This is a genomic window from Bacteroides sp. RTP21281st1_H5_RTP21281_210402, from assembly GCF_040918965.1.
GTDB lineage: Bacteria > Bacteroidota > Bacteroidia > Bacteroidales > Bacteroidaceae > Bacteroides > Bacteroides congonensis.
This window is the reverse complement of sequence record NZ_JBCOWR010000005.1, coordinates 57,672-115,342: the sequence shown is the minus strand read 5'-3', so window position 1 is coordinate 115,342 and position 57,671 is coordinate 57,672. Positions and strand designations below refer to the sequence as shown.

47 protein-coding genes and 1 pseudogene (2 of these 48 cut by a window edge) are annotated in these 57,671 nt (G+C 44.3%); 16 read left to right on the top strand and 32 right to left on the bottom strand.

The window, feature by feature from the left end; translation table 11 throughout:
• The 16 genes from AB5443_RS09350 to AB5443_RS09275 all read right to left on the bottom strand — a co-directional run.
• Positions 1–832: the 5' portion of a phosphatase PAP2 family protein gene (locus AB5443_RS09350; RefSeq protein ID WP_022139065.1), read on the bottom strand. It extends 104 nt beyond the left edge of the window; only the first 832 of its 936 coding nucleotides appear in the window; the start codon lies at positions 830–832; its stop codon lies beyond the left edge, outside the window.
• A gap of 83 nt (positions 833–915) precedes the next feature.
• On the bottom strand, positions 916–1,566 hold the full coding sequence (locus AB5443_RS09345; RefSeq protein WP_277134963.1) for a CDP-alcohol phosphatidyltransferase family protein: 651 nt from the start codon (positions 1,564–1,566) through the stop codon (positions 916–918).
• A gap of 66 nt (positions 1,567–1,632) precedes the next feature.
• Complete coding sequence (locus AB5443_RS09340; RefSeq protein ID WP_277134964.1) at positions 1,633–2,100, bottom strand: GtrA family protein; 468 nt, start codon at positions 2,098–2,100, stop codon at positions 1,633–1,635.
• Between the two features lie 14 nt (positions 2,101–2,114).
• Positions 2,115–2,594, bottom strand: a complete 480-nt coding sequence (locus tag AB5443_RS09335; RefSeq protein WP_277134965.1) for a phosphatidylglycerophosphatase A — start codon at positions 2,592–2,594, stop codon at positions 2,115–2,117.
• A gap of 90 nt (positions 2,595–2,684) precedes the next feature.
• Positions 2,685–3,974, bottom strand: a complete 1,290-nt coding sequence (locus tag AB5443_RS09330; protein ID WP_022139069.1) for an inositol-3-phosphate synthase — start codon at positions 3,972–3,974, stop codon at positions 2,685–2,687.
• Between the two features lie 108 nt (positions 3,975–4,082).
• Positions 4,083–6,641, bottom strand: coding sequence for a DUF5686 and carboxypeptidase-like regulatory domain-containing protein (locus AB5443_RS09325; RefSeq protein ID WP_277134966.1), 2,559 nt, complete (start codon positions 6,639–6,641; stop codon positions 4,083–4,085).
• Positions 6,642–6,738: 97 nt separating this feature from the next.
• On the bottom strand, positions 6,739–8,031 hold the full coding sequence (locus tag AB5443_RS09320; protein WP_277134967.1) for a PAS domain-containing sensor histidine kinase: 1,293 nt from the start codon (positions 8,029–8,031) through the stop codon (positions 6,739–6,741).
• Between the two features lie 45 nt (positions 8,032–8,076).
• Positions 8,077–9,426, bottom strand: a complete 1,350-nt coding sequence (locus tag AB5443_RS09315) for a sigma-54 dependent transcriptional regulator (RefSeq protein WP_277134968.1) — start codon at positions 9,424–9,426, stop codon at positions 8,077–8,079.
• A 95-nt stretch (positions 9,427–9,521) separates the two neighbouring features.
• Positions 9,522–11,000 (bottom strand): TolC family protein, encoded by a 1,479-nt coding sequence (locus AB5443_RS09310; protein WP_277134969.1) that lies wholly within the window; start codon positions 10,998–11,000, stop codon positions 9,522–9,524.
• Between the two features lie 131 nt (positions 11,001–11,131).
• On the bottom strand, positions 11,132–13,744 hold the full coding sequence (locus tag AB5443_RS09305) for an ABC transporter substrate binding protein (protein ID WP_277134970.1): 2,613 nt from the start codon (positions 13,742–13,744) through the stop codon (positions 11,132–11,134).
• An 84-nt stretch (positions 13,745–13,828) separates the two neighbouring features.
• Complete coding sequence (locus tag AB5443_RS09300) at positions 13,829–15,082, bottom strand: FtsX-like permease family protein (protein WP_307997016.1); 1,254 nt, start codon at positions 15,080–15,082, stop codon at positions 13,829–13,831.
• Positions 15,083–15,115: 33 nt separating this feature from the next.
• Complete coding sequence (locus AB5443_RS09295; protein WP_368114349.1) at positions 15,116–16,405, bottom strand: ABC transporter permease; 1,290 nt, start codon at positions 16,403–16,405, stop codon at positions 15,116–15,118.
• A 52-nt stretch (positions 16,406–16,457) separates the two neighbouring features.
• Positions 16,458–17,123 carry an ABC transporter ATP-binding protein gene (locus tag AB5443_RS09290; protein ID WP_022137867.1) on the bottom strand — a complete coding sequence of 222 codons (666 nt, stop codon included), beginning with the start codon at positions 17,121–17,123 and terminating at the stop codon, positions 16,458–16,460.
• 17 nt (positions 17,124–17,140) lie between these two features.
• On the bottom strand, positions 17,141–18,388 hold the full coding sequence (locus AB5443_RS09285) for an efflux RND transporter periplasmic adaptor subunit (protein ID WP_277134973.1): 1,248 nt from the start codon (positions 18,386–18,388) through the stop codon (positions 17,141–17,143).
• A 167-nt stretch (positions 18,389–18,555) separates the two neighbouring features.
• Entirely contained in the window at positions 18,556–19,926 is a 1,371-nt protein-coding gene (locus tag AB5443_RS09280; RefSeq protein ID WP_044653230.1) for an NAD(P)/FAD-dependent oxidoreductase, read from the bottom strand.
• Between the two features lie 132 nt (positions 19,927–20,058).
• Positions 20,059–20,964: a glucosaminidase domain-containing protein gene (locus tag AB5443_RS09275; protein ID WP_073343272.1), complete on the bottom strand. Its 906-nt coding sequence runs from the start codon at positions 20,962–20,964 to the stop codon at positions 20,059–20,061.
• 110 nt (positions 20,965–21,074) lie between these two features.
• On the opposite strand from AB5443_RS09275, the gene AB5443_RS09270 reads away from it, so the two are divergent.
• The 7 genes and pseudogenes from AB5443_RS09270 (at position 21,075) to AB5443_RS09240 (ending at position 28,684) form a co-directional block, all read left to right on the top strand.
• Complete coding sequence (locus AB5443_RS09270) at positions 21,075–21,557, top strand: cytidine deaminase (RefSeq protein WP_022137863.1); 483 nt, start codon at positions 21,075–21,077, stop codon at positions 21,555–21,557.
• A gap of 3 nt (positions 21,558–21,560) precedes the next feature.
• A complete protein-coding gene (locus AB5443_RS09265) occupies positions 21,561–22,400 on the top strand; it encodes an AraC family transcriptional regulator (RefSeq protein WP_044653233.1) in 840 nt (279 codons plus the stop codon).
• Between the two features lie 88 nt (positions 22,401–22,488).
• The gene (locus AB5443_RS09260) at positions 22,489–23,070 is read left to right on the top strand and encodes a DUF417 family protein (RefSeq protein ID WP_044653234.1); all 582 of its coding nucleotides are present in this window, start codon (positions 22,489–22,491) and stop codon (positions 23,068–23,070) included.
• A gap of 99 nt (positions 23,071–23,169) precedes the next feature.
• Positions 23,170–24,543 carry an FAD-dependent oxidoreductase gene (locus AB5443_RS09255; RefSeq protein WP_368114348.1) on the top strand — a complete coding sequence of 458 codons (1,374 nt, stop codon included), beginning with the start codon at positions 23,170–23,172 and terminating at the stop codon, positions 24,541–24,543.
• 397 nt (positions 24,544–24,940) lie between these two features.
• Positions 24,941–26,551: an ABC-F family ATP-binding cassette domain-containing protein gene (locus AB5443_RS09250; protein ID WP_277134975.1), complete on the top strand. Its 1,611-nt coding sequence runs from the start codon at positions 24,941–24,943 to the stop codon at positions 26,549–26,551.
• A gap of 80 nt (positions 26,552–26,631) precedes the next feature.
• Positions 26,632–27,429 (top strand): annotated as a pseudogene (gene nudC / locus AB5443_RS09245) (NAD(+) diphosphatase); the annotation flags it as partial.
• A gap of 79 nt (positions 27,430–27,508) precedes the next feature.
• Entirely contained in the window at positions 27,509–28,684 is a 1,176-nt protein-coding gene (locus AB5443_RS09240) for a DUF418 domain-containing protein (RefSeq protein WP_277134976.1), read from the top strand.
• A 364-nt stretch (positions 28,685–29,048) separates the two neighbouring features.
• Here AB5443_RS09240 and AB5443_RS09235 read toward each other — a convergent pair whose 3' ends face one another.
• From AB5443_RS09235 to AB5443_RS09225, 3 genes are all read right to left on the bottom strand, one after another.
• Positions 29,049–30,794 (bottom strand): phospho-sugar mutase, encoded by a 1,746-nt coding sequence (locus AB5443_RS09235; protein ID WP_277134977.1) that lies wholly within the window; start codon positions 30,792–30,794, stop codon positions 29,049–29,051.
• A gap of 160 nt (positions 30,795–30,954) precedes the next feature.
• On the bottom strand, positions 30,955–32,598 hold the full coding sequence (locus AB5443_RS09230; protein WP_073343294.1) for a C69 family dipeptidase: 1,644 nt from the start codon (positions 32,596–32,598) through the stop codon (positions 30,955–30,957).
• Between the two features lie 24 nt (positions 32,599–32,622).
• Complete coding sequence (locus tag AB5443_RS09225; RefSeq protein ID WP_277134978.1) at positions 32,623–34,278, bottom strand: M23 family metallopeptidase; 1,656 nt, start codon at positions 34,276–34,278, stop codon at positions 32,623–32,625.
• A gap of 195 nt (positions 34,279–34,473) precedes the next feature.
• On the opposite strand from AB5443_RS09225, the gene AB5443_RS09220 reads away from it, so the two are divergent.
• The 5 genes from AB5443_RS09220 to ald all read left to right on the top strand — a co-directional run bounded on the left by AB5443_RS09220 (position 34,474) and on the right by ald (position 44,172).
• Positions 34,474–37,107, top strand: a complete 2,634-nt coding sequence (locus tag AB5443_RS09220) for a zinc-dependent metalloprotease (protein ID WP_277134979.1) — start codon at positions 34,474–34,476, stop codon at positions 37,105–37,107.
• A 33-nt stretch (positions 37,108–37,140) separates the two neighbouring features.
• On the top strand, positions 37,141–40,476 hold the full coding sequence (locus AB5443_RS09215; RefSeq protein ID WP_277134980.1) for a SusC/RagA family TonB-linked outer membrane protein: 3,336 nt from the start codon (positions 37,141–37,143) through the stop codon (positions 40,474–40,476).
• 17 nt (positions 40,477–40,493) lie between these two features.
• Positions 40,494–41,825 carry a RagB/SusD family nutrient uptake outer membrane protein gene (locus AB5443_RS09210; protein ID WP_277134983.1) on the top strand — a complete coding sequence of 444 codons (1,332 nt, stop codon included), beginning with the start codon at positions 40,494–40,496 and terminating at the stop codon, positions 41,823–41,825.
• 430 nt (positions 41,826–42,255) lie between these two features.
• Entirely contained in the window at positions 42,256–42,939 is a 684-nt protein-coding gene (locus AB5443_RS09205; protein WP_277134986.1) for a WG repeat-containing protein, read from the top strand.
• A gap of 126 nt (positions 42,940–43,065) precedes the next feature.
• On the top strand, positions 43,066–44,172 hold the full coding sequence (gene ald / locus AB5443_RS09200; protein ID WP_022137235.1) for an alanine dehydrogenase: 1,107 nt from the start codon (positions 43,066–43,068) through the stop codon (positions 44,170–44,172).
• Between the two features lie 136 nt (positions 44,173–44,308).
• Here ald and AB5443_RS09195 read toward each other — a convergent pair whose 3' ends face one another.
• From AB5443_RS09195 to AB5443_RS09165, 7 genes are all read right to left on the bottom strand, one after another.
• Complete coding sequence (locus tag AB5443_RS09195; RefSeq protein ID WP_022137234.1) at positions 44,309–45,253, bottom strand: nitronate monooxygenase family protein; 945 nt, start codon at positions 45,251–45,253, stop codon at positions 44,309–44,311.
• A 73-nt stretch (positions 45,254–45,326) separates the two neighbouring features.
• Entirely contained in the window at positions 45,327–46,055 is a 729-nt protein-coding gene (locus AB5443_RS09190; RefSeq protein ID WP_022137233.1) for a DUF4858 domain-containing protein, read from the bottom strand.
• 185 nt (positions 46,056–46,240) lie between these two features.
• Complete coding sequence (locus AB5443_RS09185; RefSeq protein ID WP_022137232.1) at positions 46,241–46,765, bottom strand: DUF4943 family protein; 525 nt, start codon at positions 46,763–46,765, stop codon at positions 46,241–46,243.
• An 11-nt stretch (positions 46,766–46,776) separates the two neighbouring features.
• Positions 46,777–47,823, bottom strand: a complete 1,047-nt coding sequence (locus AB5443_RS09180) for an outer membrane beta-barrel protein (RefSeq protein WP_277134987.1) — start codon at positions 47,821–47,823, stop codon at positions 46,777–46,779.
• Positions 47,807–48,358, bottom strand: coding sequence for an RNA polymerase sigma factor (locus AB5443_RS09175; protein ID WP_044654254.1), 552 nt, complete (start codon positions 48,356–48,358; stop codon positions 47,807–47,809). Before AB5443_RS09175 ends, AB5443_RS09180 begins: the two co-directional genes overlap by 17 nt.
• Before the next feature lie 269 nt (positions 48,359–48,627).
• Positions 48,628–49,476 (bottom strand): carboxylating nicotinate-nucleotide diphosphorylase, encoded by an 849-nt coding sequence (gene nadC / locus AB5443_RS09170; protein ID WP_044654253.1) that lies wholly within the window; start codon positions 49,474–49,476, stop codon positions 48,628–48,630.
• Positions 49,469–49,861, bottom strand: coding sequence for a DUF4783 domain-containing protein (locus AB5443_RS09165; RefSeq protein ID WP_044654252.1), 393 nt, complete (start codon positions 49,859–49,861; stop codon positions 49,469–49,471). Before AB5443_RS09165 ends, nadC begins: the two co-directional genes overlap by 8 nt.
• Before the next feature lie 127 nt (positions 49,862–49,988).
• On the opposite strand from AB5443_RS09165, the gene rlmH reads away from it, so the two are divergent.
• Both rlmH and AB5443_RS09155 read left to right on the top strand, forming a co-directional pair.
• Positions 49,989–50,462 (top strand): 23S rRNA (pseudouridine(1915)-N(3))-methyltransferase RlmH, encoded by a 474-nt coding sequence (rlmH, locus tag AB5443_RS09160; protein ID WP_044654264.1) that lies wholly within the window; start codon positions 49,989–49,991, stop codon positions 50,460–50,462.
• 100 nt (positions 50,463–50,562) lie between these two features.
• Complete coding sequence (locus AB5443_RS09155; protein WP_073343321.1) at positions 50,563–50,871, top strand: hypothetical protein; 309 nt, start codon at positions 50,563–50,565, stop codon at positions 50,869–50,871.
• Here the strand turns inward: AB5443_RS09155 and AB5443_RS09150 are convergent, their stop codons facing one another.
• From AB5443_RS09150 to AB5443_RS09135, 4 genes are all read right to left on the bottom strand, one after another.
• The gene (locus tag AB5443_RS09150) at positions 50,872–51,516 is read right to left on the bottom strand and encodes an HD domain-containing protein (protein ID WP_195406410.1); all 645 of its coding nucleotides are present in this window, start codon (positions 51,514–51,516) and stop codon (positions 50,872–50,874) included.
• Between the two features lie 5 nt (positions 51,517–51,521).
• Positions 51,522–51,977, bottom strand: a complete 456-nt coding sequence (gene queF, locus AB5443_RS09145; protein WP_277134988.1) for a preQ(1) synthase — start codon at positions 51,975–51,977, stop codon at positions 51,522–51,524.
• Positions 51,978–52,535: 558 nt separating this feature from the next.
• Positions 52,536–53,195, bottom strand: a complete 660-nt coding sequence (gene queC, locus AB5443_RS09140; RefSeq protein ID WP_277134990.1) for a 7-cyano-7-deazaguanine synthase QueC — start codon at positions 53,193–53,195, stop codon at positions 52,536–52,538.
• Positions 53,196–53,203: 8 nt separating this feature from the next.
• On the bottom strand, positions 53,204–53,884 hold the full coding sequence (locus tag AB5443_RS09135; protein ID WP_022138219.1) for a queuosine precursor transporter: 681 nt from the start codon (positions 53,882–53,884) through the stop codon (positions 53,204–53,206).
• A gap of 280 nt (positions 53,885–54,164) precedes the next feature.
• Between AB5443_RS09135 and AB5443_RS09130 the strand changes: the two genes are divergently transcribed.
• Complete coding sequence (locus AB5443_RS09130) at positions 54,165–54,449, top strand: YtxH domain-containing protein (RefSeq protein ID WP_022138220.1); 285 nt, start codon at positions 54,165–54,167, stop codon at positions 54,447–54,449.
• Between the two features lie 93 nt (positions 54,450–54,542).
• Here AB5443_RS09130 and AB5443_RS09125 read toward each other — a convergent pair whose 3' ends face one another.
• A complete protein-coding gene (locus AB5443_RS09125; protein WP_022138221.1) occupies positions 54,543–55,046 on the bottom strand; it encodes an RNA polymerase sigma factor in 504 nt (167 codons plus the stop codon).
• A gap of 163 nt (positions 55,047–55,209) precedes the next feature.
• On the opposite strand from AB5443_RS09125, the gene AB5443_RS09120 reads away from it, so the two are divergent.
• Positions 55,210–56,499, top strand: coding sequence for a DcaP family trimeric outer membrane transporter (locus AB5443_RS09120; RefSeq protein ID WP_022138223.1), 1,290 nt, complete (start codon positions 55,210–55,212; stop codon positions 56,497–56,499).
• 80 nt (positions 56,500–56,579) lie between these two features.
• Here AB5443_RS09120 and AB5443_RS09115 read toward each other — a convergent pair whose 3' ends face one another.
• On the bottom strand, positions 56,580–57,671 hold the 3' portion of the coding sequence (locus AB5443_RS09115) for an OmpP1/FadL family transporter (RefSeq protein WP_277134991.1). Its footprint extends 234 nt past the window's final position; 1,092 of the gene's 1,326 nt are visible here — the last part of the coding sequence; the start codon falls outside the window, past its right edge; the stop codon is at positions 56,580–56,582.

Genomic DNA, 57,671 nt, shown 5'->3' with positions numbered 1-57,671 from the left:
CGAGCAATACGTCGATTATATAATGATGGCAAGAATAAACGGCTGTTCCCCAGATACCCACCATAATGATGGAGAAGAGGGCAATCACGTACCATTTGCATTTGCCGACGATAGCATATATCAGGGCTACGACCATATAAGCCGCGTGCAGTGAAGGCACTGCCGCAAAGACATTCGCGTTGCGCCCGTAGATAGAATCGAAGATTGATACTCCGAAGAAAGCATCGAAGCGTCCCAAGCCCGCTACATTGCCCGGAGTGTTCAGTATCGGCTCGAAGCCGTAGTTGATGGCATACCAGGGTGGAGCGGCCGGGTGAATGTAATAGCCCGCAAAGCCGATCAGGTTGACAAAAAGGAATACGAGGGCAAAGCGAAGGTATGTTTTCCTTTCTTTCTTGAAGTACAGGCAAAGACCGAACAAGATAGGTACGGGAACCCAACAGAGGTAGAAGATTCCGGCAAAGACGTCGGCTATCGGCCAGTTGTGCGCGGCAAAATACTCGCAGGGAGTAACCAGAATGCCGTTGTCCATCACGCCAAAGAGGGATTTCTCCAGATTGTAGAGTCCGGCTACGTCAATCGGGTTCACTTCGTAGTTGGGGCAGATACGCATCCAGTCATACGAGATTCCGAAAAGGGCGAAAGGAAGCAGGGCTACCGCCAGTTTGCGGGTAGGCAGTCCGGCAAAGAATAAGACCAGATAGAGCACTGCTATCATCAGATGTTCGGAACGGAGCCCGATGAAAATAGCTGTCAGCAGAAGAAAAAAAGCCATGATGACTATGACGGTCAGGGCTTCTCTCTTCGATGGCTTTTGAATGTTCTTTATCATTATAAGATTGCGTTTATGTGCCGGTCAAGGAATATGCCAATTAGAAAACGACCGGCATATTCCTTGATTGACATATTGAATAATTATTCTTTCATCACTTTGTAGCAATGTCTCACACGTGCGAATGCCGTGATATTGGCAAAAAGGGCGACGAAAGCCAATGGAACGATTAATATCAGGATCGGTTCGAAAACCGTGATGTCCTTGAATATGCCGCAGAACAAAGCACCGAGACTTGTCAGCACCACACGTTCGGGACGCTGCATGAATCCGACTTTGCATTCTATCCCCAACCCTTCGGCACGTGCACGGACGTAGCTTACCATCAGCGAGCCGATAAGCGCCGCGAAAGCGATAAGGGCATACAGGAAATAATCTTTCATCGACAGGTAGTAACAGATACCGAAGAAAGTAATCAGTTCGCTGTAACGGTCGAGCACCGAGTCGTAAAGCGCGCCGAACTTGGAACTCATGTTGCCCAGACGGGCTACACGTCCGTCCATCATATCGAACAGTCCGGCAAACAGGATAACCCCTCCTGCCCATCCGATGATGGCAAGGTCGTTTCCGTCACCGTAGATTCCGGCATACACGAACATACCCGCAGCTACTACATTCAGGATAAATCCGGTAGTGGTGATAAAGTTGGGAGTGATTCCGATTTTAATCATCCCGTGTATCAAAGGATTGATAATCTTATAAATCAGTTGTTGTAAATAATCTCTGTAATTCATGTGTCTAAATCTGTTTATATCTAAATCTTCTGTTTATTTCAATTTCTTCTATTTATTTCAATTTCTTCAATGCCTTCTTCCGAACAAACTCCTTACATCTATATTCCGGTAAACAAAAAGGCGCTGCATATTATAATTCCAAAACAGCGCGACGATTACTGCCACTACCACCTTCGGTATAATGAAAAAATCGCCGAAATACAGGCTGAACGTATCCCGCACCCAGGGAATCTTCGCCAAAGACTCCGTCAGCGCATATGTTCCCCATGTGTTCAGCCAAACGCTGCAAACCCACACTATGATGAACTTGACAGCTACATTCGTTTTTTTGCCTTTAGATTTAAAAGTCCATTTATAATTAATGATGCAATTGACAATTCCCCCGTAGATAGCTCCCGCCAAGGTAGCGTATACATAGTAGACATCAAACAGCCTTACCAGGAGAATCGTTACGAGAAAGTCTGCGATAGTTGCCATCTGAGCCGAAAGCTGCGCCCTCAAGAACATGAAGATGCCACCTTTCTGCGAAATCATCCGTGCAATCTTTTTCAGCCAATCACCCATCTCGCTCCCGCTAACAAAATGAAACTATACACTCCTGCCAGGACATCGTCCATCATTACGCCTACTCCATCTTTCAGGCTCTCCATCTTGCGTATGCCCAACGGTTTGGCAATATCAAATGCACGGAACAGGACAAAAGCTGCGATAACGTACCAAAACCAATTCTCATCATTCGGTACAGCCAACAACGGTATCCACACTCCTACCATCTCGTCCACTACCACACGCGAAGGGTCTTCACCCCAATAAGCCTCCAGCTTATCGGCAGCCCAAATGCCGGCGAACGTGAATACAATCACCAAAGCGGCGGTAATCCATAAAACGGCAGAAAAGGGAAACAGGAAATAAAGCGCAATCCAAATGATAGAAGCCAACAGCGCCCCAGCCGTGCCGGGAGCAAAAGGAGAAAAACCGGAGCCAAAGCCCGTGCCTATAAAAACAGGAAAAAAGGGTGGTCTTTTCATTTCTTACAATAGAGTGTATAAGAATAACAAAACTTTCCCCTTACTAAAGAAGGGGAAAGTTTATATATTTTTCAGGAACAAATTCCCGAATTAAGCCAAATAATCAGGTTCTTTTTCACCGATCATGTTACGCAATGTCTGTTTTACCATTCTCCATTGAGTGAACAAGTCGTGTTCAGGCTGATGCTCGAAATCGTGCATCGGGCTCTTGCAGAAGAATGACAGCCAAGTCTGGATGCCACACATGCCTGCGCGCATTGCCAGGTCACTGAACAATACAAGGTCGAGCGCGATAGGAGCAGCAAGGATAGAGTCGCGGCAAAGGAAGTTTACCTTGATTTCCATCGGGTAACCCATCCATCCGAAGATGTCGATGTTGTCCCACGCTTCTTTGTTGTCCTTGCGGGGCGGATAGTAGTTGATACGTACTTTATGGTAAACATCTCCGTAGAGATCAGGATATTTTTCAGGTTCGAAGATAGTGTCGATTACAGACAGTTTGCTGACCTCTTTTGTCTTGAAGTTGTCCGGATCGTCGAGCACTTCACCGTCACGATTGCCGAGGATATTGGTAGAGAACCAACCGTTCACGCCCAGCATACGGGTTTTGAACATCGGAGCCAATACGGTTTTCATCAGTGTCTGGCCGCTCTTGAAGTCTTTACCTGAGATAGGCACATTCTTCTGCTTGGAGAATTCCCACATGGCAGGAGTATCTACGCACAAGTTGGGAGCACCCATCACGAACGGAGCGTCTTCTGCAATAGCAGCATATGCGTAACACATACTCGGAGAAATAACGTCAGTGTTGTTGTCCTTCATTGCTTTTTCCAAAGCAGCGAGTGACATATGTTCGTCAGACAATGGAATGTAGATTTCAGTACTTGCAGCCCAAAGCACGACAACGCGTTCGCAGTTGTTGGCAGCCTTGAAATCGCGGATGTCCTGGCGAAGTTGTTCCACCATTTCCCAACGGGTAGCAGCTTTCTTGACGTGTGTTCCGTTCAGACGTTTTGCCCAGTTGTGGTCGAAAGCGGCCGGCATCGGCTTGATAGCTTCCAATTCGTCTTTTACTCCGTTCAGGTCTTTTTCTTTCAAGACCTCAGCGTACATGGCAGCTTCATATGCGTTGTCCGGGAAAATATCCCATCCGCCGAAAACAATGTCTTCCAAATTCGTCAAGGGCACAACGTCCTTGATGAGTTTTTCTTCGTTGTTTTCCATGCGCATTGTAGCTAACTGGGTAATAGATCCTATCGGTTTTGCCAGTCCCTTGCGAGAGGCTAGTGTACCTACAATCATTGTAGTGGCAACCGCGCCACCCACTCCGACTACCAACACGCCAAGACGTCCGGTAGCGGGCTTAATTTCTTGTTTCATTTCTATTCTATTAAAATTAAACTAAAATTGATGCAAAAATAAGATTAATTAATTACTAAAACGAGCTTTGTTTGCTATATAAGCATTGCAATTAGCAGGATTTAACTTTTAAAAGGTCATGTGGAGACTTATCCTCAAACCGGATTTGTCTATTCCGGGTGAATCGCGATAAGTAAGCCGCCACACGTAGTCCAAGCGTAACACCTTGAAAATGTTTTCAATACCTACTCCGGCTTCTACGTAAGGCGTTTTTCCCATTGTCCGGGTGTCTGCTATCGGAAAAGCGAACAAATCATCACTGAATGCAGGATTGTTCTTGTCGCTCAAATGTCCGTACAGTCCACGACAGGAAACTATTTCCCTCCATTTCAGTTTTTTCAACAACGGGACGCGATTGAACAGCCATCCGTTGAGAAAGTAGGTAACATCCCATGAGAAGTACTCATCATTCATAAACTCCATTGCGTTCATTAATGAGTAAGATTCGGGCTGGATGGTATAGGAAAGGTTGGCATTGGGCATGATAAGTAACGGAAACGGTACTTTATCCCACACTTTGCCTGCTTTCAATATCACATCCGTATAGCCGAAGGCGGAGAACCAAAATCGCTTTTGAATACCGGCTTCGGTATGATTGTATGTATAGTCACTACCCAGTATTCCTTTCCCGGCGATGGTATGCGACAGTGTAAACACGGGAGCATCCAGGGATACGGGGAAACGGTTCCATTGGGTCTGGAAGAATTTCTCGTTCGGGGCGTAGCGCAGTTTCAATTCTGCGGCACTGGTAGAAAAATCTTTTACCGGAGTATAGGTATCCCCCTGTTTCAGCAGAAACGGGATGAGATAGGTTGACTCATCCGTTTGTCTGCGTGCCGTCACCTGGAAAGAAAAACCGGAGTAGAACTCATTGGTATAGGTGAGCGCTGCTTGTTGCGTATAGCCGATACGGTCGTCTTTCTCACGTTTGAGGGCGAGGAATACGTTGTCTTTGCTCGTGTACAGGTAGTTTTGCCCGTACTGGTTGACATCGGATTCGTAACGCAATTTCAGTGAATGGATGGGGAACTCATTGGCGTATTCTTTCTTTTTCTTGAAGGAGTATTCCAGTTCCGCGAGTCCTTTCACCCTTTCGTCCTTGAAACCGTAGGCGATATAGCCTTTGGCAAACAAGTGCGGATTGAGCCAGGCGGTAGTCATACCTCCGGCACGGATACGGACGCCTTCCAGTGTGTTGCCGCTGACGGTGGCATTCATCGGCCCGATATAGAACAGAGGGGCTTCCTTGGACGTGGGGATATATCCGGTAAAGAGGATGGAAAGCACTTTCTCTGTCCAGTAGTACACCGGATAGCCGCGTAGTTGTGCCATCAGCCGGTCTACGGAGTTCTCCTGTCGGGAGATGGCAGATTGCGGACGGTTCTCCGCCCAAAAGGATTCAGGACGTGCCAGGGCTTCCGTCTCTTCGATGATACGTTCGGGTTTGGTGAAGGCTTTGTCCGCTTCGGCGGTAGGCGTGAAAGTATAGTTGCTGTAATCCGCCACGCGACGGGCAAAGATACCGTCTTGTCCTTCGGTCAGTTTAAATTCAACTGTGATGCTTTCGTGGTCGAGCAGGCGCGTACCGTCTTCGGCACGTTTAAATTCCTGTTCGAGCAACATATAATCCACAAAGTTCAGGTTTATCTTTTTCGGGAAGTTGAATACGGCGCGTTTGACAAAGTAGGTAGAGTCGAGCGTGACATAGAGATGCCCGTTAAAGCCGAAGGATTCGGAATTAAAGGGAGTGAAGGCAAGGTCTACACAAGGCTCACCGGCAATCTGCAACGTATCCATCAGGTAGTATTTATAGAATCCCGTACCGATACGGGACAGGGGGCTGACAAACTTATTAGTAAACAGGGAGATGTTGTTTTCGTAAATATCCACGTCCTTGAAGACTTCGTTGATGGCAGCCTGCATTCCCTGCTTGGAGAGAAATTCGTCCACACCTGCCTGTTTGCGTCCTTTCACCCATTGTTTTTCCGAACGGGGGGATTTCCGGTAATAGTCCGTCGCGAGCAGTTCGCGGGCTGATACGGTCAGGATTGGTTTGCCGGTGACGGCAGAGGTGTCTACGTATTCGGTGAGGAAGTCAAATTTGCGGTACAGCCATTTCTTCTGTTTCTCTTCGTCGAAGTTGTTCAATGCGAAGGTGGTCTTTTCGTAACGTTCGCGCTGCCAGAAGTCTTTCTCGTAAGGGGAATGGTTGTCGCGGCTTTCAATCATCCGGCGGACAAACTCCACGGCGGGATTGTCTTTCTTCCGGTAGTGTTCGCGCTTGGGTTTCACCACCACTTCGGAGAGGTCATACGAAGTAGGAGAAAGCGCCACTTTGTAGGATGCGTTACGGGCAGGATGGATTTTCCGGCTGTCGTCATTGTAGCCGATAACAGAAATCACAAGTACTGCTTCGGAACGGTTGGTCTTGAAATAAAAGCGTCCGTCGCTTCCGGTAGTAGTTCCCTCGGTCGTGTCTTTCAGACGTACAGATGCATAAGGCAGGGGTTCTTTTGTCAGAGAATCAGTCACCACGCCTTGTATCACATATTGTTGTGCACTAAGCGGAATAATACTGATAGCCAATAAAAGAAAGAACGTCGATATACCTTTCATCATTAATCTCATACCTTTATATCCTATTGAATTGAGCGGGGCAAAGGTACGGGGATTTGAGGATAAAAAAAGGTCTATTTGACGGAAGAACTGTTCTTATTTGACACAATTAAGGAAAAATAATCCGAAATTTGGTCAATCCGTCGGCATAAGTCCGCAAGGAGAAGGTGCATCCGTGGCGCATCAGGACTTCGCGGATAAAGATAAGCCCGATGCCCTGCCCGTTCGGTTTGGTTGAGAAGAAGGGGCTGAATAGCTTCGCTTCCGTTTCCTTGCTGATTCCTTTGCCGTTGTCCGTCACTTCGATAGTGGCGGGAGACAGGGTGCGGATAATGATTTCACCATCGGTTTCTATGCTTTCGGCAGCGTTCTTGATGATGTTCACAAGTACCTGTTCAAACAGGGAGGAGTCCAACATTACGTCTTTCAGGGTTTCGTCTATTTCCATACAGAGCTTGATACAGCGGTCGTTGCACATTCCTTCCATAAAGCGTTTGCAGGTGAAGACGAGATCGTTCAGATTGGCACGTGAGACGGTGGGTTCGGGTATCTTCACCACATCGGCGAAGCGGGTGATGAAACGGCTCATGGAGAAACAGCGGTCGGTGCATACGCGCATCACGTCGCAGATGTCGTCCATGCCTTCTTCACTGGAAAGGGCTTGTTCTACGGTGTCCAGTGTAGAAGTGATGCCGGCGGTCGTGTTGTTCACTTCGTGGGCTATCATGCGGATTACTTTCTCATAGGCTTTCTTTTCGGCTTTCATCACTTCGTCCGTCAGGCTTTCTACCAGGAAGAAAGGATGCTGGAATCCACGGTCGATAAAGGAAGAATGGGTGCAGCGGTAGATGTTCGAGTCGTTCAGGCGGACGGTTACTGTCTCGCCTTTCGGAATGTTCACCAGTTCTCTTGCCAGTGGTGAGTCGATTTCTTTCATCTTCTTGCCTAGTACGTTTTCCGGACTGACGCCTAGCATTCTCAACGCCATCGGGTTCAGTTCGGAGAGGTCATCGTCGAGGGTGGTGATAATGACTCCCATCGGAGAGGCTTTAATCAGCAAGTCAAGGAAGTGATTCTGTTCACGCAGGCGGAGACGTTCGTTCTTGAGTTGCTCCATCATACGGTTGAAAATATTCACGACACGGTCGGCTTCGTACTGTCCCACCGGGCTGAGACGGCTGCTGAAGTCTTGTTCACGCAGCAGTTCCATACCGCTGCCGATGGTATTCAACGGCTTAACGAGCTTACGATAGAAAAACGTCAGATAAATAAGGATGAAAAGTATCAGCCCCTCTCCTATGTAGAAGAAGGTGGTGTTCAGTTGACTGGAAAGGTAGAGCAACACTCCACCCAATGCCAGCAACAGAAAGACTAGTATGTAAAAGAATCCTTTTATACGCACGTTTATCTGTGTTTAATGATTTGATTTTATATTATCAGGCACGGATTACACAGCTATATTATATTTCTCAAGACGGCGGTAGAGAGCGGCGCGGCTGATACCGAGCGCCGTAGCTACCTGGCTCAAATTTCCTTTATAACGTTCCAAAGCCTGAAGAATAGTTTGACGTTCTATTTCATCCAGGGTCATGCCGGCCAAAGACATGCCTTCGGCTGCCCTTGCATCATCGTGGCGGATGTATTGGGCATCGAAATCGGAAGCGTCGAGGATGGGTTTACCGCTTACCAGTATGGTACGCTCTACCAGGTTCTTCAATTCACGGATATTTCCGGGGAAAGGCAGACGGCTCAAGAATTGCATGGCGTCGGCGGAGAAGTCGGTGTGAGGTAATCCGTTGGCTGCGGCCTGGCGGTCGGCAAAGTGACGTGCCAGTAGCGGGATATCCTCGCGGCGTTCGCGCAAGGCAGGCAGTTTTACTGTTATCAGGTTGATACGGTAGAACAGGTCTTCGCGGAAAGAACGTTCGCCCACCATTTTACGCAGGTCGGCGTTGGTGGCAGAGACTACGCGAATGTCAGTCTTGCGGGGGCGGCTGTCGCCGAGCACTTCAAAGGTCTGGTCTTGCAAGACACGCAACAGTTTCACCTGGCAGGATGGGTCGAGGTCACCGATTTCATCCAGGAAGATAGTTCCTTTGTCCGCCATCTCGAAACGTCCGATACGGTCGGAGGAAGCGTCGGTAAAAGCTCCTTTCTTATGCCCGAACATTTCACTTTCAAACAGGCTTTGAGAGATTCCACCCAAATTCACTTTGACAAACGGGTGCTTTGCACGCTGGCTGTTGATATGGATTGCTTCGGCTATGAGTTCCTTGCCTGTGCCGCTCTCGCCTGTAATCAATACGGAAGCGTTGGTCTTTGCGATGCGGGCAATGGTATTCAATACGTCCGTCAATCCCTGGCTGCGCCCGATGATGTGGCTGCGGTCGAAAGAATCACTTTGTTCCCGGGTGGCTTCCCCGGGAGTGGCCGAGAGTTCCAAAGCTGTTTCGATGCGCTGCAACAGGGCGGCATTGTTCCATGGTTTTGTGATGAAGTCAAAAGCTCCCGCCTGCATTCCTTGTACGGCGAGTTGGATACTTCCCCAGGCGGTCATCAATATTACCGGAGTATCGGGGCGGAATATCTTTACTTGTTTGAGCAGAGTCAACCCCTCTTCACCTGTTGTGGAAAGGGTGAAGTTCATATCCATCAGGATTAAGTCAGGAGCTACGGAGCGTACCACGTCCATAGCTTCCCGAGGGTCGGGAACTGCCTGTGCCTCATATCCTGCACGCTTCAGCATGAAGCTGAGTGAAGAGCGCACTGCGCTGTCGTCATCAATTATCAGAATCATGGTTCATGTTTCTTTATTTATCAAAGGTATCGTCTTACTGTCTACAATCATGCAAAGCTACAAAAAAATACCAGCCGGCATCGCTCTCATCGCTTTTATTGCCGTATGATTTCATCAAAATCGGCTTCCAGTTCGGTATTGGTACGGAAATCCCAAAGCGTCAGGCTACGGATCTGATAAAAATAATACCAATAATAATAGAGTTCGGAAATGTGTTTTTGCCTGGCTGCATCCTTTGAGTTTTGCGCGTCGTTCAGGTCGAGGGTATTGATTTTACCTATCAGGAAGGTTTCAATACTGGTCTTATAGCGTTGTTGGGCAATGGTGTCGGCTTCCTTGGCAATGGATAACTGTTGTGCCTGATTATTAAAATGCTCCACGAGCAAGAAGATGTCCTGATTGAAATTTATCTCTTCCTGACGAATCTTCGAAAGCACTACATCCCGGTTGCTCTTGGCTACACGTACCTTGCCGCGTCGTTTCCCCCAATCCAAAATGGGTATTTTAACGCCTACCTGCACTATCTGGTTATCTTGCAGGTTTCTGTAAACGGCGGAGAAATTGCGGTTTTCTCCGGTATATCCTACACTGGCAAAGAGGTCGATGCTACGCAGGTTGCCACGTGCCGTAGCTACTTCATAGTCGGCTTCCAACTGGCGGCGACGGATATTCTGTGCAAATGAGTTGCGTTCCAGTGCTTTATTCAGTACCATATTGTACTCCATCTTTGAGCCGTCTACGGCATCGGGAATGACAGGGCTGAGTATCTCATCTTCTCCGACTCCAAGGAAGGCGCGAAGTTGGAACATTTTGGCGTTGAGGTCGCTTTCCGCTTCTGTCAGAGCTGCCTTTGCGTTCAAGGCGGAAAGTTTGAGTTGCAGGAGTTCGTTTTCGGAAATCTGTCCCATTTTACGTTTGGCAAGGGCTACTTCGTAGAGGTGGTCGGCATTCTTCTGATTTTGCTTGGCAGTGCCTAAGTTTTCTCTTGCCAGCAGGAGATTAAAGTAATAGGTAATGGCGCGCATCGTCACTTCTTCGGTGGCTGTGATAAAGGCAGCTTTCGCTTCCGCGTAACGTACCGGTTCGATGCGTCTGTTCCACTTGATGTTGTTCACTCCGAAGATGGGTTGCGTTAGTTTCAGGGCTATGGGGATAGACATGAAATGGCGGTCGTTGTCTCCGCCCAACTGGGTGATATAGTCGAGAGAAGAAGTCAGCGAGAGTTTACCGCCTGTCAGCCAAATGTTTTGGTCGATGGAGATGTCTCCGGTAAGTCCCAATGTGTTGTTGCGGACAAAGCCATAAGAGCCGTCTGAATTCTGATAAGAACTGTATGACTTATTGTAATTGGGTAAAGTACCGGTAAGGTTGACTTCCGGCAGAAGGTCGGCGCGAAAGGTTCGGTATTCCCAATAGGCGGTTTTCAGTTCATTCAAGGCAACAGCCGCATCGACGGATTGTGAACGTGCCATTGCGATGGCTTCATTTAAGGTTATCTCCCTTTCTTTCTGTGCCGACAATGTCCATGGAAGACAGGCAGCGGCAAGAGCTACTAATATACTTTTCTTTTTCATTATGCACAGTATTTTCCACTAAAGGAGAATCAAACGATGTGCCAAAAGAATAAAGCATTTATTTTCAATCGGTTATAAAATAAGGAGAGTGTCCGTTTTCGGACACTATGCGCAAAAGCGGACGTTCGCTTCTATTCGCAATAATTGGGAAGGCGTACGGTGAAACGAGTGCCCTTGCCCACTTCGGAAGTCACGGAGATGCTTCCTCTCAAGCGTTCGATAATAGTCTGACAGATACTCAATCCCAGTCCTGCCCCTTGCGTAAAGTTATCGACTTTATAGAATCGTTCGAAGATATGGCGGATGCCCTCTTCCGAGATGCCGACTCCGGTATCTTCTACAAAGATACGGGTGTATCCGGGTTCTTCATCTTCTTCGTAGCCGAAGGTAATGAATCCGCTGCTAGTAAACTTAGCGGCATTATTAATCAGGTTGTTTACCACCTGTTGCAGACGGACATTGTCTGTCCTCAGATATTTCTTATCACCTTCGGGCATACGCACCACCAGTTCTACTCCCGAAGGCATATTCAGTTGTTGCGAATCGTGAACGGTCTTCAGCAGTAAAGGTAAGTTATGTTCTGCAAACGCGAATTCCATAGTGCCCGATTCGATACGGGACAGGTCAAGAATGTCGTTAATCAACGCCAGCAGCAAACTGCAATTCTTATTAATAGTCGCAATAAACTGGGAGATTTCTTCTTCCGTGAATCCGCTCGTATCACTCAATAAATCGGAGAATCCTACGATAGCGTTCAACGGAGTACGGATTTCGTGGCTCATATTGGCAAGGAAGGCAGATTTCAGTTTGTCTGCCTGAAGGGCTTTGTCACGTGCTTCTCTCATTTCCTGCTCGACTGTCTTATATCGTTGGATACTTTGACATACGCCTAATATACTGTATAATGAATCCTGTGTCAAACCATCAATAGTGGAAAAGCGGTATTCCCACCACTCATATTCCCCATCCGCTTTCCGCTGGCGGAAATTCATACGGAGAGTCTTGTTCTCTCCCGTCAGTGCTTTATCAAATTGCGGAATTATTTCTTTCAAATCATCCGGATGGATGGTACGGTTCATTTCCTCACGAGAGATAATAGTGACCGATTCGTCATATCCCATCCGTACAAGGAAACCTTGCGGGAAAATAAAGCAGTTGGTTTTCATGTCAAACTGCCACGGATATATGGAACTTTCATCCAGTGCCATATCAAAGAAGCGCTTCTGTATTTCTTCATCTGAAATGTTGCGTGCGGAAAGAGCCATGCCCGTAATTCCGCCTTTCGAATGAATGGGAACGATTTCTCCGGATACAGGGAAGTAATTGTCACTGTGCACTTCTTTCATAAAAGAACCTTGAGGTATCTGTACGCTTTCTCCCGTACGGGCTACCCGTTTCAGCATCTTATGAAGGATGTCCTGCCCCTCATTGTAGATATTGAAAATACTGCCTGCCATCATTCCCTCATAAAAACGACCGCCCGCCTCATACGGCAGATGAAGCATTTTCAACAGAGAACGGTTCGTGAAATGGATATGCAAATCCGTGTCATAGGTTATCACACCATCACGGATGGAGTGGAAGACATTATCAAATTCATTACGCTGCTCTACCAGTTTGTTTTGCACCAACAGGCGGGTTTGAGCCTGCATCCGCCGTTTGGATTCGCGGCGGTTGGCGCGCATCAACCATACGATAGATGCTATCAACAGCGCAAGGATGGACGGATAGAGAAGGATAAAAAGGAATTTATATTTTTCCCAATAAGGCTCATTGACAATGATTCCACCGACAGCACTTGCCTTGTCAGGCTCGATATGGAAAAACTCCAATTGCTTGTAGTCGTATATAAATCCTTGTCCGGCTTCTGTCACTCCCAGTTTCAACGGGGAAGTCCCTTTCAAGACTTTGGAAGCTCTTTGCCCTGCTGCCAATGCTGAAGTATAGGCATCACTATCATAGGCGCAGAATACCCCATTTGTTAGTCCTACATTCTGAGTGGAGAACACAGGGGCTTTGGAGTTTTTACCCACAAATGAAAGGAAAGGTGACCACTTGGGAGCAATGACAAAGCGTCCGTAACTATTACGGGGATAACAGATAGCTGAAATGATATGGCTCGTAGTCTGATTCTGGGTGTTATAGACTTTCATATCATAGTCGGGATTATCTTGCCGGAAGATTTCCCACTCCGCCTTAAAATCATCAAGACCTTTATTACTCAAAAAGCTATTGTCTATCACGCAAATAACCTCTTTGCGTTGAGGAAATATTTTTTGCGCATGACGCATGATAATATCAAAATCGGGATTAGCCGTGAAGCCACAGACATTGGGGTGAGCGGTAAGGAGCTTCTCATCAGGATACTTAATACCGAAAAACACGACCGGAACTTGCAACGGCAACGAATCTCCACAGGCAAAAAGGGTATAGAAAGCCTCATCGCCCGATGTGACAATCAAATCGGTCTTCCGCTCACGAGCGCGTTCGCAGAAACGGTGCATTATCACTTTCTCCGACTTAAATGCCCAAAAATCAGCGTCCAGATATTCTGTCGTAATATTCACCTTCACCCCACTTTCCCTGAAACCTTTCACCAGACCTTGATTAAGGTCATTATGCCAAGGAGTCTGTGAAGTATAAGACTGGATGAAGAGTATATTGAACGTACCTTCCGAAGCTGCCGCCCGAACTAGGACAGCCCAAAAGAAGAGCACAAACAAACAGTAATATCGTCGATTCATAAGCAAAAGACCTGCATTGTTTTCAAGATTATGCGCACAAAGATAAGTTATTATATTGAAAACAATGCAAATAGCCTTAGATTTTTATTCCTCACGCAATGCTTCTGCCGGCTGAATGCGGATTGCCTGGCGGGCAGGGAACCAAATACCTGCCAGAATCATCAAAGCCATAAGGAAATAACTGATGGCAAACGTTATAAGGAAACGGGCAGTCCCCCACTCCATATACCCGTCCGTCAAATCAAGGTAGCCTATATTATAGCAAATGACAGCAGCAGGCAAAGCGGCCAGCGAGAGCAACACTATTCCTTCATTATTCAGACGACCCCAAAGTTGCGCCCGACTGGAACCGACCGCAACACGGAGTGCCAGTTCGGAACGCCGGTGCTGCGTACGGAACCAAAAGGTACCGACAATACCCAGCAGAATATTCAGCAACAGGAAGCCCATCATCCAGAATCGTATTTGTACCTGATTGTAATTTCCCCGTTGGAAATCGTTCCGTATATTCTCATAGTCATGTACTTTCAGAATAAACAGATTACCGACACTCAACTGACCGGCAGACAAATTCATCAAATGTTCCGGGAAATCTTTGGAAGTCCCCGGTTTCACCCGCAGGCAGACTTCCAGACTGGAAGGATAAAAGTCATCGTCAAATTCAGTCAAGACCTTTTCTGTGAAAGCATTAGCTATATAAATATCGCTATAATTAGGCCAAAAATCGTTATAGCGAACTTTGACCGACACACCGCCTATCTTGTGCACTTGGGTAGAATCGTCCACATTCACCACTTCCCTGCCCAATAAGGTGCGGTCGCCTGTATAATCATCCGGCCAGAAATTCTCACTAACTACCACATTCCCATTTTTCAAAGCTTGTACCAATGGTTCATAGCCACGACCATCCGTACTTTGATAACGGAATACCTGAAAGAATTCAGGAGTCATCGTACGCCGCAACGGATTACGGACTATCGTATCAATGCGCAACATCATACCCGAATTACTTCCGATATAAGGACGTGCATTATTGGATACGGAAACGGCTTCCACTTCCGGCAATCGCCGGAGACGGTTTGTCAGTTCGGTAATATCCTGTCCCAGCGTCGTACTCTTTTTATCTTTCGGGATATAGGAGTCGCTTTTGTTGTTTTTCAGGCTCAGTTCGAGGTAGTAGGTATCGGTAATATCAAATCCTACGGGTTCGTAATAGGTACGTGCCGTTACATAAGTCCAGTCGACTACATACCACAGGACAACAAAAACAATTAATAACTCCGCCCACAACCATCCGTTCGACCGGCGTTCATTCCATATTTGTTTTAATAGTTGCATCTTCTTTTGAATTAAATTAGTTGACTGTTCGGGTTATCTTTCATTGATGGCATCTACAATATTGGTACGGGTGATTCTCCATGCCGGAATAGCCGCACTCAGCAAGTTGAGCAGAAAACAGGCAAGGAATGCCAACAGGAATACGGCAGGATCGAACAAGAGGTCGATACACATCGTCCGTAAATCGTTCACTCCATCGGATACGAAGTCTACGGAGAATAACATTCCGCCAAGAAGGAAGGCGGCAATATAACTCAATACCAAACCAAGGATTCCACCCAAAAGCGAGTAAAGCATATTTTCGGAAAGTACCTGCATCATCAGTTCTCTTCTCGGAGCACCAAAGGCTTTCCGTACTCCTATTTCAGAGAGACGCTTGCGCATGCGTGACAAGGTTAGCCCGGACAAGTTGACCGCAGGGACAATCAAAAGGACGAGCAATGTCAATATGTATTGCCGTATTGCTTCTTTCACGGCCGGAGGATTATTGGCTGAATGTCGTTGCGCGGCTACAAAATAGGTATCGGGTTGCCCGCGATAGAGCAAATCAAAATTAGGGTGTCCTGCCATGAATACGGCTCTCAAGCGGTCTGCTTCATTATGGATGGCAGGGAAATCGTCTGTTGACTTGGCTAGAATGAGAACAGCAACCAGTCCCATGATATTTTCATCCCCCCAAGTCGTTGTAAACGCATTCGTCGAACTTAAAGGAATCCAGACTTGCGCATAAGCGTATTGTGCCAATTTAGATACAGGGCGCACTACTCCGCTGATAAGATAGGCGGTATGATTCAGCAGGAATGTTTTTCCTACGACTTCCGATGTGCCAAACAGCCGGCGTGCCATGTCTTCGGATATGACAGCTTTCGCTGCTCCGGCATCAAAATCGGCATTATCATACGGTTTGCCGGATATAAAATCAAATTCGAATACTTTCCAGAAGGCATCGTCCGTTTGCAGTACGCTGCAACTTTCCATTTCGCCTGCAGGCTTGGCAGCGAGCATCGTTTCCTGAAAAGCACTGGTGATACTGACTGCTTCGGGGACAGTCATTTCTTTGAAACAAGCCTTTGCCGTGTTATATCCGACAGGGCCGTTACTCTGCCAGTTCGCATTCGACTTATTCTGGAGTCCGGCATAACGGAAAACAAGCATTCGGTCACGATGGGTTTCCGGCGCAAAAGGAGCAATCGTCGCTCGCAAAGTGATAACAATCACCATTATCATAGCAATGGCCAATGCCGTGCCTATGATGGAGATGGAAGAAAGCAGTTTGTTTTCTTTCAGCAAATGGAATGCTTGTTTGAAGTAGAGTTTTATCATAGCTGATTTATCTATGCTTTATTATTGATACCTATTGAAAACTGACACCTGTTTATTTTACCTGACGACCATCAAAGAAACGGACTGTCCTGGAAGTCTGCTTCGCCTGCTCTTCATTATGGGTAACCATAACAATCGTCCGCCCGTCTTCCTTGTTCAACCGGTGAAGAAGCTCCATCACTTCAGCTCCCATCCGCGAATCCAAATTACCGGTCGGCTCATCGGCAAGGATGATTTCCGGATTGCCTATAATGGCACGGGCGATTGCCACACGCTGACACTGACCGCCGGAAAGCTGTGTCGGGAAATGATTCATACGATGGCTCAATCCCACTTTTTCCAGAACTTCCTGTGCCAAGCGCCTGCGTTCACTGTTACTGACACGGCGGTAGAGCAGCGGCAGTTCCACATTATCCATCACGCTCAGTGAATTAATCAGATGGAAAGACTGGAATACGAAACCAAGCGTTTTGTTACGGAAAGCCGCCAGTTCCCTGTCCTTCATCCCTTCGGTACGGGTTCCGTTAATTTCCACCGTCCCCATGGTAGGCGCGTCAAGTAATCCCATAATATTCAGCAGAGTGGATTTCCCACATCCTGAAGGCCCCATGATACTCAGGAATTCCCCACGTTCCACCGTCAGATTCACATTCTCCAATGCTACCGTTTCAATCTCATCCGTACGATAAATCTTGGAAAGAGAGGTCAATGTTATCATAACTTCTAGTATTTAATTTATTTAATCTTCAGTTTATTCTTGTTCTTATATGCGCTCATGTCGTTGACAACCACTTTATCCCCCGATTGCAGACCGCTCACCACTTCTACATATTCAAAGTTGGAATCTCCTAATTGTACTTTACGTTTAACCATCTCATTCTCCGACGTACAGACGAAAAGTTCATATTCGCCACGTCCCACATAATAAGAACCGTTAGCCACACGCATCACATCTTCTTTCACAGCGTTCATCACATAGACATCCGTTTTCAGACCTGAACGCAGGCGGCGGTGATTGTCCTCTTTCAACTGGACTGTGAAAGAGATTACCCCATTTTTTGAAAGCGGCGTCACACTGCTCACAGTTCCTTCCAGTTTGTCACTGCCTATCTTCACAACTGCCTTTCCGCCTGCCGATACACGATCGCCGTACGTATCGGCAATTTCTCCTTCCACCTTAAAATGGCTCAAATCGGAGATAACAGCCACCTGCTCTCCTTGCGAAATCTGTGCACCAATCTGATTATTGATATAGGTAAGGATGGCCTTACGGGGAGAACGGATTTGCGCGTCTTCAAAGGTACGTTTCATTTCCGCCAGGCTTTTGCGGAAGATATTGAAATCAAGTTCCTGCACTTTCAGTTCGGCTGCGGCTACTTCCTTCTCGTTTTTGTATTGCTGCTGAAGCTGCTCGTATTCAAGTTGGGCGACATTATAGCTCAATTCCGCCTGACGTACCTTGTCCGTAGTTCCGGCTCCGAGGCTGTCCAGGTAGTGCTCATTCCTTAGTTCCACTTTCATCCGGCTCAGTTTCATGGCGGAAACTTTAATCTGCATCGCCATATCGGAGAGTTTGGTCTGATTGTTGACACGAAGCTGGTCGAGTTTATACTGACGCATTTTCTCTTCGTCCAGAAGTTTCTGATATTGTGTTTCCGTACTTTGAAGGTCAAGTTTCAGAATCGGAGTGCCTACATCCACGCTATCGCCCCCCTTCTTATAGATTTCGAGGATACGGGAGTTGATAGGAGAATTGATAATCTCTTCAAATGCCGGAACTACTTTTCCCGAAGCGCTGACGCTCACTTCGATGATTCCTTTATCGACCGTGGAAAGGACGAGGTCTTTCTTCTCTACCCCTGCCCTCAATACGGATATAAGTACACTAATGACAATAACGCCTGCCACCCCTATGGATGAATAACGAATTATCTTTTTATTGCGTTCTTTCTTACGCACCTCTTTGGGAATTTCTCTGTCCATATCTTATCGTTTTCGATTTTATCATATAGTAATCCGACATTTGATATACCAAATCCGTGCCAAAACCGTAAATCATTGATTAATAGAGAATAGACAAAAAGAAAGGGTGTCCAAAATCGGACACCCTGTACGAATTTACCGTTCAGAAAATGGTCATATCATCATTATTATTTCGTCTCTTGCGGAGAAGTTTGTTTCTCTTGAATCAGGTCTTTGCCCAAATGGGTGGTCGCTTCTACGCTTTCACGGTCACGGATTTCTTTTGCTTTACGGGCATAGACTATCATACGCATGGACTGGTCGTAGGTGAAATAATTCCATATCCAGTTGAGAAGAACGACTACCTTATTGCGCACTCCAAGGATAGAACGCAGATGGACTACCAACCACATCACCCAGGCAAACCAGCCTTGCATCTTTACCTTACTGAATTCCGCAACGGCACGGTTACGTCCCACTGTCGCCATCGAGCCCAAATTACGGTAATGGAAAGGTTTCATCTCCTGCCCTTTCTGAAGTCGTATCAGGTTCTTTGCCAGCAGTTCGCCTTGTTGGATAGCAACCTGCGCCAATTGGGGGTGTCCGTTCGGATAGCTTTCGTCGCCCGACAGAATGCATTGGTCACCGATAGCAAACACATTATCCATTCCTTCTACACGATTGAACCGGTCAACCTTGATACGTCCGCCGCGCCCTATCAACGAAGCATCCAGATTTCCGATAGTTACTCCGGTGACACCGCTCACCCAAATAAAGGTACGCGTAGCAATCTCCGTTCCGTCTTCGAGTATGACTTTATGGTCGCGGTAATCTACGACGCGTTTATTCAAGAGTATATTCACGCCCATTTCGCGAAGAAACTTTTCGGCATGTGCCGATGAATCTTCCGACATTCCGGCGAGCAATCTCGACCCCGCTTCAATCAGATAGATGTGCATCAGGTTGCCGGGCATATCAGGATAATCATTCGGCAGTACGAACCGTTTCATTTCAGAGAGTATTCCTGCCACTTCTATTCCGGTAGCACCGCCGCCGACAATAACAATATTCAGCAATTCCTGTTGTTCCTGCTTTGTAGAGCAAGTGAGTGCACGTTCCAAATTAGCCAGAAGGGCATTTCGCAGTCCCATTGCTTCAGAAACGTTCTTCATCGGCATGGCCTCTTCTTCGATATGCTTGTTACCAAAGAAATTGGTGGTAGTACCTGCCGCCAAAACCAGATAGTCGTATTCAGCTTTTCCGATGGAAGTCTGTATCATGTTCTTTTCCGGGAAAATGGCACGCACTTCCGCCATACGGAAGTAGAAATCTTTCCGGTGCTGGAAAATCTTGCGGAAGGGGAAGGAGATGGAAGTCGGTTCCATACCTGCCGAAGCCACCTGATATATTAAAGGGGGAAACTGATGATAGTTGTTCTTATCTATCAATACGACTTGAAAGCCTGACTTTTTCAACTTGTTAGCCAACTTCAGACCACCGAAACCACCGCCTACTATGACGACACGTTTCTTATCAGTTTTTGCAATGTTAAGACTCATATTCCAACCATGTTTTATCAAGAATAATAACACATAAATGAGTCATTAAGTTTGCTCAATGCGAAACTTTCATGAAGAAAGAAAAGAAGCCGGATTTGTTCCCCGGTGGCGGGACACCCGTTCCCCGAACCTCTACCGCAGGCGCAATCTATCTCCTATTTCAGGGACATATTCTCCGTCTTTACGATTCATCTTATAAAGATTTTTAAGGCGGATACCATATTTCTGGGAAATGCCATGCATGGAATCTCCGTCTTTTACGATATACACGGTATGAGGCTTGGATGCCTTTTTCTTCTTGCTCTTCAAGTAGATGATGTCTCCCGGCATTAATGTGTATTCACGATGCAAGTCGTTATACTTCACAAGCTTCTTCCAACTGATATCCAGTTCCTTGCCCAAGTCCTGGAAAGTATCCCCGCTACGGGCAACTACATAAGCGATGTCATTGGCAATATAAATCTGATGAGGGTTCATCAGCCACGGGTTCTTCCTTAGCTTACGCTCGGAGTAAACACCTTTACGGTCATATTTATACAGGTCGTAATCTTCGATAATCGTTATCAGACGGTTGGCATAGGAAGGGTCGGTAGCATATCCCGCTTTTTTCAATCCGCGCGCCCATCCTTTATAGTCGGTAATATCAAGTTTGAAAAGAAACGCATAGCGGGCACCTCTTCTCAGAAAATCGGAATGGTCTTCGTAAGAGTCACGCGGATGCTTATAGGCACGGAAACATTCGTTGCGCGCGTCATCGTCATGGCGTACTGTACGTCCCCGCCAACTACTACCGCATTTGATACCAAAATGGTTGTTGCTCTTTCGTGCCAACTGACTATATCCGGCACCGCTTTCCAACAGTCCTTGTGCCAACGTGATACTGGCGGGAATCTTATGAAGCTTCATTTGTTCAACAGCCAAATCACTATACTTATTTATATATTCGGTATATCGGGCATTCCGTTTCTGCGCCTGCGCTCCTACGGCAAAAAAGAATACGATAGTTAGAAAGACAAGTCTATACAATTTGTTCGCCATTTTAATTCAGATGTGAGTTATAGGACACAAAAATCCGAAAAATAATTGGGATTATCAATCTCTTTCCTAACTTTGTAACATTAATTGTAGAAACCAATACCTCAACGCGTATGAAAGACCTCATAATTACCGCAGTTATTAAAGTATATCAATATAATGAGTTGAATGAGGCCGACCGGGCACTTATGAAAACTGCCATGGATGCAACAGCACGCAGCTATGCTCCTTATTCCCGCTTCTCGGTAGGTGCAGCCGCATTGTTGGGCAACGGAACCGTCGTAACGGGAACGAACCAGGAAAATGCCGCCTATCCGTCAGGGCTTTGCGCGGAACGTACGACTCTGTTCTACGCCAATTCCCAGTATCCCGACCAACCGGTCGTCACTCTTGCCATTGCGGCAAGAACGGAAAAGGACTTTATAGACAATCCGATTCCTCCTTGCGGCGCTTGCCGCCAAGTAATCCTGGAGACGGAAAAACGATACGGTCAACCTATCCGTATCTTGCTTTACGGTAAAGAGTGTATTTACGAAATTAAAAGTATAGGCGATTTATTGCCACTATCATTTGACGCATCAGCAATGGAGGATTAAACTATGTTACAGCAATATCACACAAAACTAAAAGGAACACTCGCGCTTACGGATTCTTATCTGGCAGAGAAAGCATTACAAAAGGAAAAAGGACTTTACAAGTTTATATGGGTACGCAACGGAAGTATCACAGTAGAGATAGACCATCAGGAAATGGTACTTACCAAAGATGAGGTGATTTCACTGACTCACCTGCAACATCTCGAATTCAAATCCATCGACGGAGATTACCTGACTTTACTGTTCAACAGTAATTTCTACTGTATTTATGGTAACGACCATGAAGTATCATGCAGCGGCTTCCTGTTCAACGGTTCGTCCCATCTTATCCGCTTTACGCTGAATGAGAAGGAGCGCAAGGAACTGGACACCATCACCGCAGCACTGGAAAACGAGTTCACCGTTTCCGACAGTTTGCAGGAAGAGATGTTGCGCATATTGCTGAAACGTTTTATCATCCAGTGCACCCGCATCGCGCGTCATCGAATGAACATTACCCGCGAAAAAGAATCCGGTTTCGAGATTGTACGCCAGTATTATAATTTGGTTGACGAGCATTACCGGACGAAAAAGCAGGTACAGGACTATGCTGATATGTTGCATAAGTCTCCCAAGACTCTGTCGAACATCTTTTCGACCTGCAAGTTGCCTTCCCCACTCCGTGTGATTCACGAACGGGTGGAAGCGGAAGCCAAACGGCTCTTGCTTTACAGTAACAAAAGCGCCAAGGAGATTGCCGATATCCTGGGCTTTGAAGACCAGGCTTCTTTCAGCCGTTTCTTTAAAAACATGACCGGGCAGAGTGCCGTACAGTTCAGAAATACGCAGGAAGGGAAAAATTGATAAGCGATACGGAAGTATTGCCATTTGGGGAGTATTGGGAATGCACGACCTTTGCGGTGTAAGTTAAACCAATTAAAACCCCAACAAAATGAAAGAGAAATTTATCGCTTTACTGACCTTCACTTCAAGCCTGAAAAGTTTTGGTATCAAGTTTATTCGTGTAGCTATCCTGGTGGTATTTGTGTGGATAGGCGGATTGAAGTATTTCCATTATGAAGCCGACGGGATTGTTCCGTTTGTTGCCAACAGCCCTTTCATGAGTTTCTTCTATGCAAAAGGAGCTCCCGAATACAAGGAACACAAAAACGCGGAAGGTGCTTTCGTCCCGGAAAATCGTGCATGGCATGAAGCAAACAATACGTATGTTTTCTCTTATGCACTGGGAGCTCTTATCATGAGCATCGGCATTCTGGTGTTTTTGGGAATCTTCTCCTCGAAAGCGGGATTGATAGGTGATACACTGGCTATCATCATGACGCTAGGCACACTCTCCTTCCTCGTCACGACTCCCGAAGTCTGGGTTCCAAACCTGGGAAGTGGAGAATTCGGCTTTCCGCTATTGTCAGGTGCGGGACGGTTGGTGATTAAGGATATTGTTATTTTAGCCGGTGCCGTAGTACTTCTGTCCGACTCGTCACAACGCGTACTGAAAACACTTAAAAAAGAATAATCAAACTACTGTAGAGGGTGCTGACTTCTTTGCGTTACGGAACAAATCGTATTTTCAGACTGTTATATAGTCTCATACAAATCGTTAAACAAAGAAGTTATGAAACAATATGATGCAATTATAATAGGGTTCGGCAAGGCAGGAAAGACACTGGCTGCCGAACTTTCAAACCGTGGATGGCAAGTTGCCATCGTTGAACGCTCCAATATGATGTATGGAGGTTCTTGTCCGAACATTGCCTGTATCCCGACAAAGACGCTGATACACGAAGCCGGGATTTCTTCCCTACTCTACTACGAGGATTTTCCGAAACAGTCAAATATGTACAAACAGGCTGTTGCCCGTAAAAACCGTCTGACTTCTTTTCTTAGAGGGAACAATTATGAGAGACTGAGCAAACGTCCGAATGTGACTATTTATACAGGTTCGGCTTCTTTCATATCTCCCGGTGCTGTCAAGGTAACGCTCCCTGACGGGGACATCGAACTGCAAGGAAAAGAAATCTTTATCAATACCGGTTCTACTCCTATTATTCCGGCAATCGACGGCATTCAGCAAAGCCAACATGTGTACACCAGTACCACGCTCCTGGATATGAATGTCCTGCCCAAACATTTGATTATTGTCGGCGGCGGATATATCGGGTTGGAATTTGCTTCGATGTATGCCGGATTCGGCAGTAAAGTGACTATTCTCGAAGGCGGCAACCGGTTTATGCCCCGCAACGATCAGGATATTGCCAAGAGTGTCAAAGAAGTGATGGAAAAGAAAGGTATCGAAATCCATCTGAATGCACGTGCGCAGTCTATCCATGATACGAATGATGGAGTGACACTGGCTTACTCGGATGTATCCGACGGTACTCCGTACTTTGTAGACGGAGATGCTATTCTTATCGCAACCGGACGGAAACCGATGATCGAAGGATTGAATCTGCAAGCTGCGGGAATAGAGGTGGATGCTCACGGAGCTATCGTAGTAAACGACCAGTTACGCACTACCGTTCCCCATGTATGGGCAATGGGGGATGTGAAAGGCGGGCCGCAATTTACTTATCTTTCATTGGACGACTTCCGGATTATCCGTGACCAGCTCTTCGGAGACAAGAAGCGTGATATCGGTGACCGTGACCCTGTTCAGTATGCGGTATTTATTGATCCTCCATTGGCACACATCGGCATTACTGAAGAAGAAGCACTGAAAAGAGGATATTCGTTTAAAGTCTCCCGACTGCCGGCAACTTCCGTTGTCCGTTCACGTACATTGCAACAGACGGATGGTATGCTGAAGGCTATCATTAACAATCATAACGGGAAGATTATGGGATGTACCCTGTTCTGCACTGATGCTTCGGAGGTTATAAATATCGTAGCCATGGCAATGAAGACAGGGCAGGATGCCACTTTCCTACGCGATTTCATCTTTACGCATCCTAGTATGAGCGAAGGATTAAACCAATTATTTGATGTATAAACATTCTCAATCATTCTCACACCTATGAGAAAAAATACTCATCCCTATGAGAAAAAATTCCCATTACAATGAGTATTTTTTCTCATAAGGGTGAGAATAATACCCATCCAGAATAGTCTTTATCCCCGATTTAGAGCAAAGAAAAACAGTTTTTCACTTAAAACAGAAGGAAGTCCGCCGGAAAGTATTATCTTTGCCGCCAAGTTAAACTATATACCTACCGCAATGAGAATTACTGAGTAAGACAACACTTCTAGTAAACATCACTTTTCTTATATGCTTTTTCTATAATGTTAAGCATCACGAATTTCGTGTTGTTTAGCCTGTATTGTGTTTGTCGTTCCCCTATCCCGTGATTATCTTCACTAGTTTTCAACCTCAAACCCAATGGTCAATTATGCCTATAAGTATTCAACAAATCAACTATATCCATCCGGATAAAGAAGTATTATTCAGTGACCTCAATTTCGCCATCAGCAAAGGACAGAAATTGGGATTAGTCGGTAACAATGGCTGTGGTAAGTCCACTCTGCTACAAATTATCGCCGGACAATTATCGCCTTCTTCAGGTGTCATTGTCCGACCGGACGACCTTTATTACATTCCGCAACATTTCGGACAATATGATTCATTAACTATCGCACAAGTCTTGCATATAGACAGCAAACAGCAAGCTCTGCACGCTATTCTCGCAGGAGATGCCTCAACCGAGAATTTCACGTTACTAGATGACGACTGGAATATCGAAGAACGTTCCGTCGCCGCCCTTGACTTGTGGGGATTGGGTCAGTTTCCCCTATCCCACCCGATGCATCTGCTTAGCGGTGGAGAAAAAACTCGTGTCTTTTTGGCAGGCATGGATATTCATAATCCATCTGTCATTCTGATGGATGAGCCGACGAATCATCTTGATATTTCGGGCAGGCAACGTTTGTATGACTGGGTGGAGAAATATCGTTCTACTCTGTTGGTAGTGAGCCATGACCGTACGTTGCTTAATATTCTGCCTGAGATATGCGAACTGGAAAAACACCAAATCAACTATTATGGTGGAAATTACGAATTTTACAAAGAACAAAAAGCCATTCTGCAACAGGCCTTACAGCAACGCATCGAAGAAAAAGAGAAAGCCTTGCGGATAGCCCGTAAAATAGCCCGGGAGACTGCCGAACGAAGAGCTAAACAGAATGTACGCGGTGAAAAAGCCAATATGAAAAAAGGTGTTCCACGGATTGTACTAAACGCATTGCAGGGAAAATCGGAAAAAAGTACCAGTAAGCTGAACAGTGTCCATCAGGAAAAAGCCGAGAAGCTGACCGATGAACGTAACCTGCTTCGAGGTTCGCTGTCACCAACCGCCGTATTGAAAACAGACTTCAACAGTTCATCCCTTCATAGCGGGAAGATATTGGTGACAGCAAAGGATGTCAACTTCAGCTATCATTCCGAACAGAATCCACCGAAGAACCAGCTTTGGCAGACTCCTCTCAGCTTTCAATTAAAAAGCGGAGATCGTCTCCGTATCGAGGGAGCTAATGGCAGCGGAAAGACAACACTCCTGAGATTAATTACCGGACAACTCCAATCCGCCATAGGAACTCTGATTCGGGCAAACTTCACTTCTGTGTATCTCAATCAAGAATATTCGATTATCGACGACCGGAATACGATACTGGAGCAGGCTTACGCATTCAATACCCGTAACCTGCCGGAACATGAAATCAAGATTATCCTGAACCGTTATCTTTTCCCGGCTTCCGAATGGGACAAGTCTTGCCGGAAACTTAGCGGCGGAGAGAAAATGCGTCTCGCTTTCTGTTGCCTGATGATTAGTAACAATACCCCGGACATGTTTATCCTGGACGAACCGACCAATAACCTGGATATACAAAGTATTGAAATCATCACCAATACAATCAAAAATTATACAGGTACTGTCATCGCTATTTCTCACGACAATTATTTCATCCGTGAGATTGGTGTCGACCAGCGTATTGCATTAAGTTAATCTATTGTTATTTTATCCGATAAAGTCTCAAATATCAATACGGTTTTTTATAACTTCGCAGCGCGAAGAAAAAGAATAAAAATAAAATGAGTCAAACAACGCAATCATGGTGGTTTATCTTTTATAAAGACCAACTACTTCTTGAAAAGAAAGGGAACGGCACATTTGCCCTTCCTTGCGGAGAAATTCCGCCTATCGTTATCAAAGAAAAAACTACGGTACATACTATCACAACATTGGAGGGAAAGAATTGCAAATCTTTCTCTCTGCCCGCACCTATCGAAGAATCAGAGCGATATGTAATGATCGGACTTCGTGCTTCTTATGAGTATCTTCCGCTGTCTCACTATCAGACAGCAGGGAAAGCGCATGAGATTCTGCACTGGGACAGAAACAGCCGTTTCTGTTCCGCCTGCGGTACACCTATGGAGCAGAAAGAGCCTATCATGAAGCGCTGCCCGAAGTGTGGGCAGGAAGTATATCCCGCCATTTCGACCGCAGTTCTCGTATTAGTACGAAAAGAAGACTCATTGCTTCTTGTCCATGCCCGCAACTTCAAAGGAACATTCAACAGTCTCGTTGCCGGCTTCCTCGAAACAGGTGAGACACTGGAAGAATGTGTTGCCCGCGAAGTAAAAGAGGAAACCGGACTGGATGTGAACAATATTACTTATTTCGGCAACCAGCCCTGGCCTTACCCCAGCGGATTAATGGTTGGATTTATAGCTGATTATGCCGGTGGGAAAATAAAACTCCAGGATGAAGAATTAAGTTCAGGCGACTTCTACACAAGAGATAATTTGCCGGAACTTCCCCGGAAGCTAAGTCTTGCACGGAAGATGATTGACTGGTGGATAGATAATCCTGTATATGTTTAGATTTCACATGTACATAGAAATAGCTTCCTCTAAATGCCAAACAAATAAATTCACTAAAAAACAATTATAAATCAACACCATGGAATTATCAACGAAAACACCACGAATTGAGGTAGTAGACGCTCTTAGAGGTTTTGCAGTTATGGCTATCCTCCTGGTACATAACCTGGAGCATTTTATTTTTCCGGTTTATCCGGAGAATTCTCCCGAGTGGCTAACCATTTTAGACAATGGAGTATTCAATGCAGTATTCTCTCTGTTTGCGGGAAAATCTTATGCCATATTCGCTCTGCTCTTTGGATTTACTTTCTATATTCAATCGCATAATCAGAAACTGAAAGGAAAAGATTTCGGTTATCGTTTTTTATGGAGAATGGTTTTACTGGTTGGATTCGCAACATTGAATGCTGCCTTTTTCCCGGCGGGAGACGTACTTCTTCTATTTGCAATAGTCGGCCTCGTATTGTTCATCGTACGCAAATGGAGCGACAAAGCCATTTTGATTACTGCAAGTATATTCCTGTTGCAACCTATTGAATGGTATCACTACATTGCCAGTCTTTTCAATCCTGCCTATACGTTACCCGACTTGAAAGTCGGAGCCATGTATGCCGAAGTGGCCGAATACACGAAAGGCGGAAACTTTTGGGATTTCTTTATAGGTAATATCACATTAGGACAGAAAGCCAGTTTGCTGTGGGCTGTTGGCGCCGGACGCTTCTTACAAACGGCCGGATTATTCCTGGTCGGTTTGTATATCGGACGCAAAGAATTATTCGTCACTACCGAATCTCATCTGAAATTCTGGATAAAAGCACTTATCATTGCGGCGATCAGTTTCGCTCCGCTCTACTCGCTGAAAGAACAGATTATGCAAAGTGACAGTAGCCTGATTCAGAATACAGTAGGCACCGCTTTTGATATGTGGCAGAAATTCGCGTTTACTATTGTACTGGTAGCTTCTTTCATCCTGCTTTACCAGAAAGACAAGTTCAAGAAAGCGGTTTCCAATTTACGTTTTTACGGAAAGATGAGTTTGACAAACTACATCTCCCAGTCTATCTTGGGAGCTATCATCTATTTCCCATTCGGATTCTACCTGGCTCCTTATTGCGGATATAGCATCAGCTTACTAATCGGCATTATTCTCCTTATACTGCAAGTACAGTTCTGTAAATGGTGGTTGTCCAAACATAAACAAGGGCCGCTGGAAACGATATGGCACAAATGGACTTGGATAGGAAGCAAGAAATAACGGAGAGGTGCATATACAATCAAGAAAGCAGGCTACGAAATACACTCAAACTACAAACGAACAACTTATGAATATGAAACTGAACGTATCACTCTAAAGCATCAACAAAACATGTGTATCCGCAGCCTGCCTGTTGAAATTGAGATGATGCCAATACAACAAGATTTCCCTAAGAATGATTAGAAAGTCGGCTTAAAGAATGCAAAGGAATCGAAAGAACTGTGCTAAACCGGGCTAAATGCCCAAAAACAGGGGAAATCAAGACGATACACAGATAAAAAGAAGCGCCCCTATACTCTTCAAAAAGACTATAGAGGCGCTATTTTATTATTGTCCTGTTCTGAAACTATCAGAAGAAACTGAATCAGATACCCAATGACTTCTTCACTGCTTCAATCTTTTCCATTGCAGCAGACTCGGCAGAAGCAAAACAGTTACGGCAACCCATTTCACCTTGAACTTCCATATAGAACTTAATCTTAGGTTCTGTTCCTGAAGGACGAACTGAAACTTTGCTGCCATCTTCTGTGAAATACTGAAGAACATTAGATGGTTCAGGCATATCAATTACAGTTACATTGCCCTTGTCGTCAGTCTGCTTCAGAGTTTGATAGTCTTTGCTCAGGATTACTTTAGAGCCACCCAATTCTTTCGGCGGGTTAGCACGGAAGTTTTCCATCATCGCTTTGATTTCTTCAGCACCGCTCTTACCCGGCTTCACTACGTTGACTGTAAATTCTTTAGAGAATCCGTATTCTACGTAGATATCAAGCAGTAATTGATACAGTGATTTACCATTATCTTTTGCCCATGCAGCAACTTCAGCAATCAAGCAGCAAGCTGATACGGCATCTTTATCGCGAACGAAGTCTTCGGCAAGGAATCCGTAGCTTTCTTCACCACCACCGATATACTTCTTCTGACCTTCACGCAGACGGATTTCACGTGCAATCCATTTGAAACCGGTATAGCAGTCAAGCATTTCGATGTTATTCTTATCAGCAATCTTCTTGATAAGTTCAGTAGTAACGATTGTCTTCACACAGAACTCATTGCCTTTAATCTTACCCAGTTGCTTATATTGAGTCAGGATATAGTAAAGGTACATCATACAAGTCTGGTTACCGTTGATAAGTACCCATTCGCCCTTATCATCCTTGCAAGCGATACCCACACGGTCAGCATCCGGGTCGGAAGCCATTACCAGGTCGGCATCAATTTCTTTGGCCAGGTTCACAGCCATAGAAAGTGCTTCTGCATTTTCAGGATTCGGAGATACGACCGTCGGGAAGTTACCATCCTTAATCATCTGTTCAGGCACAGTGAATACGTTTTCAAATCCCCACATCTTCAATGCACGCGGAATCAACATCATACCTGTACCGTGAATCGGAGTATAAACGATCTTCATATCCTTGTGGCGTGCAATAGCTTCCGGATCGATAGAAACAGTTTTCACCATATCCAGATAAATCTTGTCAATGTCTTCACCGATAATCTGAATCAAATCAGGGTTACCCTGGAACTTGATGTCGGCAGCAGAAGCAATTGCGTTCACTTCGTCGATGATACCTTTATCGTGCGGAGCCAATACCTGTGCGCCATCATCCCAATATGCCTTATAACCGTTATATTCTTTCGGATTGTGGGAAGCAGTCAGGATAATACCGCTTTGGCAACCGAGGTGACGGATAGCGAAAGACATTTCCGGAGTCGGGCGCATATCATCGAACAGATATACTTTGATACCGTTAGCCGAGAAGATATTGGCGGAAGTTTCCGCAAACAGACGGCTGTTGTTACGACAGTCGTGACCCACTACTACAGAAATCTGCGGCAGGTCTTTGAAGTTCTTTTTCAGATAGTTGGAAAGTCCCTGAGTGGCAGCACCTACCGTATAGATATTCATACGATTGCTACCTACCCCCATGATACCACGCAGACCACCCGTACCAAATTCAAGGTCTTTGTAGAAAGCTTCAATTAATTCGGTTTTATCATCGTTTTCCAACATGCGTCTCACTTCAACCTGAGTTTCGGCATCATAAGCCGGGGTCAGCCATTTTTCGGCTTTTTCAGTGACCTGTTTGATTAGTTCCTGATTTTCCATTTCGATTGTTATTTATATGGTTAATGAATTATTTATTGCCATTGTCTTGAGCACACAAATGTAAAATAATAAGTTTATAATTCCTATTCTTTTAATTGAAATTTGAGAATTAAGAATTAAAATTCAGCATACTCAATACCTGATATCTAATACTTAATATCTATTCTTGCGGCACTTTATATCTGTCTCCGGTCTGTTTTACATATTCCTGCAAAAACTCCTTCGGATAACCGGGACGAAGCACTCCGGCAGGTTGTCCGATAGAATTACGTTCAAACTGTCCGTCTTTCACACGTTTCACTACTCCGTCGTTATATTTCACAATCAGGAAAGTCCCTAATTGCTTCCATGTATCGAAAGTACTTTGGGCAGTCATGTTGGTATAGTTGGTCAAAAAATCAATAGCGGCGTTTTTATCTTTTTCCAACAGTTTGACCGCCATCTCCTCAATACCTTGCTGCGCATTGTTAAAGGTCGTTTCCATCTCCTTCTGCGCTTCACGCACATCACCAATCATCAAGTCATAACGCGGATAAACCATATTAGACACCCAGTTGAAAATCCAGAAAGCTGAATTCCACGAGAATGTAATATAATCGGCTCCGTCCACACGTGTATAACATATCGGCGCTTTAGTGGCACAACAATAAACAGGAGTAAATACCGCCATATTCGCATCGTCCACACCAAACCAAAGTACGCCCCCTATCGGGTCGGGCATATTAGCCCGCATCTGTGCAACAAATACAAAACCGCTTTGTTGAGTGGAAATCGGACGTTCATTGAAATATTCCTGTCCGTCGACCTTGAAGTTCAAAGGAGAAAGACGGTACGGTATCTTATAAGGGCCTGCTCCGAAATCATTGGAGATGTCAAGCGGAGTCCCTTCATAATGGTCGCGCATCATATCTTTTACATCTTGTACAGACAGCTTATGTTTCGGTTTTACGAAAAGAGGCATCGGAGTATCTGTTTTTCCTTCGATATAAGGAAGATACTCTTTTCCATTGTCCGTGAATTTATTGAAATAGCTCCATACACGGGCTTCACAAAAGCGACGTGCACCGAAATCAAGGGGGGCATAAGCAAGCGAAAAACTAAAATCCTTGTTTACTCCGTTGAAGTAACCTCTCTCACGTGCGAAAGAGACAACATCGGGAGAATACATGCAGTTCTCCTTATCGTTCATGTCAAACTGATGGATGCGCGACTGGTTGGCATGAGCCGAGATACAATCGTCCGGCACACGTACAGCTACCCAAACAGCTCCACGGATACCGGGGCCTTTGCCAATCATTTCCATAATCCATATTTCGTTCGGGTCGGCGATGGTGAAAGATTCCCCACTGCTGTAATAGCCGTATTGCTGCACCAGGTCAGTCATTATTTTAATGGCCTCACGAGCAGTACGCGAACGTTGCAAACCGATATAAATCAAACTACCGTAATCAATAATTCCCGTAGAATCCGCCAGTTCGGGACGTCCACCGAAAGTTGTTTCACCAATTGTAACCTGATATTCATTCATATTCCCGGTCACATTGTAAGTCTGACGTGCCTGTTCGATTTCCCCCAAGTACTTACCAGTATCCCATTCATACACTTTTAGCATGGTTCCTTTCGGATAAGTAGCTGCCGGATAATGATACAGTTCTCCAAACAAGCCGTACGAATCGGCAGAATAGGAAACGATGGTCGAGCCATCGGTGGAAGCGTTCTTACCGACTATCAGATTCGTACAGGCGAAAGTGTTCGCCACAGCCGCCACCAGTATGGCAGCACACAGAAAAATTCTTCTCTTCATAAATATATGATTCACTTTTAATAATTACCAGACAAAAGTCTCATGGGCTACCGTTTCATTCCCGCAATGATCGGTTACTGTAAATTCAACGGTATGTTTACCACCTTTCTTTACATGTTTCGGGTCAAGCTTACATTCCCAATAGGATTTCACGATATTAGGACGCCCGAAGAGCGCATATTTTCCGTCAATCGTTCCACGATAAGAAGCAATACCCGCCCCCTCGTCTTTCAACCGATAGACAATCTTTCCATTCTTTCCCCACAGATTCTTATTGACAGGGATAATTTCGGGCGGTATTGTATCAATAGCGACTGTGAAAGTTCCCAATTCACGGACAGATGCTTTCATGTAGCCGTCTTCGTACTTTCCGCCTACGCTATATTTTCCACCTTTCGGAGTCACGCGGGCTATATAATATTTTGTAGTATCGGCTACCGGCTTTCTACGCAAACCAATACGAAGCTCGCAACCTGCATGAAGCGGAATGGACTTATCATTTATCTGATAAGTAAATGCCACTGCCCCACTATCGGCTTTCACCTGATAATTAAGAGGAACATCGTCATATAACATTCCTTTCGGAATGACCAGACTCAATCCCGGTTCTTGCAGATAATTCGTCTTATCCCAGGCAAAGAAATATTTCTCCCGATGGTTCAAAGGTTCAATCGGCTGCTTCCGTCCACGCACGGTAAAGTTATATTTGGAAGTATTTCCGAAAGCATCTTTTAAGGTATACAGGAACTGATAATCCCGTTCTTCATCAATCGTCACCAGACCACGATTATCATTCGATGCTTTCAACAGACGTAAGTTATTTCCGGGGTCAATGAAAGATTTCATATATTGCCCGTACGTCCATGAGTTTATCATCCGGTTTTCTTCCTGAGAAAAACGATCTACCGTGCTGCGGAATACTTCATTTCCGTCTACGGTGAGGACAACCGAATATACTCCATAATGATTGCTGACTCCATCCATGTAATCATATGCCTTGATGCCCGTGCCTATCACTCCCCACGCTTCCACCGGACGTTCCGCGTTCGGAAGTATTGTTTTAGTCTGCTGTTTTCCATCCACCACACCTTTGCCCGGCTGCGGGAAAAATAGAATGCCATCGGCTTTCGGGGCACGCGTATCTTTTATCTTCGATTTGAAGAAAGGCATCGGGTCGATATAATCTCCCGATTCTGTTTCGAACACATCCAAATGAAGATGCGGGCCGAATGAATATCCCGTATTCCCGCTCCATGCTATCTGCTGACCGCTTTTCACCGGATATTCATCCGGCTCGGGAATTATTTCCACTTCCCAGTTTTCATTCTCGTATTGAAGTTTCTCCACCCTTTCGGCAATGGGAGAAGTAAAACCGCTCAAATGGCGGTTGATGGTAGAATAGCCATTGTGATAGCAAACATCGAGTACATATCCCGAACCATTGGTGACACGGATACGTGAAATATACCCGTCGGCAAGGGCGCGTACAGGTTTGCCTGTTACTCCGCCGGTTTTAAAATCCAGCCCGCCATGAAAGTGGTTAGAGCGGATTTCTCCGAAGTTTCCGCTCAATGTAAGAGGAAAGTCAAAAGGGGGCACAAAGGACGCTTGCTTCTTTTCTTGTCCACAAACTCCGACACAACAAGCCAGCATCAAAGCAGTGATATATTGTTTTATCATTCCATTCACTTTTTTACTCCCCGCAAATGTACACTATTCCAACTAAATTACGAAATATCCGGGCGGAATGATAGCCGGAGATACTAGTTAATAATTCTTTTTATTATTATATTCATTGCAAACCTGTACCCATTATGTTATTTATATTAGTACTTTTGCATCCGTTTTTAATTATAATTAAATATAAAGAACTCAATGAGAATGTATGTAAAAGTAATGGCAGCGGTCATTGCATGTATACTGCTGGGTAGTGAAGCGTGCCCGGCATTTGCAACTACCCCCGCTACAGAAAATCTGAGTTGGTTTAAAAAGAAAAAGAAGAAACCAGAAGAAAAAGAGGAGAAGAGTAAAAGCGACTACGAAAAATTAGTGGAAGACAGCAAAACAACGAAAGGAATGTTCGCTGTACATCAAAAGAAGAACGATTATTATTTTGAAGTTCCCACATCACTTTTAGGACGTGACTTATTAGTTGTCAATAAGCTGCAAAGAGTTCCTGCCGAACTGAATGATGCAGGTGTAAACCGTGGAGTAAATTATGAAAATCAGATGGTTTGCATGGAATGGGACAAGGCAAGCGGCAAACTGATGTTCCGCCAACAACGTCCATTGCCGCTGGCTCCCCAAAATGATGCTATCTTCCGCTCGGTAAAGGATAACTTCATCTCTCCACTGATTGCCGCATTCAAAATCGAAGCGGTCAACGCGGATTCTACCGCATTGGTAATCAAGGTGAATGATATTTATGATGGTACGGAAACCAGTATCAACAACGTATTTACCAATATCAACCTCGGTACTTCGGCTATCAAGAACTTGTCACGTATCTTGTCTATCAAATCTTTCTCAAACAACGTCGTGGCAACTTCCGAACTGACTACCAGAGTGACAGAAGGAACTACAACTGTATACGTGACGGTGGAAGTCAGCTCCTCTATCCTTCTACTGCCCGAAACACCCATGACGGGACGTTTCGACAATCAGAAAGTCGGATACTTCACCAATCCGCTATTGACTTTCAGCGATGCACAGCAAAGAACGGATAAAACGCAGTATATCACACGTTGGCGCATGGAGCCAAAACCGGAAGATCGGGAAGCTTACCTGAAAGGTCAGATTGTGGAACCTGCCAAACCTATCGTTTTCTACATTGATAATTCGACTCCTTATCAGTGGCGTTCGTACATCAAGAAAGGAATCGAGGACTGGCAAATCGCTTTTGAAAAAGCCGGTTTCAAGAATGCAATTATCGCTAAAGAGATCACTGACAGCATGCATGTAGACATGGATGACGTTAATTACTCCGTGCTAACTTATGCTGCTTCAGAAAAGAAGAATGCTATGGGGCCTTCCTTATTAGACCCTCGTTCGGGCGAAATACTGGAAGCGGATATTATGTGGTGGCACAATGTACTGTCCATGGTGCGCGAATGGATTACAGTGCAGACCGGAACCGTTTGTCCGGAAGCCCGCAGCGTGCAGTTGCCGGATGCTCTGATGGGTGATGCTATTCGTTTCGTAGCCTGCCACGAAGTGGGGCACTCTTTAGGATTGCGTCATAATATGATGGGGTCATGGGCTTTCCCGACAGATTCATTACGTTCTGAAGCCTTTACAAGCAAAATGAATTCTACTGCTTCGTCTATTATGGATTACGCGCGTTTCAATTATATCGCCCAACCGGGAGATGGTGTGAAAGTGCTTTCTCCACATATCGGCCCTTATGATATGTTCGCTATTGAATATGGTTATCGCTGGTATGGAAAGAGTACTCCCGAAGAAGAAAAAGAACTCTTATTCGATTTCTTGAGTAAACATACAGACCGTCTTTATAAATATAGCGAAGCACAGGATGTACGCGACGCCGTAGACCCGCGTGCTCAAAATGAGGATTTAGGTGACGATCCGGTTCGTTCTTCTTTACTCGGTATCGAAAACCTAAAACGTATCGTTCCGCAAATTCTCCAATGGACTACAACCGGAGAAAAGGGACAGACTTACGAAGAAGCATCCCGTCTCTATTACGCTGTTATCAACCAGTGGAATAACTATCTATATCATGTACTTGCCAACATCGGTGGTATCTACATCGAAAATACGACTGTGGGAGATGGCGTCAAGACTTACACATTCGTAGAAAAAGAGAAGCAACAAGCTTCGCTGAAATTCTTGCTGGATGAAGTATTGACTTATCCCAAATGGCTGTTCGACACAGAAGTGGGAGAATACACTTACCTGCTCCGTAACACTCCAATCGGTCAACAGGAGAACGCTCCTACTCAAATACTCAAGAATGCCCAGGCTTACATCCTTTGGGATTTGCTTGGCAACACCCGCCTGATGCGTATGATAGAGAATGAATCTGTCAACGGAAAGAAGGCCTTTACAGTAGTGGAACTGATGGACGGACTCCACAAGAACATCTTCGGTATTACCGAACGTGGTGGCATCCCCAACGTGATGGAACGCTCTTTGCAGAAGAACTTCCTGGATGCTTTACTCACCGCTGCCGCAGAACCGGAAGCCGTGAAAATCAACAAGAAAATTGCAAACGAGCATTTCTTGCTTGACCATGCCACTCCTTTCTGTAGCTGCTATGCAGCCGAACAACGTACGCTTCGTCAGGAAGACCGGATGGGTGCTCCGCGTGTGCTCAACTTCTACGGCAGCCAGCTCAACCGTATTTCAGATGCCATTTCTGTGAAACGCGGTGAGTTATTACGCATCAAGAAGTTATTGCAGAATCGTCTTGGGACTTCCGACACCGCTACACGCTACCATTATGAAGATATGATTTTACGTATTAATACCGCTTTGGGAATCAAGTAAAACAAACCTATTAATTAAACTATCTTACAATTAATGAGAATCAAATTTTTGTGCATTATTATATGCTTATTTGTGAACGCACTGGCTTTCGCCAGTGCTGCTAACCGTACTATTACCGGAGTTGTTATTTCCGGTGAAGATAATGAACCTCTGATCGGTGCTTCCGTTTATGTCCATGCGGACGATTTGAAAAAAGCCGGAGCATCACAAACTTCTTTGGGTACTATCACTGACATGGATGGTAAATTCTCTATTTCCGTTCCGGAAAAAGTAACGCGTATCCATTGCAGTTATATTGGCTTTGAAGAACAGGCTATTGTATTGCAAGGAGATAAGAGAAGTTATCGCATCGTACTTCAACCCTCGGCTCATGCTTTAGCAGATGTGGTAGTAACGGGTTATCAGACATTGGAACGTAGAAAACTGACTGCTGCCATCTCAAAAGTTGAATTATCGGATGCGATGGTAGGTGCTACCAAAAGTATCGACCAGGCATTGACAGGACAAATTGCAGGTGTGGCTGTCACGACAACTTCCGGAGCTCCGGGAGCTCCGGCACGTATTCGCATCCGTGGTACAGCTTCTCTAAATGGAACACAAGATCCGTTATGGGTATTGGATGGAATGCCTTTGGAAGGAACAGATATCCCCAAACTAGACGATGCAACGGACAACGATATCACTAATATGCAACAATCGTCAATTGCCGGATTAAGTCCGAATGACATAGAAAGCATCACTATTTTGAAAGATGCTGCAGCTACTGCTATATATGGCGCACGTGCAGCTAACGGTGTTATTGTAGTTACTACCAAGCGCGGAAGAACAGGCAAGCCAATTATTAACTTCAACACTAAATTAACCTATACTCCTAATTTGGATACCTCCCGTTTGAATTTGTTAAATTCAGAAGAAAAAGTAGATTTAGAGTTACAATTAATGAAAGAAACATACGACTTCTTTGGCGAGACATATCCTACTTATCCCGAGAAAGGCGGAGTTTATTCTATTCTAAACAAATATAATTTAGTAAATGTTTATCGTGAAAGTGGTTGGAATGGGCTGACCTCGGAAGCACAAACTGCAATCAACCGACTAAAAACAATCAATACCGATTGGAACGATATTTTATTCAGAGATGCATTCACGCAGGAATATAATTTCAGTATTTCAGGAGGTAGCGAAAAAGTAACCTATTATAACTCTCTAGGCTACACAAAAGAAAATGGCAATGTATCAGGAGTAAGTATGAGTCGTTTTAATCTAACAAGCAAAACGTCTTACCAGCTTAACAAATTACTAAAGATTGGTATTTCACTCTTTGCCAACAGACGCAAAAACGAGAACTTTGTAACTGATAAATATGGCTATTCTAACCCTGTATACTATTCACGTACCGCAAATCCATATTTTGAACCATATGATTCAAATAATAATTATCAATATGATTATGACATTAAAGGTACAAGTGATAATACTCCTGACCCCAAACGCGGATTCAATATCTTTGAAGAACGGGATAACACCAAAAACGAAAAGATTACAACTGCAATCAACTCTATCTTTGATGCCGAATTAAGATTCAATGACCAATGGAAAGTAACAACTCAAATCGGTATACAATGGGATCAATCTTCTCAAGAGCAATATATTGGGCAAAATACATTTAACCTGCGTAATATTCGCGAAGATAGCTACATCAAAACAAGTGAGACATATATTATACCGGAAGGCGGAATGCATAGAGTTGATAACAGTACAAGTTCACAAATTACATGGAAATTGCAAGGTGAATATAAAAACACCTTCAATGATATTCATTCTGTCCAATTCATGGGAGGATCGGAAATCCGTAAGAACTGGTACGAAACTCAATTTACTGCAGGATATGGATACGATCCAAAGACATTGACTACCAAACCATTAATTTTCCCAGATGAAACAGAAGCAAAAAAGTATCCCCTACATACCAAAACATATCAGGAAAATGCCTTTGCCTCTTTTTATGCAAACGGCTCATACACATTAATGGATCGTTACACACTAGGTGGTAGCGTACGTTTGGACGGTTCCGATCTTTTCGGAGTAGATAAAAAATACCGCTATTTACCCATATATTCAATAAGTGGTTTATGGCGTATTTCCAATGAATCATTTCTAAACCAACCTAAATGGCTGGATAATCTTGCCCTTCGTTTCTCGTATGGTTTACAAGGAAATATTGACAAGAACACATCTCCATTTCTAGTTGGCACATATGGCAATGCGAATATCTTGCCTGGAAATCCCGGTGAAGAAAACATCACGATTAGTAGCGCCCCTAACGATAAACTGCGTTGGGAAAAAACAGCCTCTTACAATATCGGATTAGATTTTTCCGTATTCAATCAGGCCATTAATCTTGCAGTAGACTACTATTACCGCAAAGGAACAGATCTCATCGGGACAAAAATGCTACCGCTGGAAAACGGTTTTACAAGCCAAAGCATCAACTGGGCCAGCATGGAAAATAAAGGTATAGAAATAAACTTGCAGACACGCAATATCACTACCAAAAACTTCTCATGGTACACAACATTCAACTTTGCTTATAATCAAAACAAAGTATTGAAAGTTATGACACCTGAAAATCAAACAATGCCAGGCTTACAAGGCTACCCGGTAGGTGCCATCTTTGCGTTAAAGACCAAAGGGGTGGATCCTAAAAACGGACAAATACTTATTGAAACAAAAGATGGGCAAGCCGTGAATATAGAGACGCTATATAAGCTGACAGACGAAAGCGGAATGGGATTTTATTCATCAACTGTAAAACCAGCTGAAGAAAGAGAATTCTATAGTTACATAGGTTCCTCCGATGCTCCTTATACCGGAGGATTTATGAATACATTCAATTATCGTAATTGGGAGCTGAATGTAAATTTCTCCTATAATTTAGGAGCACATGTACGCACCACTCCTTCTTACGATTTAACATCATTTGACCCGGGGCGTAACACCAATCGTGACATTTTAGACAGATGGACTCCAGAAAATACTGATGGGAAATTCCCAGCATTAGCGAACCGTAATCATAATATAGCCGATTACAGTTTCTTTGGTGACCGAAAAGATGTTTATCGTTCATTAGATATTTGGGTAAAAAAATTAAGTTATGTACGTCTCCAAAATCTGCGTCTTGCTTATCGTATACCCTCAGAGTGGTTACATAAACTCAGTATTGGAGGAGCTACAATTGGTATAGAGGGCCGCAACTTATTCGTATTCGGCTCCAGCTACAAGAACTATATGGATCCGGAATCAATGAGTAATCTATACGCTACTCCTGTAGCCAAATCAATCACATTCAATTTAAATCTTAATTTCTAAAATTCAGAGAATAAGTTATGACAAAGAGTATATCTATAATTTCTGTATTATTAGCCAGCATCCTGTTCTCTTCATGTGACAGTTTTCTGGATATACAACCTGTTGGCAAGGTTATTCCGACTACGTTGGCAGAATACCGCGCACTAATGACTACTGCCTATAAATCCAACCAATTCCAGGATAAAGTTTACTGTGAAATGCGTACAGATGAAATAATTATCAGTAGTGACCCTAATGACCAAAGTAGTTATTCTGCAATCGAAAAATGGAATGACCTCAACCCACCCAGTGGTACTGCAATATTTGGCTGGAGTAATTACTATAGTGCAATTTTCTATGCCAATTCCATCATAGATAAGAAAGACCAAATCACAGAAGGCAGCAAAGAAGATATAGAGCAGCTAGTGGGAGAAGCTTATCTATTCAGAAGTTACCTGCATTTCATACTGGTTAATTTATACGGTCAACCTTATACAAAAGACGGAGCAACGGAAACCAAAGCAATCCCTTTAAAACTAAACGTTGATTTGGAAGAGATTCCTTCACGCAATACCGTTAAAGAGGTTTATGCTTCTATTTTATCTGATATACAGACAGCACGAGGGCTGATCCATCAAAAAGAATGGGAATCCAAGTACCTTTATCGTTTTTCAGTACCGTCCGCTGATGCTTTTGAAGCACGAGTACGCCTATATATGGGAGAATGGCAAAAAGCCTATGAGATTGCAGAGCAGGCTTTAGCACAAAAGTCCACTTTGGAAGATATGAATGGAGAAATGCTCCCTAATCATTTCGAATCCGCAGAAATGATCACAGCCTACGAATTTATGTTCAGCGCTTCTTCCAATAAAGCATGCCTCGTTGCTCCCTCGTTTTTACAAAAATATGATAATACCGATTTGCGACTAACAAAGTACTTCAAAGAACCGGACGAAAATAATAATCGTATTAGTGCTAAAGGAGGAGAAGCTAAATTCACGTGTACTTTCCGTACAGGAGAACTTTATCTGAATGCAGCCGAAGCCGCAGCCCGTCTAAATAAACTGCCGGAAGCCCGCACACGCTTATTGCAACTAATGGAAAAGCGATATACTCCCACAGGATATGATAATAAAAAAAATGAAGTGAATGCCATGAGTCAGGCAGCGTTAATCAATGAAATTCTGGAAGAGCGTGCCCGCGAACTTATTTTCGAAGGTCATCGTTGGTTTGACTTGCGCCGTACTACTCGTCCTCGCATCCAAAAAGAATTAAGTGGAAGCACTTATGTACTTGAACAAGACGACGCACGCTATACATTGCGTATTCCACAAGAAGCTATTGATGCCAATCCGGGACTATTAAATTAAGAACATACATCGTACTCTTAATCATTAATTATCACCATAACTCCCCTTGCATCCTCATTTGCAAGGGGAGTTTTTATATCCTCTCCACCAATCAGTCTGCATTTTTCTACGTACTTCCCATCCACTCTTAAAATCTTTATCCCCCAAACGCATTGTTATTTACCGGGAAAATAATATCTTTGTAGCGACTTATTACGATTAATAACGTAGAAGCGTTTAGAATATTATCTCTATTCAGAATCTGGTAAATTCATCAACGGTGAGATAATGACAACTAAGCGTTCACGTCTTTGTTATACAAGGGCGTGGACTCTGTTGTTCATTCGCCGTTGGGCTTACCAGAGCCTTGAATAGGATGAACTAACGACGTCCACGCTTCTTCTGTATATACACGGTATCAGGGACGCTTACCGCACAAACAATCAATAAGATGAGCAGCACTATTACAAAGCTCCTGACTTCTTTTTTAGCTTATGGGGTAGCTAATAAGAAAAAGCGTTTCTCGGCAATCGGCCGTTTCTCGAATGGACTGGCTCCGGCTAAAGGTAAAATCCAGTGGGGATATGTCAACAAAGGATATGATATTGTCATTCCTCTAAAGTATGAACGGGCTTTTTCTTTCAAAGAAGGATTAGCGATGGTAGTACTCAATTCTCAATATGGATACATTGATTGCACGGGACAAATACGGATCCCCCTAAAATTCTCTGCGGCTCACTCATTCGAAGAAGAATGTGCACGGGTATGTAACGATGGATTATGGGGACTGATTGACAGACAAGGAAACTATATTCTTCCGCCGATTTACAATCAGATAGAACAATTTACGGAAGGACTGGCCCTCGTCTCGCTAAACAATAAGGTAGGATTCATCAACATGAAAGGCGAAGTCGTCATTCCGTTGGAATATGACAACGGATGCCCTTTCTCGGAAGGACTGGCTGCCGTCTGCATTGAAAGTCAATCGTCCAAATGGGGATATATAGACAAAGACAACAAGGAAATACTTCCTTTCAAATATGATATTGCAGAACCCTTTTATAGCAATATAGCACGAGTGGGTCTCTATGGAAAAAGCATGAAAATCAACAAACAGGGCAGTGAATGTCTGTAAACAACCACTCTACGCATCAATTCATCTCAACAAACGACATTCTGTTCTAAAACATCCCCTTACGAATAACAACGTAAGGGGATTATTCGTACATTGGAGCCTGTTAAACCCTTAATTTGTAACATTATGATCATCGGAGTACCCAAAGAAATCAAGAACAATGAGAACCGCGTAGGAATGACACCTTCCGGAGCAGCCGCAATGGTGAAGCAAGGGCATCGAGTATATATCCAGCATACGGCAGGAATAAACAGCGGTTTCCCGGATGAAGCGTATCAGGCTGTCGGCGCACAGATTCTGCCGACGATAGAAGATATTTATGCCATTGCCGACATGATCGTAAAAGTAAAGGAGCCGATCGCTCCCGAATATAAACTCATCAAAAAAGAACAATTGCTGTTCACTTATTTCCACTTTGCTTCCGACAGGGATCTGACACTCGCCATGCTTGCCAACAAATCCGTTTGTCTGGCCTACGAAACCGTAGAGAAAGCCGATCAGTCATTACCTCTGTTGATTCCCATGAGCGAAGTGGCCGGACGAATGTCCGTTCAGGAAGGCGCCCGTTTTCTGGAAAAGCCGCAAGGTGGCAAAGGAATTCTTTTAGGCGGCGTGCCGGGTGTGAAACCTGCCAAAGTATTGATTCTAGGTGGTGGAATCGTAGGAAGCAACGCTGCACAAATGGCTGCCGGAATGGGAGCGGACGTAACCATCGCAGACATAAACATAGCCCGACTACGCTACCTGAGCGAAACACTGCCCAAGAACGTAAAAACACTATACGCATCCGAATTAAGAATAAGGAAAGAATTACCGGATGTCGACATGGTTATCGGTTCCGTACTGATACCCGGTGATAAAGCGCCTCATCTGATTACCAAAGAAATGCTTTCAATGATGCAGCCCGGCACGGTGCTGGTGGATGTGGCAATTGATCAGGGCGGATGCTTTGAAACGTCGCATCCAACCACCCATAGCGAACCGACTTATGTCGTAGACGGCATCGTACATTATGCAGTAGCCAATATTCCGGGAGCTGTTCCCTACACCTCTACACTGGCACTGACCAACGCTACCCTCCCCTATGTCATAGCTTTGGCAAACAAAGGTTGGAAGAAAGCATGTAAAGATGATCCGGCACTGGCACTCGGACTGAACATAGTGGAAGGAAAAATCGTCTATAAAGCCATAGCCGATGTATTCGGTTTGAAATACGAGCCTATCAGTCTATAATAAATGGGAATTTTATTTAGACATAAGAACAAAAGAACATAAAGGCTGCGCTTGGAAAATTATTTCTGCCGGTCATTAAACTACTACTGTTTCATCTTTTGTTCTTATGTTCTTCTGTCTAAAAAGAAATTATCATTTATCTATAAAACAAATATTTCTTCTCCGCCGCTTGCCGATAAGCCTCAATCAATTCGCTCATCACTTCCGCCACCGACTGCCGACGGGATATAATGGAAGAAACCTGTCCTATTTCCAGTTCACCTTCTTCCAGATCGCCTTCAAACATACCTTTTTTGGCACGTCCCTTTCCCAACAGCATTCTCAATTCTTCGGGAGAAGCGCCATTATCTTCCGCCTTTTCCACTGCATACCGGAAACCATTCTTCACCAGACGTGTCGGAGCCAGTTTCTTCAATAACAACTTAGTATCCCCCTCGCCAAGGCTCAAACAATAATCCTTAAACACCGGACTTGCAGAGCTCTCTTCAGTCAAAGCAAAACGGGTTCCCATCTGCACTCCTTCAGCTCCCAAGACCATGGCAGCCAATATGCCTTCTCCCGTTCCGATACCACCGGCAGCTATCAGCGGTAAGGTTGTAGCTTCACGTACGGCAGGAATCAGACAGAAAGTTGTTGTTTCTTCACGACCGTTATGACCGCCGGCTTCGAACCCTTCAGCCACTACCGCATCTACTCCTGCTTCTTCACACTTCACAGCAAAACGCGAGGAAGAAACCACATGAACAACTGTAATTCCACGTTCTTTCAACCATCCTGTCCATGTTTTCGGATTTCCGGCAGAAGTAAAAACAACCTTCACTCCCTCCTCTACCACGATATTCATAATTTCCTCTATTTGAGGATACATCAAAGGTATGTTCACACCAAAAGGAAGTTCCGTAGCCGCACGGCATTTACGGATATGCTCACGCAAAGTTTCAGGATGCATGGAACCTGCACCGAGCAGCCCCAATCCACCTGCATTACTCACTGCGGAAGCAAGCCGCCAACCGCTACACCATACCATTCCACCTTGAATTATAGGATACTGAATCCCTAGAAGAGAAGTTATTCTGTTCATAATTAATAATTTATCAATGAGCTAATGATTTCATATCCCTATGAGAAAGGATTAGTACATATATATAACGCCCTTACCGGGCAATCTGTTCGATTGGTTTATTTATCAGCACAGTCGTCGAGTCTCCATAAGTCCGCAGAACCTCCAAGGTACGGGCACGATTATCTCTCCCTGTCTTATTCCAAAATTCTTTCGTAAAGACGGCCATCAGATCAAGTCCGCCGATAGTTCCGCCATTGATATATACTCCGCTGCCACCAAACAAAGGAATAGGGCTGTCCATCACTACCGAATTCACAAACATCCCATTGGCACGCTCACTCAACTGGCGGAAACGTACTCCGCTCGCCTGTATCTCATCCAAAGACTTACGCATCCCCTTTGCCATCGGATTACGCGCCCAGTTGGAGTATGATCTTTGATGGCGCAGTTCGTAGAAAGGATCCCCCCGCCATGTATTCTTATCCACCCTTATCTTTTTCTGATAGACGGGATCCCAATTGAAACGGGTATTTGCCTTATACGGCATCAGGCTCAACACCACTTTCGGTTTAGGTAATGCTTCGGGCAGCGATTCGTCAGGCAGCATCCACTTCTTCTCCTCCGACATCCGGGGACTTCCTACTGCACCGCCAAAATCAATCGACTTTACAGCATCCATATTTAAGTGCAACTCCTGGTCACTATCCAGCAACTTCTTCAGATGCAATGAGTCTTGCGCCGTCCAGACTTGCGAATACGCAAGTAAAGTTACAAAACACAATGCCATAGTTGCCCAAAAACGTTTCATCAATCTATTCATCCTCTTTATTCTTTCATTACCTAATACCTTTCAAACGCTTCATACATACCTGCCTCAACCCGATTTTCAGCAGTCCATTGAGCGTAGCAAGCCCCTGTCAGCAGTTAAAAGACTACTGATACAAACAAACGTTCCTACATGAATGTTTTCTATTTCTTATTCCGAACGCAACTCCTTATTGAGTGTCACCACCAACGATAGCCCGATCCGCAAAGCGGCTCGTCATAGCATGGATCAATCGTCCAACGGGTCTTCGGATATTGCCGCTCTTCCCACCAGCTACGGTAACAGGCGGCTGCATCGAGCACCTCCTCGTCGGTCAGGAAATAGATTGCTTCATAATTTTCAGCATTCGCCAACACCATTTTGCAACCCATTGACGGTGGTGTGCCCTGACGGATATACTCAATCACCCAAAGCATACATTCACCCAACCGAATCTTACCGTTGTTCGTATTATAAACCGACGGGAAAGAGGGTATAATTGTCAGATCTTCTGCATATTTTAAAAGTTCGGGAATATCCTCTTCCATGAAATGAGGAACTTCCACCACTCCTTTATCATTCTTCATCTTATACGTACCCGACTTCAATTGCTTCACAAAAAGAGCAACATCCGGATTGTTATAATCCATTTCTTCGCTGCTGCATCCACTGAACGATACAATCAGGCAAAGTGCCATCCACAGCATTACAAGTGTCTTTTTCATTTTCATAAGGATTAATACGTCATGCGAAGTCCGCAAAGTAAATTAAAATTAGTCGGCCGTTTCGTACGTACCGTAGCCAGTTTCGAATCAGTACTGAAATGATGCGAAATACCGGGTTCGGCAAAGAGCGCAAGCCGGTCATTAATTTTATAATTGATTCCAATGCCGGCAGTCACTGCCAGTTGGACAGGTTCTTCCTTGAAACTGTTGTCCGGAGCACCGGCTATGCATTTATCCGCTATCCCGCCTACGGTAGCGTAAAGGTCAATTTTCTTCGTATCCACCAACGTCACGTTTACCCGGACAGGGATACCTAGATAATGCAAATGTTGTCCTGCCGAACGGAGATTGGAATAAAGCAGTCCTGTTTCTATCCCCAAGTAATCATTCAATTTTCGTTCTACTGTCACCCCTGCGGAGATTGGCATCTTATAAGTACCGTCATCCGCCGGAAGTGCCGTGCCTAACTGCGCTTTTATCGCCCAGCGATGTCTCTTCACAACTTTTTCGGGAGTAACAGCCGGACTTGCGGTTTCTTCCTGCACAGCAGATGATTCCGTATTTCCATTTGCAGCCTGCCAATAACCATTATAACCTTGATTACCATAACGATTACCACTTCCCGTAGTAGTCGACGAAAAAGAGAACGACATGGAGAAGGTAATAGAAAGCGAATCCTCCTCTTCCACACATTGCGACAACATACCGAATGATTTAGGAGCCGGCTTCGGCAAAACAGGTTCTACCGGCAATGGCAGTTGATTGACACGTATTCCGTCTCCGTCCATCTGCCCCCCGTTCGTCACGGCTATCTTCGTAAATGCTTCTTCCATCTCTTCCTTGGGAGAGAAATACAGGAAAGTAGCCGACGAAGCCGCCAAAACGAGCAATACAGATGCCGCAGCCGCCACACGGAAGAGCAGAATCCGACGGCGATGTTGGCAAGCCACAGGAATATCCTGCGAGAGCTCTTCCCAAAAGCCATCCCGGACACTCATCCCTGCATCAGCAAGACGCGTGCGAAACAGATCGGTTATTTCATCATTTTCTTTCTTCATTGTTCCTATACTCTTTAATTCTTTTTGCTAACAAATATTTGGCGCGATGCAACTGCGAAGTAGACGAATGTTCCTTAATGTGAAGCATCCTGGCTATCTCCTTGTGCGACTTTTCTTCAAACACATAAAGGTTGAAAACGGTTCGGCAACCATCCGGCAATTCGGCAATGAATGCCATCAACTGCTCTTCGGAGATTCCAGCCCCTCCTCCCGAGTCCGATATATCGGGGATATCGGGAAGTTGCTCTTCATGCACTACCAACTGGCTGACTCGTTTCTCCCGTCTCAAATAATCAAGTGATTGAGTGACCATCACCCGGGTTATCCATGTGCAGAGCGAAGATTCGCCCCTGAAGGAGAAGTTGGTAAAAATCTTGATGAAACCGTCATGCAGTACATCGTGCGCCGCATCCATATCGCCCGTATAGCGGAAACAAACCGCCAGCATCTGTTTGGAATAGAGAGTGTAAAGTTCCCTTCGGGCTGAATCCTTTCCTGCCCGACAGCCCTTTACCAGTTCTATCTCGTTTTCCAAGTCAATTACCTTTTTTAAAATCGAACGTATGTCTGCGTCGTTTTATCCATTAGACGCAAGAGTTTGAGGAATGCTGCAACAGAAAATGTTAAAGAATACAAATGCAAAAGTTTTTTCTGAAGCATATGCAAAAACAGGGAAGATGGGAAACAGTCTTCAGATACAAATAACGCGGATAACGCGGATTCTTTTTATTAAAGTCTTACTATCCGTGCCATCCGCGTTACGCGCGTCTTAAGAAATCTTCATGACAATCTTCTCTTTTTCATTTAGCAGGCCTTGAAGCTCATGTCCAGTCCTTTCACTGAATGAGTCAGAGCACCTACGGAGATGAAATCTACGCCACATTCGGCATAGTCACGAAGAGTGTCAAAAGTGATACCGCCTGAAGATTCGGTTTCGTATTTGCCGGCTACCATCTCTACTGCCTTTTTCGTCATTTCGGGAGTGAAGTTATCAAACATGATACGGTCTACCCCACCGAGATCAAGAACTTGTTGCAGTTCGTCGAAGCTGCGGACTTCTATTTCTATTTTCAGGTCTTTACCTTTTTCTTTGCAATATTCTTTGGCACGGGTGATAGCCTTGTCAATTCCTCCGGCAAAGTCCACATGATTATCTTTCAAAAGAATCATGTCGAACAGACCGATGCGATGATTCACACCGCCACCGATTTTCACAGCCATCTTTTCGAGGATACGCATCCCCGGAGTCGTCTTGCGGGTATCCAGTACGCGGGTATTTGTGCCTTCCAGTTTCTTTGCATATTTGCGGGTCATTGTGGCGATACCGCTCATACGTTGCATCACGTTCAGCATCAGGCGTTCGGTCTGAAGCAGTGATTGCACTTTTCCTTCCACTACCATGGCCACATCGCCCGGTTTCACTTCTGTTCCGTCGTTGATAAAGACTTCGACTTTCATAGTCGGGTCGAAACGGTTGAAGATTTCCTTAGCTACTTCGATGCCTGCCAGTACGCCGGCTTCTTTGATAAGCAATTTTGATTTTCCCATTGCTGTAGCGGGGATACATGAAAGGGTGGTATGGTCACCATCACCTATATCTTCTGCAAAAGCAAGGTCGATCAGTTTGTCGATCAGTTCTTTTTCCTTATTCATTGATTTTGTCAATTCTTATTTGGTGTATTAAACATTTATCCTGTACTTTCTTGAGGAAACAATTCACGCGGAAGTTCCCCTTAGTAGTAGCCAACGTTCCGATAACGAAACTTGATTCGTCCCGTTTTCCCTGATGGTTCACGTTAAATCCGCTGACTTTATTCTCCGTAAAGAATTCCTGCATCGTAGCCATTGCTTTCTGCTTGTCAACGTTTGTCGAGCGACCTTGGAGCACCAGGTTTACCTTGTCCCCCATATACTTACTCAGCTCTTGCGAGCTTCCTCTTTTAAATGCCGTAATCACTCCTGCCGGTATCTCTTGCGCCATTAGCAACGAGAGGGAAAGAAGCAAAGCGGTCATTCCTACGAGCACTCGTTTTTTCATAATTACAAGCTTTTAAGTTGAAGTTTAAAGACTCAAACTTTCAACTAATGATAGGCAAAGGTAAGCATTAATTGCAGAATAACATAAAAAATGCCTATTTTTGTGCATTAATCAGAATTATAAAGGCATGAAGACAACTCTGCTCGTCGTAGGACGAACCGTAGAACAACACTATATTACAGCTATCAACGACTATGTACAGCGTACAAAACGCTATATCACTTTTGATATGGAAGTGATTCCCGAACTGAAAAACACGAAGAGTCTTTCAATGGAAGTACAGAAAGAAAAGGAAGGTGAGTTAATTTTGAAAGCGCTCCAACCGGGAGATGTGGTGGTGCTGCTCGACGAACACGGAAAAGAGATGCGTTCCCTTGAATTTGCCGACTACATGAAACGGAAAATGAATACGGTCAACAAACGGCTGGTTTTCATTATCGGTGGCCCTTACGGCTTCTCCGAGAAAGTCTATCAGGCAGCCCATGAGAAGATTTCAATGTCGAAAATGACTTTCTCGCATCAAATGATACGACTGATATTCGTGGAACAGATTTATCGGGCGATGACGATATTGAACGGGGGGCCGTATCATCACGAGTAAAAACATGCCGGTGACGGTGTTAAAAGGAGTTACCCGCTTGGTTAATCTGAAATAAAATAGTTCCTTTGTAGAAAAGATAGAGTCTCATTAACTATAGACCATGGAACAGAAAGAATACATATCAAAATTATCTCCCCATTTGTTTTGGGATATAGATATATCAAAGGCTGATATGGATACCTGTCCGGCACAAATTATCCAACGCGTCTTGGAATATGGCACTCTGGCAGATTGGTTGCTAATACGGTCTTATTATGGATTAGATAAAATCGTATCAGTCTGCAAATCTTTGCGTTCATTGGATCGAAAAGCTTTAGCATATATCTGTTGTATCTCAAATACCTCCAAAGAAAAATATAGATGTTATCACGAAAGTTTACGGAATCCTACTATTTGGAACACAGAATAATCATAATAAAAGCCTAGTCTTTTCTTCTAAATACAACCTATCAAACACTTTAATCAATTTATCTTCACTAGTAATCAATTTCCGTAATTCCGCCAACCGTCCGGCATTATCCGACTGAGGTATCCATAACTTCAAATATCCCCCTTCCGCATACTTATCATTAAGATGTTTACGAAAGCGAGCATATTGCTGTTCTTTATCCATTTCCGGATAATGGGACAATCCATACTGAACGGTACGACGCAACGTTACCTCGGGATCTATTATACGGTCGGCTTCGGCAACTATTTTTCCATAGATACTTCTCGGAATCTGTTTGTTGGATGCACGATGGTCTTCTATCGCTTCTTTCATCTGCAACAGTTGTTCATCCGTAAACCAATGTCGCAAAGTTTCATCCGCCATTAATTTCTTGCCGGATACTATATGATGAAACTCACGTCCCTCACACAGTCCCAAGTCATGGTAAGCGGCAATCGTATAGACCATCGGCAGATTGACATCATAATAAGAAGCCAGTTTCAGACTTTCTTCAATTACTTTTTCAACATGGTCTATTTGATGTGCCTTGTCGAAGTTGACATATTGCGGAATTATATTCTGCTGAATATACTCACGGAGTTCTATTGGCAAACTAGTATTCATATGTACTACTCCCGATTCATCAAACGATGTTCTGCCATTTGCTTAAACTTAGTTCCCGAACGGCCGTAATTGGCATACGGATAGATGGAGATACCTCCACGGGGAGTAAAGATTCCTGTTACTTCGATATACTTGGGATTCATCAGCCGGATAAGGTCTTTCATTATAATATTGACGCAGTCTTCGTGGAAAGCACCATGATTACGGAAACTGAAAAGATACAGTTTCAAACTCTTACTTTCTACCATTTTTATATCCGGTATGTAGCTGATACGTATTTCAGCAAAGTCCGGCTGTCCGGTGATAGGACACAAACTTGTGAACTCAGGGCAGTTGAAACGTACCCAGTAGTCATTCTCAGGATGCTTATTATCAAAGGCTTCTAATACTTCAGGAGCATAATCTTGCTTATACTCGGTTTTTCTTCCTAATAAGGAAAGTTGGTCTTTTAATTCTGTCATTTGTACTCGTTTACTGCAATCCTCTACATAGATAAAAAACGCATTTCCTCTTTCACCTATCACCGACCATACTCAAACACCTTATTCATAAGTATTTGAGTGGTGAATGATTCATTTTACAACCTATCACCGTATCTGTCACCTATCACCGTAATTCTTTAACCCCACGGGGGGATTTATCCGCGTCCTATGTGTTACGGCGTGTTTCAAGCAATAGAAACTTTAGTTTCTTACCGTTGAAACTCTAGTTTCTTACGATTGAAACTTTAGTTTCTCGCTGATGAAACTTTAGTTTCCCCTAATGAAACTCAGGTTTCTTGCCGTGAAACAACAGTTTCAAGCTGTTGAAACTGAATTAAGCCGATACAATTCCCGAACAGAAGCTACTATCTTATTTATCAGAGCTTACCGGTGACAAGAGATGTGACGGCAGAATGTCGAATTTAGTTGCTGTCACCACTTGCTGTCACAGACTATTCATTTTATAATCAAACGATTAGCTACAGCAATGTGACAGATGACAGCAGAAAATGCATTTTTAATCTCTGTGTAGAGATATTATTGATTCTTACTTTTTAAATATTTCTCCAGTCCTTCCCGACGCAACGTACAAGCCGGACAATGTCCGCAACCATCACCTTGTACACCATTATAGCATGTCAAAGTCTCGGTGCGAATCAGTTCCAACACTCCCAGTTCGTCCGCCAAAGCCCATGTTTCGGCTTTATCAATCCACATCAGAGGAGTATGGATTACAAATTGTTCATCCATAGCCAAGTTCAATGTCACATTGAGTGACTTGACAAACGCGTCGCGGCAGTCGGGATAACCACTGAAATCTGTTTGGGAAACTCCTGTCACCAAGTGATTGATGCCACGTTCGCGGGCATATACTGCTGCGATGCTGAGAAAAAACAGGTTACGTCCCGGAACAAATGTATTGGGAGCACCATCTGCCGGTTTTTCCTGATCCATCACCATCGTAGCGTCAGTTAGTGAGTTACGTCCCAGTTTTCCGATGAAGGATACATCCATCACATCGAATTCCACTTCCGCTTTACGGGCTATCTCCCGTGCAAGCTCCACTTCCTTCTGATGTTTCTGACCATACAGGAAACTCAGGGCATATACTTTCTTGAAGTTGCGCTTTGCCCAAAACAGGCAGGTGGTGGAATCCTGCCCGCCACTGAACACAACCAATGCTGCTTCTCTATTCATACAATATTTTAAATATCTTTGATTTTCAGTACATTGTAGGAGATATCGGTATCGTAGACATCGCTACCGTCTATTTTCTTAATCGCTTTCACCACACGGATAGTGACCGGAAGAATCATCACTTCGTACATGGATTTCAGTACGATTTGGATTCCCATCATAATGAGCAGTTCTTTCCATGCAATAATTCCTCCGAATGCTACCGGGAAGAAAATCAATGAATCGGCAGTCTCACCGACAACAGTAGACCAAATGGCACGGGCGGAAAAATTCTTGCCCTGACTGGCTATCTTCATCTTGCTCATCACATAAGCATTGAGGAACGAACCGACCAAAAAAGCCATCAGACTGGCAGCCACAATACGGGGCGCCATACCGAATACAAAATCAAAATGCTCTTCGCCTTCCCAAAAAGGAGCAGCCGGAATGGCAACTGCTATCAGTCCAAGACTTACAACAAAGAAATTCATCGCAAAACCACTCCAAATGATAAGACGCGCTTTCTTGAATCCCCAAACTTCGGCGATACAATCATTGATTATATAAGAAATAGGAAAAACCAATAATCCGGCGGTCACGGTCAGGCTACCGATTTGGATTACTTTCGTTTCAAGAAGATTGGCCGCAATAAGGCATACATTAAAAAGAATGCCAAGCAGCATAAAAGGTACAGATACTTTCTCTTTCATAATTCCTGTTTTTTACGTGGTGTTCTAGAATACACGACCGCTATTCACGGCATCATACTTTCTTTTTCTTTCGGGCTGCAAAGATAGAGGAAAAACTATGAAAAAGCAAAAGATATTTGATGATTGACCGGTTGCAACTCATGAATATCCTCGATAAAAAGGAAGGATGCTACCTATACAAATATTTGGATGAATGAAAAAGAATGAAAATTTCCTAATCGGGGAATCCTTTTCAGACGGCCACGTGTTTAAAATCCATGTTTAACTAAAAGACCAGATCATGGAACATCAATTTAAGAAAGACGTAAAAGAAGCAGCAATGCAGGAAAAGAAAAATGCCCGGCTTGCTGAAGAGAGAGCCGAAGAAGCTAAGGAAAGAGGTGCCGAAGCGAGTTCACATTCGGGCGAAAGCTTGAAAAAGAAAGTACAACATGCCGCACATGTTGCTCAGGAAAAAGCGACAGAAGCGACTAACACAGTGAAAGAAAAAGCCACGGAAGCAGCCCATACCGCGCAGGAGACTGCTCAAAAGGCTAAACACAGAGTCCAGGAAATGATGGATTAACAACAAAATGAGCCTTCCCGCCAGTTGTCGTCTATGGCAGGAAGGCTCATCACTTTGACCTTAAAACACATCACTCAATCAAAAAGAATTGTATCAGGAGAAATCTTTCAATTCTTCTTTCAACCGTTTACGGATGAAGAACAAACGGCTTTTCACCGTCCCCATCGGCAATCCTAGTTTCTCGGCAATTTCTCTATACTTAAATCCGGCGACAAACATCTGGAAAGGTACTTTCATATCGTCGGGAATGGTATGTAACACACGATACAATTGCTTCATATCATAGGCAAACTCAAACTTGCCACCATCTTCGTCTTCAATCATGTGCTGTTGATTTACAGAATAGGTATCATCCATGATATTCATTTCGCGGACAGTACGGCGATAGTTATTGACAAAGATGTTACGCATGAGAGTGTACATCCATCCTTTCAGATTCTTGCTATACGTAAACTTCTCATGATTGTCCAATGCTTGCAACACACAGTCCTGAACCAAATCATTAGCTGAATCACGGTTTGCAGTGAGCTTATATGCGAAGCGGTGCAAATCCGGCTGTATGTCTAATATTCCTTGAGTAAATTCTACTTTTCCCATCGTCGTATTTCTTTTATCTGATTAGTACGGTACAAAGTTCCGTTTTTTTAGAATGATTATAAATAGCAATTCTTCCGGTTAGTTTGGCAATTTTTCCTTTGCCCCTCTCAACCATTTCTTTTTTTAGTTGTTCATTGGGCATTCACCTAAAACTTAACTGATAATGAAAACTAGTTTTAAAATGGTAGCTATGCTACTGGGGATGGGAATCTTCCCCCTCTGTGCCCATGCACAAAAGAAGGTAATCATCGAAGATGAAGAACCCAATTCCATCATGTTTGTCTCTCGTGATAAGGCAGGAGATGAAATTATCCGGATCATGAACGACCGTTCGCAGATGCGTTTCCATGACCCGAACGCTCCCCGCTTTCTGCTGACTGACCAGAAGGGTAAGTTTGCATTGGGCATCGGCGGTTATGTCCGTGCAACGGCAGAGTATGACTTTAACGGTATCGTTGACGACGTCGATTTCTATCCGGCATTGATTCCCCAACCGGGAAAGGGAAATTTTGCAAGGAATCAGTTCCAGATGGACATCACCACTTCCACCCTATTCCTTAAACTGGTGGGACGTACGAAACATCTCGGTGACTTCGTGGTTTACACCGCCGGTAACTTCCGCGGAGACGGAAAGACTTTTGAATTGCAAAATGCGTATGCGCAATTCCTCGGTTTTACCATCGGATATAGTTATGGTTCGTTCATGGATCTTTCCGCGCTTCCTCCTACTATCGACTTTGCAGGCCCTAACGGTTCGGCGTTCTACCGCACCACGCAATTAAGCTATATGTGCGACAAGTTGAAAAACTGGAAATTTGGCGTTGCCATGGAAATGCCTTCGGTAGACGGCACTACCAACAGCGATGTTTCCGTCAACACCCAACGGATGCCGGACTTTGCCGCTTCCGCACAATATAACTGGAACAGTAGCAGTCATATCAAACTTGGCGCAATCGTACGCAGTATGACTTATTCAAGTAATGTATATGACAAGGCTTATTCGACTACCGGATTCGGTTTGCAGGCATCCACTACATTCAATATCACAAAGAAGTTGCAGGTTTACGGACAGTTCAATTATGGTAAGGGTATCGGTTCTTATCTGAATGATTTAAGCAATCTCAATGTGGACATTGTTCCCGATCCTGACGATGAAGGAAAAATGCAGGTTCTTCCGATGTTGGGATGGTATGCCGGACTGCAATATAATTTTTGCCCGAGTTTCTTTGTTTCCGGAACATATAGTTTATCCAGACTTTATTCTGAGAACGGATATCCAAGCGAAAATCCGGAATCTTACCGCAAGGGACAGTATCTTGTAGCCAATGCTTTCTGGAATGTAAGCAGTAATCTGCAAGTGGGCGTCGAGTATTTGAGGGGATGGCGCAGTGATTTCAGTTCTTCAACCCGTCATGCCAACCGGTTGAATATGCTGGTACAGTATTCTTTCTAAATTAATATAAAACAAAGAAGCCGTCTCAAAACAGTTGTTTGAGACGGCTCCTTTATATATAAAAGGTTGGATTGTGAAATTTAGAACTTATAATCTACACCAAGACCAAATACTTTATTTGTACGGCTGTAAGTAGTTGCTGAGATTTCTGTCACTTTATTATAATCCTTATAATTTGTCCAAAAATAAGCGACATTCATTGTCAAATGCTTAGTCATCTTAATTGCAGCACCGAAGCCAAGTGAGTAAGAATCACAAGAGAAGCTAATATCACTTTGAAAATCATCTGCCAGTCCATAATCTGTATTTTGATAACCGCCACTGATAGTCAGTTGCTTGGTTACATCCCACTCTGCACCAACTAAAATTTCATGTGTACCATGTTTCAAAGCTTTTTGTTTATCATTTGCCATACCTGCGGCTTTATCAAAGAAATGGTGGTATTCCACAGACGCACGAAGTGTGGGAAGGATTTCATAACCAACAGCAGCAGTCAGTAAAGCCGGAATATCACTCGGAGTGTTTACACCGTCCTTATAATCAGCCAATGGGTTTCCTTCTTCTCCCATTACAACTCCATTCTGACGAACTTCTGCCTTTTTGGTTTTATTTTCAAGATTCAAACTTGTCATGAATTCATATTTCAAGCCGATATTCCATTTTCCTAATTTTACATCAGCACCAAGAATCGGTGTAATTCCCCAACCTGTCTGATCGCAATCCAGTTCTATACCAGCCAGTTCTGTACCTGCTGGCATATTCGGCAGATCATTATTCACTTTTGCTGTTAAAAATCCTTCATATCCACCACTAAAATAGTTCATACGCCCACCGGCAAAAACAGACAACCAATCTTTTATCTTATACGACAAACCTAATTGAACACCATAAATAAATTGGCTTCCATCCATTGCGCTATTGATAGAGTACATAGAGGGAGTTACCACTCCTCCAGTAGCTTGGCTGATTGTACCTATTATCATTGAATCGAACATGCCTAAACCATCATCGAAAGATGCTTTTCCACCACCACCTACAACAGCGAAACTACCTGAAATAGTCCAATCACCTTTTTTATATGCACCCTGAAAACTAGGAATGAAAGGAGCAGAAGCTTTACCTTTATAATAACGTCTGTGTCCATCTTCGGGGAACAGAGGAAATGTCATATC

Excerpts from the sequence above, each read along its gene's own strand:
- AB5443_RS09165 (WP_044654252.1), bottom strand. The coding sequence starts at position 49,861 with ATGAAAAAACGAGTGCTCGTAGGAATGACCGCTTTGCTTCTTTCCCTC.
- AB5443_RS09205 (WP_277134986.1), top strand. The coding sequence starts at position 42,256 with ATGAGCAGCACTATTACAAAGCTCCTGACTTCTTTTTTAGCTTATGGG.
- AB5443_RS09275 (WP_073343272.1), bottom strand. The coding sequence starts at position 20,964 with ATGGCGAACAAATTGTATAGACTTGTCTTTCTAACTATCGTATTCTTT.
- AB5443_RS09310 (WP_277134969.1), bottom strand. The coding sequence starts at position 11,000 with ATGAAAAAGAAAAGTATATTAGTAGCTCTTGCCGCTGCCTGTCTTCCA.
- rlmH (WP_044654264.1), top strand. The coding sequence starts at position 49,989 with ATGAAGACAACTCTGCTCGTCGTAGGACGAACCGTAGAACAACACTAT.
- AB5443_RS09265 (WP_044653233.1), top strand. The coding sequence starts at position 21,561 with ATGTTACAGCAATATCACACAAAACTAAAAGGAACACTCGCGCTTACG.
- AB5443_RS09345 (WP_277134963.1), bottom strand. The coding sequence starts at position 1,566 with ATGAATTACAGAGATTATTTACAACAACTGATTTATAAGATTATCAAT.
- AB5443_RS09305 (WP_277134970.1), bottom strand. The coding sequence starts at position 13,744 with ATGAATCGACGATATTACTGTTTGTTTGTGCTCTTCTTTTGGGCTGTC.
- AB5443_RS09280 (WP_044653230.1), bottom strand. The coding sequence starts at position 19,926 with ATGAGTCTTAACATTGCAAAAACTGATAAGAAACGTGTCGTCATAGTA.
- AB5443_RS09325 (WP_277134966.1), bottom strand. The coding sequence starts at position 6,641 with ATGAGATTAATGATGAAAGGTATATCGACGTTCTTTCTTTTATTGGCT.
- AB5443_RS09260 (WP_044653234.1), top strand. The coding sequence starts at position 22,489 with ATGAAAGAGAAATTTATCGCTTTACTGACCTTCACTTCAAGCCTGAAA.
- AB5443_RS09210 (WP_277134983.1), top strand. The coding sequence starts at position 40,494 with ATGACAAAGAGTATATCTATAATTTCTGTATTATTAGCCAGCATCCTG.
- AB5443_RS09155 (WP_073343321.1), top strand. The coding sequence starts at position 50,563 with ATGGAACAGAAAGAATACATATCAAAATTATCTCCCCATTTGTTTTGG.
- AB5443_RS09270 (WP_022137863.1), top strand. The coding sequence starts at position 21,075 with ATGAAAGACCTCATAATTACCGCAGTTATTAAAGTATATCAATATAAT.
- nadC (WP_044654253.1), bottom strand. The coding sequence starts at position 49,476 with ATGAATAAGGAAAAAGAACTGATCGACAAACTGATCGACCTTGCTTTT.
- AB5443_RS09180 (WP_277134987.1), bottom strand. The coding sequence starts at position 47,823 with ATGAAGAAAGAAAATGATGAAATAACCGATCTGTTTCGCACGCGTCTT.
- AB5443_RS09195 (WP_022137234.1), bottom strand. The coding sequence starts at position 45,253 with ATGAACAGAATAACTTCTCTTCTAGGGATTCAGTATCCTATAATTCAA.
- AB5443_RS09255 (WP_368114348.1), top strand. The coding sequence starts at position 23,170 with ATGAAACAATATGATGCAATTATAATAGGGTTCGGCAAGGCAGGAAAG.
- AB5443_RS09315 (WP_277134968.1), bottom strand. The coding sequence starts at position 9,426 with ATGATTCTGATAATTGATGACGACAGCGCAGTGCGCTCTTCACTCAGC.
- AB5443_RS09300 (WP_307997016.1), bottom strand. The coding sequence starts at position 15,082 with ATGCAACTATTAAAACAAATATGGAATGAACGCCGGTCGAACGGATGG.
- AB5443_RS09185 (WP_022137232.1), bottom strand. The coding sequence starts at position 46,765 with ATGAAAAAGACACTTGTAATGCTGTGGATGGCACTTTGCCTGATTGTA.
- AB5443_RS09120 (WP_022138223.1), top strand. The coding sequence starts at position 55,210 with ATGAAAACTAGTTTTAAAATGGTAGCTATGCTACTGGGGATGGGAATC.
- queC (WP_277134990.1), bottom strand. The coding sequence starts at position 53,195 with ATGAATAGAGAAGCAGCATTGGTTGTGTTCAGTGGCGGGCAGGATTCC.
- AB5443_RS09295 (WP_368114349.1), bottom strand. The coding sequence starts at position 16,405 with ATGATAAAACTCTACTTCAAACAAGCATTCCATTTGCTGAAAGAAAAC.
- queF (WP_277134988.1), bottom strand. The coding sequence starts at position 51,977 with ATGACAGAATTAAAAGACCAACTTTCCTTATTAGGAAGAAAAACCGAG.
- AB5443_RS09135 (WP_022138219.1), bottom strand. The coding sequence starts at position 53,884 with ATGAAAGAGAAAGTATCTGTACCTTTTATGCTGCTTGGCATTCTTTTT.
- AB5443_RS09230 (WP_073343294.1), bottom strand. The coding sequence starts at position 32,598 with ATGAAGAGAAGAATTTTTCTGTGTGCTGCCATACTGGTGGCGGCTGTG.
- AB5443_RS09125 (WP_022138221.1), bottom strand. The coding sequence starts at position 55,046 with ATGGGAAAAGTAGAATTTACTCAAGGAATATTAGACATACAGCCGGAT.
- AB5443_RS09330 (WP_022139069.1), bottom strand. The coding sequence starts at position 3,974 with ATGAAACAAGAAATTAAGCCCGCTACCGGACGTCTTGGCGTGTTGGTA.
- AB5443_RS09225 (WP_277134978.1), bottom strand. The coding sequence starts at position 34,278 with ATGATAAAACAATATATCACTGCTTTGATGCTGGCTTGTTGTGTCGGA.
- AB5443_RS09285 (WP_277134973.1), bottom strand. The coding sequence starts at position 18,388 with ATGGACAGAGAAATTCCCAAAGAGGTGCGTAAGAAAGAACGCAATAAA.
- AB5443_RS09220 (WP_277134979.1), top strand. The coding sequence starts at position 34,474 with ATGAGAATGTATGTAAAAGTAATGGCAGCGGTCATTGCATGTATACTG.
- AB5443_RS09130 (WP_022138220.1), top strand. The coding sequence starts at position 54,165 with ATGGAACATCAATTTAAGAAAGACGTAAAAGAAGCAGCAATGCAGGAA.
- AB5443_RS09150 (WP_195406410.1), bottom strand. The coding sequence starts at position 51,516 with ATGAATACTAGTTTGCCAATAGAACTCCGTGAGTATATTCAGCAGAAT.
- AB5443_RS09335 (WP_277134965.1), bottom strand. The coding sequence starts at position 2,594 with ATGAAAAGACCACCCTTTTTTCCTGTTTTTATAGGCACGGGCTTTGGC.
- AB5443_RS09190 (WP_022137233.1), bottom strand. The coding sequence starts at position 46,055 with ATGAATAGATTGATGAAACGTTTTTGGGCAACTATGGCATTGTGTTTT.
- AB5443_RS09250 (WP_277134975.1), top strand. The coding sequence starts at position 24,941 with ATGCCTATAAGTATTCAACAAATCAACTATATCCATCCGGATAAAGAA.
- AB5443_RS09290 (WP_022137867.1), bottom strand. The coding sequence starts at position 17,123 with ATGATAACATTGACCTCTCTTTCCAAGATTTATCGTACGGATGAGATT.
- AB5443_RS09240 (WP_277134976.1), top strand. The coding sequence starts at position 27,509 with ATGGAATTATCAACGAAAACACCACGAATTGAGGTAGTAGACGCTCTT.
- AB5443_RS09340 (WP_277134964.1), bottom strand. The coding sequence starts at position 2,100 with ATGATTTCGCAGAAAGGTGGCATCTTCATGTTCTTGAGGGCGCAGCTT.
- AB5443_RS09235 (WP_277134977.1), bottom strand. The coding sequence starts at position 30,794 with ATGGAAAATCAGGAACTAATCAAACAGGTCACTGAAAAAGCCGAAAAA.
- AB5443_RS09215 (WP_277134980.1), top strand. The coding sequence starts at position 37,141 with ATGAGAATCAAATTTTTGTGCATTATTATATGCTTATTTGTGAACGCA.
- ald (WP_022137235.1), top strand. The coding sequence starts at position 43,066 with ATGATCATCGGAGTACCCAAAGAAATCAAGAACAATGAGAACCGCGTA.